The organism is Abyssisolibacter sp. ZYX002 (assembly GCF_056892235.1).
Window position 1 is genome coordinate 115,344 of the sequence record NZ_JARMXH010000002.1, and the last position, 57,671, is coordinate 173,014.

Genomic DNA, 57,671 nt, shown 5'->3' on the forward strand with positions numbered 1-57,671 from the left:
ATTGGTTGTAGGAAAAATTGAATATATAATAAGAATGCTACTAAGTCACCATAATTCATTTTATTATAATATATCAAGGTTCCTCCAAGTCCAATAACTATGATTCTAAACAAGCTCATAAAAAAGTTCATTCCAGACGTCAATTCTGCCATATATTTAAAAGCTTCTTCTCTAGATTCTTTAAACTCATAATTGCCTTTGTCAAATTTATCTAACTCATGCTCTTCGTTTGTATATGATTTTGCAACTCTTATACCTGAAATACTATTTTCAATATTTGAGTTTACTATTGCAACTCGTTTTTTAACATTTTTAAAGGCTTTTGACATTTTGCTCCTTCTACTAATAGTAAACCACAGCATTATAGGTACAAATACATATACTGCTAATGTAAGTTGCCACTGTATTGTAATTAATACGCAAAATGAACCTACTAGCAATAATGCTGATAAAAATAAGTCTTCTGGTCCGTGATGTGCTAATTCAGATACTTCTCTTAAATCATTTACTAGTCTAGACATTATATGACCTGTTCTGGTATTATCAAAATAGCTAAATGATAATGTTTGTATGTGAGAAAATAAATCTCTTCTCATATCAAATTCCATTCTAATACCAACAACATGTCCCCAATAATCAATTACGTAAGTAAATATGGCTTTGAGTACGTATAATACAAGTAGTACAGCCACTGAGATATAGACAGCTCTAAGTTTTCCACTTGGTATGTAGTCATTTAAAATATTTCTTGATATTATTGGGAAAAACAAGTCAATAACTGCTATTAACGTTGCCGCTGTCATATCTATTGCAAACAACCTTAAATGAGGTTTGTAATAAGATATAAATTTTTTAATCATAGAAACCCTCCAATCCTAACTAAGTTTACTCATAAACAAAAAACATATACATATCACTTATATTAGGCAATCAGTGAAACTTCGTATTTTATTTTATAAAGGGTTAATTGTTCTGATAGATTGATAATTGCTTTGGAATTGACTGTGATATGTTATATAATTACGTGATTTAATCATTATATAGAATGATATATATTTTGTCAATTAATTTTAACATAAATATTATAATATTTTTATCATATGCTATAATTCTTTATAAATATAATTGCATCATATATCACACAGACACCTCAAAGGAATTTGATTGAATTGTTTATATATAATCTGAAATGTTATATACAATCAATATTTCTAAAAGAAAAGAAAGAGATATCTCTAAGATATCCCTTAGACTGTAGACAAAAGCCCAATTTCTGCGTTGTTGTTAAAATTTCTGTTGCTCACTTACCTCTAAGTAAGCTCTGCTACTCAATTTTAACACGCCTTGAAATTGAACTCTTATTACAGTCTGCTATTTAGATGACTTTGTCGTCAACCTAAGGGATATCTGTAAGATATTCCTTAAATTTTCTTAAATAATACTTCTAGTATTGATGTCATTAGAATACGACTACTTAGTTAACTGTTAATTTCTTAAGTCTATAAATAGCTAATGAAAAACTACCCAAACTAAGAATTGCAAATAACCCTATTACAATTAATATATTATAGTAATCTATCTGATTGTCTAAAATCAGACCTCTTAGAGCATTTATTACGTATGTAAACGGATTCATCATTACTATAATTTTGAATTTACCTGATATGTTGTTCATAGGAAATAGAGATGAACTAGTGAAAAAAACTGAAAGCACTATAATATTCATAATAGTCTCGTATATAGCTTCGTTAGGCAAATAAAGACTTATAGCATACGATATCCCCGACATAAAAAGTGCCGCAAGTAAAACAATAGGTACAATAAATAACATCCCCATAAATCCTGATGAAATTTTTACTGACATCAACATTGCTAATAATAACATGATGGTTATTTCAATAAATGAGAGTAGTACTGACTCAAGCATTTGTCCTAAAACTATAGATCTTCGATTCACAGGCGCAATTAATATCCTATAAAAGCTTCCTTTTGACTTCATAATAAAGTTCAAATATCCACCACTACTACAACAAGCTAATATTACCAACACCATTATACCTGGAAGAATAAAAGAAGTATAGTTAACTCCTAAATTAGTCTGCATCGATTGCTTCGCTACCATGCTATATAATACTAACCATATAAGAGGCTGCACGACCGTAATGAAAATGGAAATAGGATTTTGAAAACGCCATTTGGTGTTTCTCCATAGTATACTTATCGTTGTTTCCATCTGTTACCTCCTTTCCCCATCTGTAAATTTTAAGAATACATCATTCAAATCAGGTCTTTTTATCTCTATCGATTCAAAGCAAATATTATTTTGTAATAACCATTGGTTTATACTTTTAAATAAACTTCTATCCTTTGTAATATCCACTAGCACTGAGTTTTCGCTAATACTAGGTGCTAAAGATATTTGCATGTTTGAAAGCTTACTCTTACAACATTTTGCCTGTTTTACATTAGAAAAGCCTATTTTTAATACATCTTGTTTAGTGAATTGTCGTAAATCTAAAGGTGCCGCCCTTACTATTTCTTTACCTTCCTTTATAATACAAATAGTGTCACTTAGCTGATCAGCTTCTTCTAAATAATGTGTAGTCATAAAAACAGTTGTTTTAAATTCATCCCGAATCTTTTCTACAGTTTCCCACATTGCCTTCCTAGAACTAATATCCATACCCACTGTTGGCTCATCTAAGAATAATATTTGAGGATGTGAAACCATATTCATAGCTATATCTAATCGTCTTTTGACACCACCTGAATATACAGCCACTGGATATTTTAAGTACTTTGATAATCCAAAACTCTCAATTAAATTATCAATCCTCTTTTTTGCCTTAGATTTATTTATTTTATATAGACTACTTTGAAATATCATGTTTTCCATAAGTGATAAATGCTCATCAATGGATACATTTTGTGCAACACACGCTATATTAGCTCTTATCCATGCTGGTTCTTCAGATAAATTTTTACCTAGCACTATAACTGACCCTGCTGTTGGAGCATAATAAGTGGTTAATATATTAATTAAAGTTGATTTACCTGCACCATTTGCCCCTAATAATGAAAATATTTCACCACGTTTAACTTTTAAGCTTAATTCATCTAAAGCTCTCACTCCATTTTTGTATTGTTTAACTAGTTTATTTACTTCAATTGCATACATTCTACTCTACCTCTTTTATAGGAAATTGAATTTCAGTAATATACTTACTAGGATTTCCTTTCAATATCATACCTGGTCCCTTTATATAAACCTCTCTAAATGGAAATCCTATATTAAGATTGTTTTCCTTTGCATATTTCTCGATTTTTTCGTATGAAGTATACAAAGTTTCATATGATCCAACATGTGTAATGCAAACAGCTTTTATACTTGGTATATCTTTTACAAAAACACCTTCTCTTATTGGTTTTTGGTCAGTAGGAACACATAACTCCATATCCCCTATCTTGGTCTCCTTATTCATTTTATAAAAACAACAAAAAGGTGCGCCATTTGCTTTTCCTTTTATTGCTTTAAATACATTTGGAAAAACATTATTTACTTTTGTTGAGATCCCTTTATATTTCGTATATGCTACTCGAATAGACTCTATGTTTTTAATTTCTATTTGGCAATTCATATATTATTCACCTCTTTTTTTATTGCAATCCAAACTTGGACTTGCCCTCTTTTTGATTTATTTTTAATTGGATACACCTCTATATCAGGTAAACCTGCGTATTCATAGTCCGAGAAAGGTAACCACTGGGTTAAAAATCGCTTAAATATATTTTGAACTGATTCTTTAAACAATCCATCATTCTCAAAAACTACCCATGTAGCTGATGCTATTTCTAACTCCACCATTCCTTGTGGCACTAGCTTATCGCTTTGAACTGCAATGTAATAATAAATGTTATTCTGATTTTCATATACCGTAATTCCAAAGACAGCATTTGCATCATTGTTTCTCAACTCACATATTTCCTCAAACCTATTATTGTTTAAAACTTCATCCCATAGCATAGGTACAATCTTTTGGTTTTGCTTCATATCATTTTGTAGCTGGACTCTAACCCCAACAACTCTCATTGCTTTCTTTGTTTCAATCATGTATTTCATGTTTTCATCCCCTGTAATAGTAACAGAAAAACTTATTGGCAAATAAGCATTTAGTAATGTTCCTTGCAATCGAGCAACGGATGGGGAGATTCCATGAACACTTTGAAATGCCCGATTAAATGATGTAGGTGATTCATAGCCATACTTTAACCCAATATCCATGACCTTCATATCGCTACTTTGTAAATCAAAAGCTGCTGAGGTCATTCTTCTACGGCGTATATACTCTGATAAAGTAACTCCTGTTACATAGGAAAACATCCTTTGAAAATAATAAGTAGAACAACACGCGATTTTTGCTGCTTCATCATAGGAAATTTCATTTTCTAAATTATCCTCTACATAGTCAATTGCCTTACTTAATCTCTTTAGCCATTCCATTCATACACCTCCTATCTGAGTTAAGTTTATCATAATAAAAATTATATATCCTTTCTTTTATTGTCCTGTTATGTAAACATATCAAATATGTACTTATGCTTACAACAGTTCTAAGCCATTATTATAATTAAATAAAAAAAGAACAAGTAACTCCATCGTCACTTGTTCTTGTCAATGCTATGTGTCTTGTTGGTTATTTCTATCCATAAAAAATCTTCTTGGTCTTCCCTTACCACATCTAGCTCCTCTTTTTCTACCACCTGCAAAGCCTCTTAGTTCTCTTACATTATTCTCTTCAGTACTACACGCTCCAAATCCTCTTCCTGTCATTTTTCCTTCTCCATAAGGCCCTGTTCCATCTCTTCCTGGCATAGTATCACCTCTTTTTTTATTATTAGCATATGCTCATTTATATTATATCCAAGTTTCGGGCATATGTCAATAATTTTTTGTATCAAAAGTTTCCACTGTTTTTTTTACACTTTACAATACAATATTTTGTAGTATATTGTATACAATTATTTTTATTTTATCTTCTTTAACATCGATTACTGCAAATTATAATCATTATCCTATATTCTTTGTACGTCATCTTGATACTCTTGTTATAAAGTTACTCAGTATATTTAAAATGTTTACTATCCCAATAATAATTTTTAGTAATATACTTCCCTTTTTCTCTACTATATACATCAACCAAAAAATCGTTTTTATTTATTCTTGTTAAATTAATCGAGTAACGCTCTGAGTCAGACGTTGAAAAAAAAGAGTTATTTTCAACAGGTATTAAAACAATTTTATTATCTATTATTGTAAATAATCTATACTCATATGTACCACAGCTGTTGAAGTATTGCCCAAGTGTAAAATCAACATGATTATCATTATTATAGTCATTTAATTTTAAAGTGAAAAAATCATTAAAGGATAAAGTTTGCTCTGAAAAAAAGCTATTCAAACTACTTTTAAATAATATATTCTCTTTATTATCAGTTATTATTATATCAAAGTTACCAGTACAATTTCGTCCATAATATCCAATTGATGCAGTGTCTGACCAATCTTCATAATATCTTCCTGCCTTTAATTTTATGAAAACTAGTGTATCTTGATTGATATTGGTTTTGGAAATGGTAATAGGTGAATCCAATTTTATATCTGACATAACGTTTGCATTTGACTGCTTATTTGAACAACTACATATAAAAACAGAAAAAAATAAGATATAAAATATTTTATAATATTTAATCTTCATAATACTATTCCAACCTTCCTAACATTTTTCTTCTCATATTATTTTTTTTGAATTTTTTGCAATAAAACTCATAATGGTGTACCCTCCTATTTGATATTTTTTATTTATATCACTTTAGAAGCTTACACCATTTATTTTATTGCATAGTTTTTATATACAACCATCTTTATTTTAAGATACCTAAAATCCTATCACTCTTCGTTTTTGCCATGTCTATTTTGACATCTCTTTCTACAAAAACTATGCTTTTCTTTATATTTGCAATTTATTTGACTTGAACCGCACTCTGGACAATTATTACTTTCTATATCATTAAGATCTTCTACTCTTATCTCCCATGTATGGTCACACTCTTGGCATTTTATCGTGCATATGTTTTGCGTATAGTTTCCGCCCTTAATCAATATTGCTTTACCATTTATTAAACTATCTGCAACCTTTCTCTTTGCCTCTGCATAAATTCTTTGAAAAGTTTGTCTTGAGACATTCATTCTTTTGGCACATGCTTCTTGATCCAACCCTTCATAATCTTTCAGTCTTATTGACTCATACTCTTCAATCTTGAGTATATTCTCTTCCAAATCGTATATGGGTATATTAATGGGTTTAAAGTAATTGTATTTTGGCATTGATTCTATAGTTCTCCATTTAATCGGTCTGGGCATTATTAAACCTCCTCAAAATGTATTCTATTTTTTTTGATTCTTTTTTATTATATTAAGTGCTAGTTTATCCATACTCATACACATATCCATACTTTGCTTTCTCATGTATTTAAAGGCTTCATCCTCTGTCATATTAAATTTATTCATTATTATTGCCTTTGCAATGTCAATTTTTTTTCTAGCTTGAATTGTATTCTCTAATTTTTCAACCTTTTGATTTAGTCTGCTCATTTTATCTGAGTTCATTATTACAAATTCTATGATATGGCTGACCTGATAGGGATTGATCGGTTTACTTAGATACGCAAATACCTTATAATTCTCTAGTTTTTCTAAAAAAAACTTATCTCTCTTATCTGTCATGAATAGTACTGTCGATATATTGTCTCCTTCTATTATCTGAGCAACATCAAATGCATTAAGTCCACATATATTTACATCTATTATAACTAAATTAGGCATAATAGCTCTTGTAAGTCTTAACACTCCTGCTCCATCACTAGATTCGTATACTTTATATCTGTTTTTATTTAGTAGTTGCACTAAAGACAATCTATTCTTCTTATCGCTGTCTCCAACTACAATTGTGTAGTCTTTCAATATATAACCACCTTTGTAAGCTGTATATAATATAAAAACAAAGTCTATGTATATTTAAATATGTTTTGACTTTGTTATTATATTCAATATTAATAAGTATATTCTTATTATACTATTTTGAGCTTCTTATTACAATATACTCTCTTTTTTATTAAACTGAAATTATCCATAGAAAAAAATTCATGTTAAACACTATAATGTATTGTTGCATGCCCTACTACATCTGCTTTATCTGCTTTTATCATTATTTTTAACTTTGTTTTACTTGATTTATTCGTCTGCAATACACCCTTCACTTTTTGACCAACTTTAATTTTTTTGTATTCTCCACCTCCGCCACCACTTGAATAAATTGTAATATCATAGTTTGCATTTGGATCATTTACTACGAATTCATAATTAACAGAAATTCCTGCACCAAATGGCTCTGCTTCAACATCATATACCCCTTTTTTGTCTAGGTTAAATGAAATATCTTTTGTTCCTGACATCAAACTTCTTCTTCTACCTCTTCTTCTCCCAAATAACCCGTCTAAGTTTTCATTGTTAATATTACTTATTAAAAACTTGAATAATTGTTCAATATAATCTTTCATATACTTCCCCCTAATGGCTTTTTTGTTATTAATATATTTTATTTTGCCATAAGGAGGAATATAACTATTGTTTTAAAGGCCACTACAATTACAAATAACTGCGCTATTAAAATATACACGACTAATTACGTACATTAGTACGCTCAAACCGTGTATATTTCAATGCTTAGTACTTTAACTTATTCTAAAATATCTTTAGGATTAATAAAATTAACTTGCTAGAATTTCTTTAAATATCTCTCTAGTTCCCACTTAGAAACAAATTGCGAATACTCTGCCCATTCGTATTTTGCTAAATCTATGAATTTTTTATAAATATGTCTACCCAGAGCTTCTTTGATAACTTCGTCTTTCCTTAGGAATCTAACTGCTTCATATAAGTTAACTGGTAAGCTATCTATACCATTCTCTTGTCTCTCCCCTTTATCCATATGATATACATTACTGTTTACTGGAGCTGGTGGAGTAAGTTCGTTATTTATACCGTCTAATCCTGCTTTTAGTACTACTGCTAATGCTAAGTATGGATTAGCTGAAGGATCTGGATTTCTAAGTTCTATTCTTGTTGATTGACCTTTTTTAGCTGGTACTCTAACTAGTGGACTTCTATTACTAGCTGACCATGCTATATGAACTGGTGCTTCATATCCCGGTACTAATCTCTTATATGAATTTATTGTTGGGTTAGTGATTGATGCTATTGCTTTAGCATGCTTTAAAACACCTGCCAAGTAATGGTATGCGTCTTTTGATAACCCTAATTCGTTATCCTTATCATAGAACGCATTTTTACCGTCTAACTGTGCAAGTGACATATTTATATGCATCCCTGAACCTGCTATACCATGAACTGGTTTAGGCATAAATGTAGCGTGTAATCCATGTCTTTGTGCTATTATTCTAACTACCATTTTAAATGTCATTATATTATCTGCTGCTCTTAGTGCATTGTCATATTTAAAATCTATTTCGTGCTGTCCTGGTGCACATTCATGATGCGATGCCTCTATTTCAAATCCCATTTCTTTTAGTGTAAGTATCATATCTTTTCTAGCATTTCCACCTAAATCTACTGGTGCTAAATCAAAATATGCTGCATTATCATGTGTTTCTAAAGAAGGCATTCCTTTTTCATCTGTATGGAATAAGAAAAATTCACACTCTGGTCCAACATTCATTTCATAACCAAGTTCTTCTGCTTCCTTTAGTACTCTTTTAAGTGTATTTCTAGGACATCCTTCAAATGGAGTTCCATCTGTATTGTATACATCACAAATCAATCTAGCCTCTCTTGCATGCGTTGACCAAGGAAATACTACAAATGTAGTTGGATCAGGTCTAAGATACATATCTGATTCTTCTATTCGAACAAAACCATCTATTGACGATCCATCAAACATAATCTCATTGTCTAGAGCTTTTTCTAACTGTTCTATAGTTATCGATATGTTCTTCATTACCCCTGATATGTCCGTGAACTGTAAATGTATAAACTCAATATCAAACTCTTTTGCTTTTTGTAAAACCATTTCTTTGTCATAATTTCTATTCATGATTTACCTCCTAAAAAATAATAAAAAAAGTCCATAATAAATGGGTATACCAATTCCCACTATTATGGACGCCTTTGCCCTAAAATTTAATTATAGTGTTATTATAATATGTCTTCTAAAATTAATCAATAAAATTTTTAACTTTTTTTATTTTAGTCTTAAATGTGGGATATACATAACTTTAATTGCATAATATAGTATTGATTAGTTTTAATAGATTTACTCAAATTACCTGAAAGGATGAAAATTTATGTATACTATTCAACCTATATCTTTTGATTTTAAAACTGTACAAGGTTTTACTTTAAATCAATTAGATCAGCATTACAAATTGTACTTAGGCTATGTACACAAAATCAATATTATTTGGAGTATTTTATCTAAGAATAGTAACTTTTCCAATTCAAATAGCACTTATTCAGATATGCGAAGTTTAAAGCTCGGAGAAAGCTATTCGCTAAATGGTGTAAAGTTACATGAACTTTACTTTTCTAATATGACTGGTTTGAATACTGAGCCTTATGGCGATGCTTTATCATTTATTGTTAGAGACTTTAAAACACTTGATAATTTTTATACTAGGCTAACTGATGTAGCTCTCTCGGTTAGAGGCTGGGCTGTTGTCGCAGTTGATTCTATGGACAAAAGAATACATATATTTGGCTGTGATTCACATGATGTAGGATCTATTTGGAACGCTTATCCTCTATTAGTTTTAGATGTTTATGAACACGCTTATATGATCGACTTTGGTATAGACAGAAAAACATACATAAAAAATTTCATTGAAAATATAGATTGGAGAGTTGTAAACAATAGGCTGAACATGATGAGGTTAAATAGACTGGTATAGTAGTTCTAGATATCTCCATGCTTTGAGAGGTAAAAAGAATCCGTTCTCCATAGATTACATATTGGTAAAGAATATCCTAATTTCCTATGGACTTTTTATAGACTTAAAAATATTCTATTTAGCAAAAATTACTAGAAAATCAAAACATGTGTCTCAGTAGTAAATTAGAGGAGCTATTTCTTCAACACTTTTACTTAAATATTAGAAACAGCTTCTCTACTGCACTGCAAAAATTATCTTTGATTTCTTACCAATGCACAATTGTTTACAATGAAAACATTTCACACACTCCGACGCAATTATTTTGAACCATTACTTTTGTTCTGCTCTATTATTCCCATCAATTTTGTTGGATTAACTATTTTTCCAAGTTTGCCACTTTCGCTATTGTTGTCAGTTATTGTATCCCCTGTACTAAGTGCTACTTTCCAGAAAGTTTCTGGTGTAATATCAGGGTCAACTTGACACGCTAGTGCATATAGTCCTGCAACATATGGTGTTGACCAGCTTTCACCACCATTTCTATTGAACATATAATCATAATCGCCTGAATTACTAGCAAAACATCTAGAATCCATTGGAACTAATAAATCTTTATTTTCATAATAGCCATTCCAGTACTCACCTTTTGAATACGCTTTAATGTCATCTGCATTTTTTAAAGGATTACGTCCAAGTCCTCTAAATGGAGCACTGCCTACATATATAGTATAAATTCCTTCCAGCTTTGCCTTTTCAATTGATTTAAGTGCTTTTTCATAACATTTCATATTTTCATTTATTCCTAAAGAAATTGATATTACTCTTATTTTTTCTTCTTTAGATAAAGTCTTATTGATTTCTACGATACGATCTATTGATTTTGCTATCCAAGTAAGATCATATTCAATCTCCCCTTCTTCATTTCTTTCTGCTGTGTCTTCAGCAATGTAATATAAATTTGCCTCAGGTGCTACTCCAACATTCTTGCCTACTGCTATAGATGCTACTGCTGGACCATGTATACCAACTAGACCTCCACACCAATGAATCTCTTCATACAATTTTAACTGGTCCTTGTATTCTATATGGTCAACTAACAAGCTCTGATCGAGAATTGCGATACCTATCCCTTTCCCTGTGATTCCTTTTTTATGAAGTTCTCTTATCTCTAGGCCAGGGTTTTTACCTAATTCCATTATTAACTTAGGATCAAACTCTTCTGGTAATTTATCTGGCCATTGGGTTCTGCTATTAAAATCAGCATAGATTAAATTTTCAAGTTCATCCTTTAAATTTAAATTAGTAAGATTTCTACTTCTTAAATCTACTTGCCAACTTTCTTTCAAATCTGGATTATATTTTGGCAATTCAGTCATATATGCATATTTATGACCACTATAATGATGTGCTTTAGGTTTTCTCACAATATTCAATTCACCTTTTTTCGAAAGTATAGTTTCGTAATTAAGTCCTGATGACTGTTCTTGTATCTGCTTTGATGACTCTCTGTCTACCATCTTTGGTGAATTACATCCAGTTAACAACATACACGTAGTTACAAATAAACACAAAATTCTCTTCATCCCATTTTCCCCCTATTATTTTTTTGCCATTTGGATAAGTTTTAATGAGTTTTGCAGGCGATCTTTGATACCTTTAACAGTATACAATATTGCTATAAAATAACAGCAAAGAAAATATAAAGATTTTCTAAATATTTCCCTGTATTTTGTTTAGATTTGTATTTCCACATAATTTTAACTCATATAAAAAAGAACTATGCAAGCATAGTCCCTTCTAAATCTTTTCTTTATTTATTTAAAACCTCTTCAACTTTCTTATAAACTTCATCTGCGATTCTCACGCCTTCTGTTACAAGCCTAGTCGTCTCTTTTCTAACTTTATCAACATATTCTTCATCTGTTATTGAGTTTATATTTATTGTTACGTTTAATTGCCCACTTATTATTGCAGCTCTTAGACATTGCACACCTACTCCTACATCACTTATGGCTAGTCTTGATCCTTTATCTACTAGCCTTTCATGTAGTTTTATCGCTTTATATGATGTCTCTACTATTTTTATAGGTACACTGCATGCACTTTTTAATGCACTTTGCAACACAGCATTTTTATGTTCTTTTTCTTCTGGTGTATTTGCTTTTATACCATAAGCCTTTGATAGTGGTAAAAAGTTAACTGCATCTTCATCTATCATATTAAGCAGTTCTTTCTCTATATCTCTAGCTTCTTTAAGTATTGTTTTTATTTCTTCTTCATACTCAGCGTACTTCTTTTTTCCTATTGTTAGATTACATACCATACTACTAAGTGCTGTACCTATAGCACCTACTAATGCGGCAGCTCCTCCACCTCCTGGAACAGCTGATTTGCCACTGAGTTCTCTAACGAATTCTTCGCAGCTCATTTTAGCAAAATCCAATAAACACACCTCCTAATAGTTAGAATAGTCCTGTTATTACACCATTCTCATCTACATCAATCTTCTCAGCAGATGGTACTTTTGGAAGTCCCGGCATTTTCATTATTGATCCTGTTAATGCTACTATAAATCCAGCTCCTGCTGATATTGTAACATCTCTAACTGTTACGTTAAATCCTGTAGGTCTCCCTAACTTTTTAGGATCATCTGTTAATGAATATTGGTTCTTAGCAATACACACTGGTACATTAGTAAATCCTAAGTTTTCTAATTCTTTGATCTTTTTAGTCGCTGCTGCTGTAAAATCAACATCGTCTGCACCATATACTTTTTGGGCTATGCTTTTTATTTTGTCCTTAATAGGTATGTCTAGTTCATACGCATATGTGAAATCACTATCTCCCTCTTCTATTAGTCTAAGCACCTCTTTAGCTACTGCTTGACCACCTTCTGAGCCTTTAGCCCATACTTCTGATAATGCAACATTTACACCTAGCTCTTTACATTTATCTTCTACTAATTTTAATTCTGCATCTGTGTCTAATGGGAATCTATTTATAGCAACTACAGCTGGTAATTTAAATACCTTTGTTATATTCTCTACGTGCTTCAATAGGTTCGGTAGACCTTTTTCTAATGCTTCTAAATTCTCTTCATTTAAATCAGTTTTTGCTACTCCACCGTTATATTTTAATGCTCTAACTGTAGCAACTATTATTACTGCGTCTGGCTTTATATCCGCCATTCTACATTTTATATCTAAGAATTTCTCAGCACCTAAGTCAGCACCAAATCCTGCTTCTGTAACTACATAATCAGCGAAATGCATTGCCATTTTTGTAGCTATTACCGAATTACAACCATGTGCTATATTCGCAAACGGTCCACCATGAACAAACGCAGGTGTGCTTTCCAATGTCTGCACTAAATTAGGTTTTAGAGCATCTTTTAATAGTGCTGCTACTGCTCCATGTGCATTTAAATCCTTTGCTGTTATAGGTTTTCCTTCTCTTGTATATGCAACTATTATCTTAGATATCTTTTCTTTTAAATCTGCAATGTCATTTGATAAACAAAACGCTGCCATTATCTCTGATGCAACTGTTATATCAAACCCATCCTCTCTTGGCATACCATTAGCTTTTCCACCTAATCCATCTGTAATAAATCTTAATTGTCTGTCATTCATATCTACTGCTCTTCTCCAAGTAATTCTTCTTGGATCAATATTTAAGCTATTTCCTTGGTATATATGATTATCAATCATAGCAGCTAGTAAATTGTTTGCTGCTGACATTGCATGAATATCCCCTGTAAAATGTAGGTTAATGTCTTCCATTGGAACAACCTGAGCATATCCTCCACCTGCAGCTCCTCCTTTAATACCAAAAACCGGTCCTAAGGATGGCTCTCTTAATGCTACTATTGTAGATTTTCCTAAGCTTGATAAAGCATCAGCAACTCCTATCGTTGTTGTTGTCTTACCTTCTCCTGCTGGAGTTGGGTTTATAGCTGTTGTTAAAATCAATTTTGCTTTCTTTCCATTACCTTTTTTTAGTAAGTTATAATCAACCTTTGCTTTATATTTACCATATAGATCAATATTATCCTCAGTTAAACCTACTTTTTTAGCAATTTCTCTGATGTCGTGCATTTTTGCTTCTTGAGCAATTTCAATATCTGATTTAAAGCCCATCAATTACCCTCCTCAAGTTTTTTATATAATTAACCTCCACTTATTATCGGAGATTATTAACACATTTTAGTACTTTTATTACTAATTATAACTAATATATATTGATATTCCAAGGTTTATTTTGATTTTATTAAATGTAAATACTTCATAGACAATTCTATCATGTCTACTTACAATATGCACTGGGAAATATCACTCCTTGTCATTAGCAAAAAAATACTGGAGTAGCATGATTCAGCTATTTCCAGCTATTAAAGGTGTATTGATGTGTATATACTTCTTAAATATTTCGAAAATGTTAATTTTTAAAATCAAAATATTAGTGAAACTTTGATTAATATTTTTCATTATTTGACTAAAATAATGTTATATTATTGTTACTTTCTTCTTTTCTGTTACTATGTTGTTCATAGGTATATCAAATTTATCTTTCTGAACTTCTTTTATCAATTGATAGTCATGACATAGTGCTATTGTAGTTACTTTAGAATGGCTACTTAAAAACCTATCGTAATAACCTCCTCCAAATCCTATCCTGTTACCTTTTATATCAAATGCAACACCTGGAACTATAACTACATCGATATCATATGTAATATCATCTATTAGTTCCTCTTTAGGTTGTAAAAAACCTAGAGGACTTCTTTCTAAGTCATTTCTGCTAGTTATCTTACATGGCACCATTTTATTATTTTCTTCTATACAATATGGCACTACTACATTTTTACCATTCTCTAAGCACCAATCCAATAATTCAAAAGTATCTACTTCGTTGCCAAAACTAAGGTAAAGCATTATTGTCTTACTAGATTTTATTATATCCATATTTATAAGTGTGTTTTTAATCTTATCGCTGTTGCACTTTACTTGTTGATATGCCATACTTCTTCTCATTTTTAGCATGTCTTTTCTTGTTTGGTTTTTGTCCATGGTTTTCACCTCAGTTATACTGGATTCTGTATGCAAACATCTATAAAATGTTAGCTATTTATTATAAAGTATATATGTATTGACTAAATTCATAATACTTTTAATTGTTTGTTAATATTATAACATATTATTTCAATATAACAAAGCAATTTATAACAACACATGTATGCACTCTTTTTTCCAATTTATTTGCATACTGGATATTGCTCATCATAATCCATATCTTTTATTTCTGTGAATTGTATATCAAATACTTGCTCTTCTTCAAAATCATAAGTATAAACAAACTCCTGATACAATGTCAAATCAAGTTCATTGATTATGCCATCAGTTGTGCTATTGTATCCACTTTCATATATAGGAGTAGTATATTCTACTTCATTATCTTCATCTTTATTTAATACAAATGAATATGTTCCTGTATTCTCTAAATAAAAATTCTCATATATACATTCATGCAAATCTTCTAATGACTGTGTTCCCATTATTTCTACTTTTAATATTTCTTCTTCATTTTTTATTAAAAAACAATATATTTTTTCTTCTATACTATCCTTTTCTGGTTCTTGTAAATGCATCATATCGCTACTATCTTTTCTTAATTCGTTGTTTTTTCTATTAATATCTATTATTTTATCATGTATTTCATGATAATCATCTGTATTATCTAACATTAAAAACAAGTCACCTTTATGCGTTGTTCGATATTGTCTCATTACCTCTTTGCCTAGTTCACTTAGATTGTAATAATGAGGTACTTTGTATAAAATATCAGCTTTACTATTTTCTTCGTTAAGTTCTGCATAATATAATTTAATATTTTTATTAAAGTCATATTCATTAATGTATAATGGACATATTATCTGTAGATAACATCCGAATACACATGTAAAATATTTATCAAAGACTCTATCAAATAAATCTCTACTATTTATTATCTCTCTACTAATTTTATATTCTTGCACTAGTCTATGAAATATATCAGTATCATTTATATCATGTGGTTCAAATTTAAAATCATTATTACAATATTTTTCATTCAAATACTTAACTTTCAGCTCTTGAACATCTTTATTATTGTCAAGTATTGATATCATATAATCTTCCGTATACATATCAGTATCTAAAAGTTCGTTTAATTTATTTCTACTTATAATTATAGCCTGTGAAAGCACAGCTTCAAGCTGCTGTCCTTTACTCATTCTAGCAAATCCTTGTATTTTTGTTATTTTATTTGCTAATAAATTTATGTACCTGTAATAATCACTATCTTCATAGCTTATATCAGCCATTATTTTCTCTATATTATTTATATTTTTATCTTTTTCTCTCATTATATATAGTAAATCCTCTACTACTGGATGCTCATGTATACTGTAGAGCTTACAATCCTCAGTAAAACTTACTTCATTATTATAATCTATTCTAGTTTTTAGAGTCACAAAGATTTCTTTATCAAATCCTTGTTCTTTTTTTAGACTTCCTTTTATATAATTTGCAGGTGAATACCCTAATCCACCATATAGTGTCGAGTAATACCATACTCTATAACTCGAGTTAAAAGCATTGTTTAAAATATATTTATTATCGTATTTTAGTTTATGTAGCTCATATTGTAGATTATCTTTGTACAACGAAATAATATCTTCTATATTTTTCTGCTTATGAAGTCCATTGCCTATGCTCTCAGACATAATAATTCTCCTTTTTACTAGTAATTATTTTACTTAATCTACAATTTCGATATAAATAATAAAAAACCTCCATTTTGAATGAAATTTTTAAGGGGATGTCTCTAGAGACATCCCCAAGGGGTGTTTTGGAATTTAAAAACAAATTATTTATTATTAAACTTATAGTGAAATGACACTAAGATTGCTGGTTAGTTATGTGTCCACTGTGTATATCAATATTCCTTTTAATATTTTTTCGCTTTCTATACATTTTTTAACAATTTTAATCATTGTAATCAACCTCCAGTATTATTTGTATTTATTATAGCTGTAATATCATTTCTTTTACTATGTCTTTTCTTTTTACTTGCTTATATTCTGAATTATAAAAAACTCGAACATCTTCTTTTCTTGTTGTTATCTTATCTATTAACCTTTTTAGCTTTTTCATATTATCATCCCTTTTCATTGTTATAATTACCCTATAGAACTATTTGTTTTTATAATATTATCTACAATTTGGCTTCTTATCGATTGTCCTGATCTATAGTATCTATGAATATCTTCTTTTTTAACTTTTAATTTACTTATAATCTTTTTTAATTTTGTCATGTTACCATCCCTTGTCATTTTATATTTGAACTTTTAAACTATCTTCTATATTCAAGCTTTAAGTATTCCATCATACCTATATCTTCTTTAGACCTGTATGTGGAAGTTGATAATTTATCAGTATTCATTTTAACAATGTTTTCGTTGTTTTTTCTATCATTCTCTAAATACAACTCTTTACAAATTACTTCTAAATACGCTTCATACATTACTATCACCTCCCTATTTTGGTTTTTAAGTTATTGTTTTTATAACGTACCATCTCTTATTGTCTTTTACTTTTTTAATTATCTTCTATATTCAAGCTTTAGGTATTCACTCATACCTACATCTTCTTTAGCTCTATATGTAGAAGTTGACAATTTATCAGTATTCATTTTAACGATATTTTCATTGGTTTTTCCATTTCTCTTTAAATAAAGTCCTTTACAAACTATTCCTAAATATGCTTCATACATTACTATCACCTCCCTTTTTTTAATATTTTTGTTTCTAGTCATGTTAGTATCTCTTGTAGTCTTTTACTTGTAAATTATCTTCTATATTCAAGCTTTAAGTACTCTATCATACCTATATCTTCTTTAGATTTGTATGTAATAGTTGATAATTTATCAGTATTCATATTAACAATTTCTTCATTGCTTTTTCTATTTTTCTCTAAAAAAAGCGCTTGATAGATTACTCCTAAATGTGCTTCATACATTACTATCACCTTCTTTCTCTTAGTATTTTTGCATTAAAAAAAATCGCTATTGCGACTTAACTTTAATGGTTTAATGTTTTTAAGTAGTAAACTTGAAATACTTTAATGTATTATCCTACAAACATTTTATGACACAAAAAAATCACAGTCATTACTGCGATAGATCTAATCTTATGTATTGTATAATATACTGTTATAGTCGCAGGTTTGCCACGCAACTAGAACATATCAAAGTATCCTTTAAATTACCAGTTGCAGGTCGTATTATTTAATTTTATTAAGTTGTTCACTTTAACATTCGTATTAATGTTAGTCATTACGACCTACCTCCTTGTTTAATTTTTACTACATAGACGATTGTAGCACATATATTTAATATAAGCAAGCTTTTTTATAATAATTTTTTAAAAAATTCTATAGGAAGTTTAAAAGCCCCCTTTTTAACATTACTAGGAGGCAATTTATTTTACTACTTTCTGTATTCTAGTTTTAAATATTCACGAAGTCCATCGTCTTTGCAAACTCTTTTACAATCAAACAATAAATTAAAATAGCACATTTTTATAACCCCTCCTTTTTTTACTGTCTAATTATTTTTTATGCACTTCGTAACTAAAATGTTCCTAAAAATAAATATTCAGAATATTTAACTTTTTATATTTTTACTTATTATTTGCATAAAATACACTAATCGAAAAATTTATTGTATTCACAAAAGAAATAACTCGCCATATTTAATATGGCGAGCTATCCTTGGTTTTAAGATAATATTTATTAATATTATCTTAAAGTGTTCGTTGTACTTGAATTGCTCATTTTTTGTTTTGCTTCTTGTATTTCACCTTGACCTACAGAGGTTGAGCTTGTTAATGATGATCCCATTCCAGAATAAGTAGAGTTTGTCATTGCACCCATACTACTGGAATTTGTCATTCCTTTACCCGAGTACATTCTTTTTTTAGCTTCGTTTAATTTAAACTGTTGTATTTTACTTTTTCCTGAATAGTTATTCATATTTACCTCCATATAATCTTTTTGCAAAGAATACACAATAAACTAATCGTCTAATGCTTTTCTTTACATATATATTTTTGCTTTTTTATAGTTTTTTATAGCTTGTAATATTTCATATTATAAAAAGTTTATGGAGATAATTCTATAATACTAGTTCTATTTCTATAAACTAGTAACCATTTGTTTATTTTCTTGATTATTTTGCTTTTCCTTTTTAATTTGATTAATAATAAAAATAAATACAACTATTGATAACATCACTGATAAAAATAGTACATATATACTTATTTCAAATGTGCTCAAATATTTCATTGATATTATACTTAAGATATTGTTACTTGCATGTATTAATATTGGTATGTAAATGGATTCTGTATAGTAATATGTAAGTCCAAGTGTTAAACCAAGAAATATTGTAAAAATAATCTGTACAATTTCACCATGATATAGTCCAAATAAAAAAGCTTGTAATATTATAACTATTTCTATATTGAATAATTGTTTCAATTTATTAAATACTATACCTCTAAATAATATCTCTTCAAATATTGGTATAATTATCCCTATTGTGATTATTGATGCTATTAGATTATTTTCAGTTATAATATTTTGTATTGTTTTTAAATTATCTGTGTTGTACGTATTTATATCTATGATATTTAACAATATAATTGCAATAATATTAATAGATATTCCTAATACAACAGCATAAATTAATATATTTCTTTTTTTTCTATTAAATTTACAATACTTAAATAAATTTTTATTATTAAATTTATAGATCATATAGTAAATTAAAAGCGTGAAAAATATATTTATAATATTACAAATTAAAGTATTATATATCCCTTTAAATACTTTGTAAATATTGCTAATTATATTATAGTTTATATTATAGATAATACAATAGAATGAAATTTGAATAGCAGTTTTAGTATATTTATACACAATAACCTCCTTTAAACAATTAGTACGGCCATTTCTTGTTATTTCGTCTCCAAAAATGTTAATTTTATCCATTTGTATTTATTTTACCACATTCTCTCTTAATTTGCAAATTAAAAGGTGCATATTTACTCTATGCACCTTGAATATAATTATCATATTTTTTTAGATTTTATCTTTATTCACCATATTTACAACCAGTTTTTTAATATTCATCATTATAATCACAGCTACTATTAATGAACCATTTTCATCTACTACATTTATTTTACCATGGTAGTATTTTACTTTTATATTTTCTTCATTTTTCATATTCTCTCTAACCATGGATATAAAATATTTATCTTTATCATTTAAGCATATTTATATCTATCTCCTAAGTTAGTATATACATAAGCAGTTGTTGATAAAGATAATACAAGTATCGGTGCTATAATTTTGGATATTTTTTCTTCATAAATTATTATCATTTTTTTATTTTGTTTTTATGTATTTAATAATAATAAATAATTATATACACAGTATTAACTAATATTAAAATATTGGAAATGAATAAATTGGTAACAATATAGTGATGTTATCCAATCCTTAAAAGAAAAAGTTGCTTTACTAAATTAGTAAAGCAACTTTTTTCTAAGAGAGTTATCATGATGTAGTTTTTTCTCTTTATTTAACTAATTCTTTAATTTTCTCCATCAATTGTTCTTTTGTTATAGTTCCATCTTTAAATTGTTTTTTGAGCTCAAGTATTTGTATTTTGTTATCTATATTATCAGCTGAATTCTTAGTCAACTGTTCTTTTAGCTCTTCTTTTGTTATTTCTCCATTCATATACTTACTGCATATGTCTCTAATTTCTTTCATTTGTTTTGTTAGTTTTTTTCTAAACTCTCCTCGTTTCTTATCTCCTTTTTGTGGCAAAAGCTTTCTAGCTTCTTCTTTTGTTATTTCTCCATTTTGGCATTTTTTCTTTATTTCTAATACTTCCTTAAACTTTTCATTGTCTGCTATTTTACATCCTTCTTCTTTTAGCTTTGTTATGCACTCGTCGATTGTAATATCACCTTTGAAGTATTCTTCATATATAGCTTTTCTTTCTTTTATCTCTTCTACTTTTTCTTTTATTTTATCAAAATCTACTTCTTTTCCCTCAGGAATTAGTTTTTGAAACTCTTCCTTGAATTCATCAAAAGTAATCTCTCCCTCGATAAGCTTTTTCATTAATTCTCTATGCTCACCTAATTTTAAACCTTCTTTCATATTTTGTATCTTTTCTTTAATTTTATCAAAATCTACATTTTTGCCTTCAGGGATTATCTTCTTTACCTCTTCCTTAAACTCATCAAATGCGATTTCACCATTAGCTAATTTTTTCATTAACTCTCTATATTCACCTGATTTTATGCCTTCTTTCATAAAAATCTTGTTTCTGAATTTAGGCTTTAAACCATCAGCTGATTTTGCTTGTTCACCTTCAGTATTTGTTGTTGCTGCAAATGTTGGTACTACTAATGACGCTATAAGTGTTCCTGTAATTAATAACTTTTTCATTATTTCTATCCTCCTATATTTTAAGTTTGTTTCCTTGAGTTTAGTATATGAAAAAGTTATAGAATAAATATAAAATAAATATGTGAAATTATGTGATTTGTGCTTTACCCTGAATTATTCATTGAACATTGATAAATATGATGTAGTTTTCTAAATTACTGTATTTCATCGATTTTGAAAGCGTACTGGTGGTACGGTGAAAAAGTGATGGATATATTGTAATTAGAAGGATGCATTATAGTTATTATTTTTCTGTGATTAATTTAGGTTTACTTGTTAAATATTTTATTGCTAATTTCAAGACCTGTTTTTGTTGTTGCTATACCACCAAGAGATGTTTCTTTAAGCTCGAAAGGTAACATCCTTCCTACTTTATACATTGCTTCTACTACCTCATCAAATGGTATAATACTCTTAACTCCAGCTAATGCCATATCAGCACAAATTAATGCATTAACTGCACCTGATGCATTTCTCTTTGCACACGGTGCTTCTACTAAGCCTGCTACTGGATCACAAATCAATCCCATTATATTTTTTAGCGCTATTGCTGCCGCATGTAGTGACATTTGTGGTGTTCCTCCACTCAACTGTACTATAGCTCCCGCTGCCATAGCTGCTGCTGATCCACACTCTGCTTGACATCCTCCTTCTGCTCCTGAAACTGTTGCATTTTTTGATATTATGATACCTATTCCTGATGCTGTTAGTAATGCATCTATTATCTCACTATCTGTAGATTGTAGTATCTCAGCTGCTGTTAATACTGATGCTGGTATTATGCCACATGACCCTGCTGTCGGTGCGGCGCATACTTGGCCCATGCTTGCATTCACCTCCGCACATGAATAAGCTCTAGCGATAGCTATATTTACGCTTTCTCCACATAATGTTTTACCTTTTTTAGTATAATCAAACACTCTCTTAGCATCGCCACCTATTATGCCACCAACTGTTTTTATATCTTCTTTAAGCCCAATCTTAGCTGATTTTTTCATTATATTTAGAGTTTTTTGCATTCTTGCTTTAATATCACTTATAGACACTTCTGTATATTCACTCTCACATTGTAAAACTATTTCTGATATTTGGCATTTATTTTCATCGGTCAATTTTAATAATTCTTCTCCTGAATTAAACATTTTTTTGCTCCTTCCTTACAGGTTTATATATCTTACTGATGTAATATCTTCTATTTGATTTAAATGTTTTACTATTATATCATCTATTTTTTCATCTACTTCTAAAATCATTGACGCTTGATTTCCTTTTTTTGTTCTACTAACTTTCATTGTAGCTATATTTACACCATCTTTGGCTAACTCTGTTGAAACTTTACTAATCATTCCCTTTTTGTCTATATGTCTGATTATCAGAGTTGGTAGCTTTCCTGTAAGGTCTACAACATATCCATCTATCTTTTTGATATTTATATTACCTCCACCTATTGATTCTCCAACTATTTCTGTAGTACTCCCATCTTTACTATGCACTACTATTTTAACTGTATTTGGATGGTCTACTTCATCATCACGTTTTATGAAATATACTCTTATCCCTCTTTCTTTTGCTATTTTTAGAGAATCCTTTAAATTAGTATCACTCGGATTCATTCCTAGTATTCCTGCTGTTAATGCTTTATCAGTACCATGTCCTTTGTATGTTTTTGCAAATGATCCATATAGATAAAAATCAACATTATCAAAGTTGTCTCCTACTATGCATCTTGCTATCATGCCCAATCTTGCTGCTCCTGCTGTATGTGAGCTAGATGGTCCAACCATTATAGGACCTAATATATCAAAAACGCTATAATCGTTCATTTATCTCTCTCCTAACATAAACCCAAAATAAATCGGATTAAAACTTATAATTCGATATTATTATAACACAAATTACAGTTTAGCAAACAAAAGTTTATAGTTATCTATATTATTTCTTTTAGGTCTTTGTAGACTTTAAAAATTGCACTGATAAGTATTTTGGAAAATCAAAAATTCCCCATCGATAAATTTAATGTAGCGATATTCTTTAATTTTATCTCAATTATAAAACCCACTTTTTTGTTCAATAAAAAAAGAGAGACTACTTTAATTCAGTAATCTCTCTTTTTATAATTTTATATTCATTATTTAACTTCATCTGGATTTGTAAATCCATCTAGCATATATTCTTGTTGTATTTTTTTACTTGTATTTATTATATTTTTATATTCTTTGTTATTTTCTATTTCTACTACTATATAAGGATATGTTATTACCTGTAATACAAAATCATCTTTATTCATTCTCTCAATACTGTAATCAACAAATAGTGAATCGTTTTTGCTATTTATGTCATTAATTTTTATTGCATATCCTGAAGTAGGTGCTTCTCCCATAATAAATACATAAGTCTTATCACCTATCTGTTTTTTAGAAAGCATTATTGCTTTCTTTTTATTGTCTTCTACCCATGTTTTTATTTCTTTCTTATAGTTATCATATTGAAGAACTTTATATTCTATATCTTCAGTTAGCACCGCATTTGAGTCTGCTAATATTTTTTTATAATTGGCTTTTCCCTCAATTTCAACTACCTTAAATATATTATTAATTTGCTTTTTTTGATGTCCTTTATGAGTACATCTATTGTTGTAATTTACAAACAGATTACTTCCAATGCTATATAAGTCACTTATCTCTAAGTTATTTCCTATACCATTGACTTGCTTCATTATATATACATACGTTTTATCTTTTATTGTTTTTATATCTTGTAATTTACCTAGCTCTTTGTTTTCTTCAATCCAAGCTTTTATTTCTTTGCTAAATTTATCTACTTCTTTATATTTTATATCCTTATTTATTTCAAGCTCATCTATATTTATGTGTTTTATCGGTAAAACTCTATTATAATCATTATTATCTTCTACAACAAATACTATATGTGGATATGAGATAACTTGAGCTGTCATTACATCTTTTGGTATATCAGTGTTGTATTTAACTACTAATGTATCTTTAACACCTATAACATTTTGTATATTTAGTGTGTACCCAGATGTATTTGTTTTCTGCATTACATAAACATATTTCTTATTTCCTATTTGTTTAACTGCACTAGTCTCTTTTGCTTTTACATTCTCTTCTACCCATTTATTTATTTCTGCTGGTAAATTATTTGTTAAAATTTTATATTTTATTTCAAACTCACTATTCTTTATTAGCGTTTCTGACCTTCCTAAACTAAATTTTAACATACTTCTATCATTCAATATGTTCCTTAATTCGTCTATACCTTGTGCAAATGCTATTGATGTCATCGTAAAACTTAAAATTACAGTCAAAATAATAAGTCTATACATTTTCATTAATTACATCTCCTTTATTCAAGTTCTTATATATAAGACTGAAATCTGCACTTAAAAGTTCCATTAATATAATATATTATTCATATTAATAATTATGGTTTACATATATGACATGGTATCGCTCCCTTTTTTGCACAGCTTATCTTGTCTCTTTCTGGCATATCATACACTCTAAGATTTTCACATGTACCTTTATGATAGTATTTTATACCTGAGATTGCATTTGTTTGTATATAGTATATCACAGGCTTAACTACTTTAGCACCTCCAAGTGCAAAATTATTATATTTTTTTCCTCTTATACCCATAGGAAAACCTTGAATAAAAACCAACATACTTACATCATTTATTGTATTATACCAATCTTCTTCTTTTATTACTGGAAGTGTAAAATTATATGATATACCAAACTGTCTTGCTATGTCGTTATGATTATTTATTGCATAATTAAGCTCTCTTTTTATGGTTTCTATAATCGTTCGCATTCTAACCTTTTCAAACAAAGTATCATCATCAATAAAGCTAATGTTGCCTACTCCCTTTAGATTATTATATGTATTTTTATAAAGTTTTCCATTCGCCGTATTATTTATTGTTACTTCTTTACCTAAAGTAAAATTAACAACATAATCACCCGAAGCTTTACTATATGTTTTTTTAGCCTTCCATGTCTGTTTTATTAGTTTATTATCCTGAATATCTGCATATTCTTCATTCGATAATATATATATTCCGTTATAATCAATAATCGCTATCACTGGTATATAGCATTTTATTTTTTGTTGGTTTATTTCATCTCCAAGTATACCTAGGTTTATAAATAATGTATTATAAAATGATTGTACAGCCCTGTTTTTACATAATCTAATTTTTTTATCATCTCCTATTTCAACAAGTAAAGCAGTTCCATCTTCTATTGCCGTGTCTATTACACGGTTTAATATCGTTTTTTTATATAAAAGAGATTCCATATCATTGCTTTTAAACTTTAATAGTAGGATAAAGGGAAAGGCTAATATGACAAATATTATTGCTAAATCAGTTAGTTTCATTTTGGACCATTCCTCCATAATAAATACTTATGTTTTCATTTGGTAAACAAGTGTTATATACCAAATCTTTTAATCTTGTTGCTATTGTTTTATTTTTATTGACAACTTTTACAGTAAAGTAATCACCTTTTGTAAAATAGTATTTTTTATTTTCATTATTGCTATTATTAATCGCATTGGTTATGTTTTCTGTGTAATAAGCTATGTAGTTAATGTTAATATCATCACAAAACATTGAACTATCTGTAGTATCTATATATACAGGGTCAACATTTTTGTGAAAGTGCTCCATTTGTATCTCATATACGTTATCTGTTGCATATAACTTTTCACAGAATTCTCTATACATATTAGTCGATATATACCCTAAATTTCTAACTGAATCTACCAGTTTTGTAGTTTGTGCTAATACGTATATTCTACTTGTATCATCTTGTCTTTCTAAGAGTGTCATCATAGGAAAAACAAATAGTAATATACAAGTTATTATTATAGCTATTACTTTACTAAAGGAACTACCCATATTATTTACACTCCTTCTTTCTTTTGGGTATGCTTTGTGAAATAAAAACATGTAGTTTTTAGTTATTTATCACCTGTTTACGGACTAAATAATGTTCTTTAATGCTTCCAAAAAGTAATAATCCACACTACACGACATCGCCTAATTCTTCTTAATACTATATATTATTTTAGTAACGACTCCACTGCTGTTGATCTGGTAGTTTACATCATAATAATCATTTATTTGTATCATGCTATATGTCTTTATTACAGTAGTATTATTTTCAAACTTATCTGGTTTAACTTGTTTATTGATAGTTACTCCATCAACCTCTATATCTACTTCCAATCCTGCTACTATAGATCCTATTATTTTACATCCCTTAATTTTATAACTGTCTATTTTTAAATTTTTCCAATATTTTTTTTACTATTTCGTCATTAACCTTTTATTTCTGATAGATTTGTTGGATAACTGTTGAATATAATGCTGATTTTAGTATAAAAAACCCCCTATTAGAATCATATAATTCATAGGGGGTTCTGACTTCTTATTTCTTTTTTTGTGATACTAAATATTCTACATAACTTTATTATAGTAATGTATTTGTATCTTTGGTTAACTTACTAAGTTAAAATTTTACTTCACCTTCACTATTTTAGTTCTTCAACGAACTTTTCAATTTTGTTTTCTATATCATGGACAGTCATTTTTTTCTTTATTACACCTAGATTCGCACTAGATTTTTTAGTTAAGTTTTCTATATGCTTAAATGTACTATCTAAACTACTACTTTCGCTATTCAGCACTATTGCTATGTTATTAATTTTATCTTTTAGCTTTTTACAATAAGTATTGATAGCTGGTGGCACACTTCCTGCCCAGATAGGTGCTACTATTATTACCAAATCATAGTTCTCTGGTCTTTTTGAATACACTATTTGAGTCATCTTTTTACTAAAGCCGTAAAGCCCCCCTTTAAGATAACCAAGTATACCACTCCAGTTTTTATCATCTTTTATTTGCTCTGTATCAGCATTTATCTTACCTGCAATATTTTCTGCTAACATCTTTGAGTATCCCGTACGTGTAAAATATACTACTAATGTTTTCATAAATTCCTCCTAAAGTTTTATATTTTCACGATACCATTTTTTACATTATTTTGCAACCGATTTGTATAAATTTTCATCTATATTAGATATAAATGGAGTAGGTTCTTTAAAGTAATACATTTTGAGTTTATGGAGCGCTCTTGTACATATTGTATAAAACAAGTGTCTTTCTGGTTCTAAGAAATATTTGTTTGATTCTACATTGTATATTATTACGCTATCAAACTCTAACCCCTTTGATAAATAAGATGGTATAACTAGAACTCCTGATTTATAGCTATCATCTTCTTTTTTGATCAAATTTATATTACTATTGATAGTACTTAAATTTTTTATTTTATTGTATGCCTCTAAAGTTTCATTCGCATCCTTGCATATTATTGCTATAGAGTTCATTCCAGCGGATATATCATTATTTATGCCATCTGCAATATCTTTTAGTTTTTCTTGATCATTTCTTAGCTTCATTAACATAGGCTTTTCTCCGTGTCGAATTACACCATCTAGATCACAGTTTATAATTTGTTTTGTAAATCTAAATATTTCTAAACTAGAACGGTAGCTCTTATTCAATTTAGCTATGGCTGGATTTTTATGTTTAAAGACTTTTAATAATTCTTCGTAGCTATCTAATTTGCTTAAGGGATTGACTGTTTGATTGATATCCCCTAAGACTGTAAACTTAGCTTTTTTAAACAACTGTCTAATAGTATGATATTCGAATGTAGAATAATCCTGTACTTCATCAATTATAACGTACTTTATACAAGATAAATCTATTGCGTTTATATCTATTGCGTTTTGTAAATATACAAGAGGTATTGCATCCTCGTATTTTATAACTTTACTTTCTATAAACTTTAATGTCTGATGTATAATCTTATCAATATTATGAGGTAATTTATCTTCAGCGTATTTTTTAAGCATGTTTTTGTCACTAAATAATTTTTTATAAAGTTCTATTATATCTATATTCATAGGCAGTAATTTTTTTATATTGCTTTTGAAATTTTCCCATTTAACTGTTATCTCGGCTTCACTTTCTTTTGTTGGATCAATTATATAACCACTAACATCATCTATATTGTTCTCTATTTCCTCTTTTATCAACTCGTCTACATTTTTAATACGTACGTCTATGTCTAATAGCAATTGTTCAAATCTATTTTTTACTGGCCATTTCTTATATGTTTCGTAAAACAAATCTTCTAATTCATTCTTTGAAATAACAATCCATTTCTTGAATTTGATATCTTTAAAATCAAATCCTTTTGTTTCTATATCTGTAATGTACTCTTTCATTATATTTACGAAATTATTTGAGTTCTTAAATCTTATATTATCTAACCTAGTATTGTATTGATTATCTTTAATATCTGATATAACATATTCTATCTGACTATAAACATCCTCTATTTCCCTATCTCTTCCTAGTGTGTTTTTTATATATTCAAGCAACGTAGTTTGGATGACATTCTCTTCTCCTAGCTCAGGTAGTACATTTGATATATAATCATTAAATATCTCATTAGGTGAAAATATCACTATATGCTCTGGTTTTATACCTTTATTTTTATATTTGTACAAAAGATATGCTATTCTATGAAGAGCTATGGATGTTTTACCACTACCTGCTCCCCCTTGAATTATCAACATATCGTTAGATTCATCACGTATAAGCTTGTTTTGCTGTTTCTGTATAGAATACACTATTGTTTTCATTTTTTCATCTGTTACCTCACTAAGGACTTTACCAAGACATTCATCATCAATTTTTATACTACTATCAAACATGTACTGGATTTTACTATCTTTGATTTTATATTGCCTTTTTAATGTTACATTACCACTAATATTTCCATCTTTACATTTATAGCTTGCATGTCCTTTCTCGTTTTCATAATAAAGACTACATATTGGAGCTCTCCAGTCATATATTAATATGTTTATATCATCTTCTAAATCTTCTATTAAGGTATTGATTCCAATATATATTACTTCTTCTTTTTCCTGGTCATCTTCTTTAAAATCTATCCTAGCAAAGTAGGGATTGTTAATTACTTTTTTGAGTTTGTTTATCGCTTTTTCAAGTGTATTATTTCTAACTTCTTCTCTTTTTATTAGCTGAATGTTTTGAGTTAGTGAAGCTATCCTATCAAAGTCATCTTGCCTTGGAACTGATGCTTCATTTTCTCTGTAGTTTCTTATTAGGTCATTTATTTCATCGTTAGCTTTTTCTATGCTATTCTCATAATCATTTAATTGCTTATGGATAACCTCTATTGTTTTTTCTAACCTTTGTGCTTCAATGTTCCATTCTTTCTTTGAAATACTCATTTAACAACCCCCTAATATTTAAATTGTTATGCTTGGAAATAAATCTGAAATAGATATAAGATAATTTTGATTCTAATAATATGATTCTAATTTGAAGTGCTTTTTTATTATACATACAATTTATATAATTTGTAAGACTGTTTTTTTATTTTTTTATGTGATATAATAGATATAGGAAAAAGGTTGAAGATTTGCTGGTCTTCAACCTTTTTTATTATTATTGAATTTTTATATCTTCTCCAAATAAATTATCTTCATAAATCTGAAACAAATTAATTAACCTATTAATCTAAAAATAAAAGCCAAAAAGGGGGATAATTTTATGAAAAAGCTCCAAAAAACTAAAAGAACGAACACAATAGAATTAAGTAGACCTAAATGTTTATGTTTGTGCCATCCTGAAGATGATGACACTGTATACCAAAGTTATGATTTATTCAGATATGAATAATCATAGTTAATTAGACACAGCATTGTTGTTCACAATCTAGCAAACTGTAGTGGTATGTTAAAATTGAATAGCATGACTTATAGGTAAGTAAAAAACGTAATTTTAACATCAAAGAAATTGCTATTCACCTACAGTTTAAGGGCTGTCTTTTGACAGCCCCTTATTAATCTAGCTACTAAAAAAACTACTCATGTTTTTAATATATAGATAATATACTTAAGAATATATTTAAAATTTTAAAATCTAAGATTTCAATCGTCTTCTTTACATACCTATAAAATTTCACTTTGGCAAATTGATTAATTCCATTTTATGATATAATCATGGTAATACTAAAATTTAATAATATCCAATTCTCAGAAAGGAAATTTATTATGAAAAAAACAATAGGATTTTTAGGAATTTTATTAAGCTTGGTCGGCTTTTATTTTGGATTATGGTATAGCAACAATTTTAGTCAAAAAATACTATTAAGCTTTGCTTTAGGAATACCCCTAGGTTATTTCATAAAAATGATTAAATACAGTTAATATTAAAGTCAAAGCGTAAATTATGTTTCTGTCATCAAGATAGCAGACTATAGTTAGAGTTCCAAGTAGGGGCGTGTTAAAATTGAGTCACAGAGCTTACTTAGAGGTAAGTGAGCAACGAAAATTTTTGGGCAACGCAGAAATTGTATTTGTCTACAGTCTGAGAGGATGCTAAAGCATCCTCTAATTATAATCTATATAAACTTAATTTCATTAAATAATTTTCTCAATCTTTGTACCCACGTATGATCTAAGGCACAACGCTTTTGTCCATTCACTGATATTTCCTCTCTTTTCTTTGGATTATCTAGATAATATCTTATCTTTTGATATAGTTCATTATTGTTTTCGTAGCTTTCTATTTCTTTTCCATATTCAAAAAACTCTCCTATTTCTTTTATCTTTTTAGTTATTAAGAAAGTACCTGTAGCAGTAACTTCAAATAGTCTAACTTTGACGTTGTAGTACCCAGCTCCTGTTTGCGGAAAATCAATCATTACTTTACTAGCATTAACTACCTTTAGCCACTCTGGGTGATCTACTGCTCTTACATTTTTATATGGCCATCCGAATCCATATATTTTTGTATCAAATCTTTTCTTTAATTCTTTTACTAATGCTAGTCTCTCTGGTCTATAATGACCCATAACAGTTACGTCTGATACATACTTAGGCTCAATCTTTGTTGGTACAAAAAATCTACTATCTATACCAAATGGCATATAATATGTGTTTTTAAGTCCTAATTTTTTATATCTTTGATATGCAATCTTAGAATTTGTGGTGTGGTAATTAAACCTACTAGCATATTTCTTTACTGTAGGGAATACATCTGGGTCGCTTAGCGTAATACCTAATAGTTTTATGCCTTTGTTTTTTAAATATTCACTTGTCGCTTCTGAAAAACTCAGTCCTCCTGCTACTAACATAATCATATGTGGTTTAAAAGTCTCTACTTGATGTTTTATATATTTATACGAAACATTGACTGGTCCATTACCACCTTTAAAGTTATGTGGATTATATAGTATTCTAGGAATTACTGAAACATCTACTTCTCTAACATGATAATCCATTTCAACTAAAGCATAAAATATGCTTCTCAAAATATTAGTATAATTTTGCCTTGTTTTTGATATGAATAAAATTCTCTTGTTTTTGCCCATAAACTAGCTCCTCTTTCTAATTAAATCCATTGCTATATCAATATTTTGTTTTTCTCTTAGCCTTAATACATCCATTTTGTCAGTTATAATTTTACTAATTTTAGCTGAATTCTTTATTAGATTATCTACTTTATTTTTAATTTCATTTATATTTAAGTCATCTATTGGTATTGTTAAATTATTTTGACCTATTTGATTCATGAAATTTTCTATCTTCCTGTCATATGACAATGCTATTATTGGCTTTCCTATGCTTGCTGCCATTAGCAATGAATGAAGTCTCATTCCTATTACAAAATCCATGTTTTGAATTGTTATTATTGCTTCCTTCATGGTTACTTTGTTTTCTACAAATACATGGTCTTTATTTTTAATATTATTTTTTAATTCTTGTAGTAATTTCAAATCATTGTGATTTTTACAGAATGAAAAAATAACTACATTTATATTATATTTATTAATAGTATAATCAATCGCCCTAGCCATACTTTTTATTAATGCTCCTCTTTGATATTTCTTGAAAAACCATTCTCTCAAGCAAACACCAAAATACCTTCTTGATGCTTTATTTTTTGGTTGATTTTTGGAAAGATAATTTACTGCTGGGTCACTAGTTAATATAGCTTTTACATGAGGGTTTATTTCTTCAACAATTTTTTTTGATTCTTCATCTCTTACCGTTACTACATCTGCCCAGTTTAAAAGTGTCTTAACATTTAGGGTTGATTTTCTATTGAAAAAAGGACCTACTCCAACAGCATACAACATAACTGGTACTTCGTGTAGATATGCTAGCTCTATAGGAACGGCATAATAGTCTATACCTTTTCTTTTATCCCCAAAATGATTTCTTATATCGAAACCTGAATAGTCTTGAAAAATGCCTCCTCCACCACATATGAATAAATCAGCCTTTTTAATTTCTTGATTTATAGCATTAAAATCATATCTTGATACCGTTTTGTATTTATATTTACATGAAGGAATTGGTGACATGTCTCTAGATAATACAACTATATTAGCCTTAGGAATTTTACTATAAATTGAACTTATTATCGAGTGTAAAATTATATCATCGCCAAAATTACCAGCTCCATAATAACCATGGATAACAATGTTGTTTTGCATAAATTTTATACCTCCATTTAACACCTGTCACTCTTTAATAGTTGTTTTTTATCGTTTATTATTTCTCATATTTTACCCTGTATAAATCCTATATACTATATTATGTTCTAAACAATAAAACTGTTAAGTTATAGAGGTTTTGAGTATAAAAAAGAGAGTCGCTATTTAGCAACCCTCAAACTAATCAATAATTTATAATTGTTCTTTTAGCATCATATAATGCATATCATATGATGCTGGTTGTAAAGGAAAACTACACTTACAAACGCAATTCACACTATTTTTCACAACACTATTATGATATATTTTTTTTACTAATTTCATGATATCCCTCTTTTATTTTAATATTTTTTGATTATAAATTTTTAGCATTTTTAGCAATGATATTTTGGTGACACATCGTTGTTATAAGCATTGATTGGATCTATAGTACAAAAGCAAACTGGTCCTGTTCCCCAATTACAACTTAAACATATAACCTTTTTACGTAATTTTTTCACAATATCCTCCTTTTTCTAATTATTAGGTAGTTCAAAATTATCTTGAAGTCTTACATGCATTAATTCTACGAGATCATCATTGATTTGTCCTGGTGGATAACAACGACACACGCAATTACCTTTACATACCCTGATTGTTGTAGAATCTATTTTTTTACTTAGTCTTTTAATTATACTCACCTCCTGCAACATAATTAAATAAACTATTAGTTTATTTACAAATACTTAAATATTGCACATCATAATTATAACTATATATTTACGTTTATATTATTCGAACTACCCGTGTGAAACTGAAGTACAAATACAGTATTTAAACATATTTCTAATTTTTTTACTAAACATCCTAGTTAATTTTCTCATCACTACGTCCCAATATTTTATATGTAAGATTATTCTATTATACAATTTGTTCCAATTTAAGATATTATTTAATAATTTGCTAAAGAGGATGTTTGTAAAACATCCTCTTAGGTTGACGACAAAGTCATCTAAATAACAGACTGTAGTAAAAGTTCAATATCAAGGCGTGTTAAAATTGAGTAGCAGAGCTTACTTAGAGGTAAGTGAGCAACAGAAATTTTAACTACAACGCAGAAATTGGACTTTTGTCTACAGTCTGAGAGGATGTTTATAAAACATCCTCTTTATATAGTAAATTAACTAAGCAGTTATTGCAAAGTATGAATCTAAGAAATCTCCTGTAATCTTTGGTGAACTACAACGACATGAGCAAACCACTTTGCAGATATTAATAGTTCTTGTATCAGCTTTTTTTATTAACTTTTTCATAAAAACCTCCTAAATAATAGATTGACATTACTAATATATTATTTTTATTTATGAAAATTAGAACTAAGCTATATTACTTTACATAATGTATAGTCCAATCTGGACATAGATTATTAAAAATAACTTCCGGTCTACATCCTCTTATAGTAATATTGCTATAAGATTTAAATTTTGTTAGTGTCATTATTCACCCTCCTTTTTAATTTATTTAATATAGGTCCATTTTCTAACTCTATGTCTTTAAAACGCCTTATTTGCCAAGATAGATGAGCATTCGAATCCATGAACATAAACACTATTAAGTTTTTCATGTTTTAAATAAAACTACTTATCAGATTGATAATACTTATTTTTAATGTTAATTGATGACATTTGCTTCATATTCTAACTATAAAAAAGGAGTGTTTAAATCATAAGACACTCCCTTTTTTGTCATACTGATAAACTTTACCTATTTTACATACAATAATTACTGAGTTTGCAATTGCAACCAAGGTAATATTATCTAACATTATTTTATTATTTAGTTTTCTTAAACCCTCACCCCTATATAGCTTTGTAAATATATGATATTTAGAGGTGTCTATTTGTTCCCTATAATCTAAATTTTTATAAGTTTATTTTAATTCCAGCTCCTTTTGCTCCTTAGAGAATGACTGGAGTTAGATTGCTTTGTTTTCATTGTAGTAATTTGATTACCATTGTTTGATATTCATATTTCTTATATCTATATAATTACTATTATCAATCTTGCTTCTCTTTTGTTTCAAATAAATCAAACAATGCATATGCTATTGGTATTAGGAGAAAAACCAGCCATCCTGGATGCCACATGTTATAAACAAACGAAATATAAAGATATATTAGAACACAAAGTATAGATATAGCTGCTCCGAGTGCTGTTTTCCTTTTTTTTGATATTTTTTGAAATGATGATTCTATATCATCATCGTCTTTTAAATATTGTCTGTTATACATATAAAATCGTTCAAACATAAAACCGCTTTTTATTAAAATTAGTGTACATAATCCAAATATTAAGCCAAATATTAATACATTAACATCATCACTAAATGGCAAAAGACTAAAACCAAACACACTCACAATAAATATAGCCACTGCTATCATGATAAGCTTTTCAGCATTTTTCTTCATTTCAAGCATAACCAGCTTAGGTTTATCTTTTAGGTCAGATTTCTGTCCATAAATAAATTCATCTATAGTTAGTTCAAAAATATCTGCTAATGTAGTTATGTTATATATATCAGGTGTAGCTTCCCCTCTCTCCCATTTTGAAACTGCCTGCCTACTAACACCTATCTTTTCTGCTAAAGTTTCTTGTGACATGTTTAATTCTTTTCTTAATGTGACAATCCTATCGCCAAGATTATTTACCATATTATCTCCCTCTTTCTATATGACTTTAGTTTATTTCCTTTGACATTATCATTCAACACATTTTGAGTATGAACTTTTGTTAGCTTTATTATGTCATAATTATCAGTTTACTTCTACAAACTCTCTTTGATTTTTCGCAACCAATGGTTGCAACTATAGTTGCATAGTTGAAAATAAACGATTTTATATAAAAAAGATAATTGTTAAATTCCTATGTATATAATTTATTCACACTAAGCTAGTAATATTTGGTTGTTTAATAGTTTATCTTTGATACAACCTTTTATTTATTAAGTTAATATAATAGCTAAAATTCGCTTTAAACAAAAAATCAGACTGTCTCTATCTTCAGAAACAGTCTAATTTATATAAATATAATTTTATTTTGAATGCTCTATATATTTTTCTGCTGATACTGCTGCTATCGCTCCGTCAGCTGCTGCAGTAACTACCTGTCTTAAAGGCTTAACTCTACAATCTCCTGCTACAAATAATCCATCAACGCTAGTTTGCATCTTATCATCTGTTTTAACATATCCATGCTCTAGCTCTATTTTATCTTTTAGTAACTCTGTCTGTGGAACATAGCCTATGAATATGAATACTCCAAATGTGCCATCTTCCTCATCAGCCTCATGAACATACTCTTCACCTGTTTCTCTATTGTGAAGAACTACTGATTCTACGATTCCTTCGCCTTTAATTTCTTTGATTTCTGTGTTCCATTTTATTTCTACTTTATCATTTGCAAATACTTTCTCTTGTATTGACTTAGCGCATGTAAGCTCTGGATCTCTTGATAATAGATAAACTTTTCTTGCAAAGTTTGTTAAGAACATAGCTTCTTCTACTGCTGAGTCTCCACCACCAACTACGAATACTTCCATTTCTTCAAAGAAAGCTCCATCACATGTTGCACAATATGAAACTCCTTTACCTGTGAATTCTTTTTCTCCTGGTACACCTAGAAGTCTTGGTTTAGCTCCTGCTGCATATATCACTGCTTTTGCTTTGTAAGTCTCTTTTTCGCAAACTACTTCTTTTAATTCTCCATCTAGTTTTAACTCTACTACTGTATCTTTTATTACGTTTGTTCCAAACTCTTCTGATTGTTCTACCATTCTTGCTATTAATGTAGGGCCACTTGCTTCTCTAACACTACCTGGTACATTTGCAACTTCTTCTGTAGTTACTATTTGTCCTCCTACCTTAGATTTTTCTATAATAGCAGCGTTTAATGTAGCTCTTCCTGCGTATAATCCTGCTGCCAATCCTGCTGGGCCAGCTCCTATTATGATAATATCATAAGTATTTTCCATGATGTTCACTCCTTATCTTTAGTCTACGCTAATATATCCTGCTTTAGCTAGTATCTCAGTTGCCACTTCTACATTCTTTTCGTTAATCATTACTATAGGACCAGTACATCCCATACCTGACTCTGCATATACTTTGTTTTTCCAAAGCTCAGTAACAGCATCTTCTAGATCCATGATATCAACACCTGCTATTGATCCTGTTACGATTTCTTTTGGTGGCATGGCTACTTCTTCTTCATCTTTTTTATTTGCTTTTTTGTCTTTTGTTAATTCACTTAATATATCATTTAGTTTGGCTTTTTTAGCACTATCATATTCTACTTTTGATTTTCCTATGATATCTCCTTTTGCTACCTCACTAGCATATTTAATAGCTCCTGCTATTAAAGGTGCTCCTGATGCTCTAGATATGATTAATATGTTTCTTTCATAACCATCACCTACACCAGGTCCATAACCATAACCAAAGGCTTCATAGCTTCCACCAGTTGTATATGATGAGAATATCTTCATTAATAAGTTACCAGTTAATGAATCAGTTATCATTACATCTGGTGTTCCTGTTAATAAATCATTTCCTCTCATTACAGCTCCACCATCTGCTCTAAGTGACTCTGCAAAGTTTATATCATATCCGTTACTATTTAATTCTTTTAATGCTCTTTCTACTTGTCTAGCTCCGTCAACATTGAGTATACCAACTGTAGGGTTTTCTATACCTAAAGACTTTGCTGTAATAATTCCATAAAGTCCATTCTTAACCATTGCCTCTACTCTATGTGGTGAAGATGTTCCTGTAGTTGTTGCTATAAGCATTTCTTTTCCCTGAGATGGTGTTACTACTCTACCAACTGTTGACACACCAATTGGGAAGTTATAATGAAGCGTTACACATCCTTGTATTTCTCCTGAATCCAACAATTTCTCCATCACCTTGTGTTGCTCTTCTTCTGTATTAGCTTCGTATGTTTTTAAGTTAGTATCATTTTTGGGTCCTATTAATACTACCTCTATAGATGAATCTTTTTCACTTGCGAGCATAGCACCTTTTAATACATTGTCTGCTCCGTGCTCGCTTCCTAGGATAGTAACTCCTATTCTTACTTTCTTTCCAAACTGGCCTGTTTCTATACCATCTGCTATATCGTTAAAAACTCCTGCTATCATTTGTTTGACTTTATTATGCTCCATCTAAACACCTCTATTCTTCACAAAGCTTAGATGCAAATTCTCGCATAGCTTCTGCTACCATTTTCTTTAATGCTTCTTGTGGAAGTGCGCCTTGATCACTTGTTTCTCCGTTATTTGCTTCTATTATTACTGAAACTCCATCAAATAAGTTAGTCATTCTTCCAAGGAACAAGCTTCCTTTTCCAACTATCATTGCTCTTTTTACATCTCCTGCTAGGATATCATCTTTAGCAAACCCTAAATATGGTACTCCTGAAGGTATATGTCCTTGAGTAGGTGCCCATCCCGGCATTCCATGCTTTGTAACAAAATTAGCTAAATCTTTTCTATCTATTTCTTTTCTCTTTACTCCTAATGCACCTATCATCTTATAGTTAGATGTTGGTACATCTCCAGCTCCTGCTGGTTTTGTTATATCTGGGTTTTGCATTTCTACTGAATACTTATCTATATCAGTTATTTTTAAGTTACCCTTATCAAGTGGGTTTGTAATTAGTGATGTAATAACTGCTTGAGGTGATGAACCTGTTCCTACTGTGTGTTTTCCTACTAAGTCAGTTCTGATAATAGGATTAACTCCATCATTCTTGCTTATTAGTACTGCAAAACCACCTAATGTATCTTCTAATATAGGCATTTCTTTTTTTACATGGTCTTTTCCATTCATACCAAGTTTAGCTGTTGCCCCTCCAGCTACTATAACAACATTATCATATGTTCCTGCTTTTACTAATGAAGCTGCTTCTATTAATGCATGAGTTGGAGCAGCACAGAAACCTCTAGTATCTGAACCTGTTGCATTTTCGCATCCGCAAGCTTCTGCGATTGATTTAGCAAAGTTTCCTCCACCTCTTTGGTTCATATCTCCACATGCTTCTTCTGAACACTCAACTACATAGTCAATAGTCTTTGGATCTATATTATTTTTATCTAATAAGTTTAACATAGCTAAAACACCTGATGCTTTAACAACTAAGTTCTCAAACATAACATGAGCGTTTAGGTTAACGTCTACATCATGCGCTCTTTTTACACAACCAACTAATTCGCCTTCATTGTAAATAGCTTCGCCGTGATATTTTTCAATTTGCTCTTTAATACTTTCTATATCTGATGATCCTTTTATCGCTGCAACCATTTCCTCTGTAATAAGTGGATGTTTACTTAGTTTCTCTTTAACTGAATTTGTAAATTCTTCTGTTAACATTACTAAATCAAATACATCTGATATCTTCATTAAGCCTATGAATTCATCTTGTGGCATTATTTCACCGAATTTACCAAATCTATTTGCTCCATCTACTTTTTTATCAAACCATGGCATTTCATAATCATTTAACTGTTTTGGAGTGATTTCTCCTATATAAGTTTGGTTAGGTGGATAGTTAACTACATCCTCAAATTTTCTCAAATGGTTTGGTAATTGTTTTAAGTATTCTGACTCAGGATTAACTATTTTCTCAGTAGTTTGAGTTGTTCCATTATGCATAATCATATCTGGCGTATGCACTAGAACATATCCTGATCCTTTTATTACTGCAAAAGACATTTGTTACACCTCCGAATATTTTTGTAATTTGATTTTTTATTTTGTATTTTATATTTATTTTTTATAAACAAATATTCACATAAAAAATGTATTCTTTATGTGAATATTTATATATTTTAAACGTTTTCTTTTCTCAATGCTTTTACTATAGCTATCATAGTAAAGAACATTATAAACACAAATGGGAATGCTGCTGCTATTGATGCAGTTTGAAGCATTTTTAATCCACCTGATAGCAATAATGCTAATGCTAACAGTGATTGGATAACTCCCCATATTACTTTTCTCTTAAGATCTGGATTTAAATCTCCATTTTGGGACATCATACCTAACACGAATGTTGCTGAATCTGCTGATGTTACGAAGAATGTACATAATAAAAGTATTGCTACTAACGATATTACTGTTCCTAATGAATATTCAGACATAACAACAAATAGAGCTGTTGATGTCTCTGTTATAGCAGTTTTCGCTGTGTCAAGTCCTGCTTCTATTCCAAGTGTACCAAAGCATGCAAACCATATTAATGATGCAATCGTTGGTGCTAATAAAACTCCTGCAACAAACTCTCTTATAGTTCTACCCTTTGATATACGTGCTATAAATGTACCAACAAATGGTGCCCAAGCAATCCACCATGCCCAGTAGAATATAGTCCATGTACCGTACCATCCCTCTTTACCAAATGGATACGCATCTACAACTAAATCCTTAGCATAAGCTAAGACCCCTGTTCCTAAATTTTTAAATATTAGTACTGTAGGTCCAATAATTATTGCTAAAACTAATAATGAACCTGCTATACCTACGTTAAGATTTGATAAAAATTTAATTCCTTTATCAAGACCTGTAACAGCAGACATCATAAACAACACTGTAACTATTACTACTATCAATATTTGTACCAACTTACTTATCGGTACCCCAAACATATAATTTAAACCACTATTTATCTGCATTGTACCTAATCCAAGTGATGTAGCAACTCCTGCTACTGTTGCAAATATTGCTAATATATCTATTATCTTTCCTATAGGCCCTCTTACAGCATCTTCTCCTATTAAAGGGATAAATACGCTACTAATTAGACCTGGTTTTCCTTTTCTAAATTGCATATATGCAAGTGCTAAAGCTAAAATACAGTAGTTAGCCCAAGGGTGCAATCCCCAGTGTAAGAATGATTTCATTATTGCAAAATCAGCTGCAGCTGGTGAACCTGCTTCTCTCATTGTACCAGCAAAGTGATTTAAGGGCTCTGCTACTCCCCAGAAAACTAATCCTATTCCCATACCTGCTGAGAATAACATTGCAAACCATGATATAAAGCTATATTCTGGTTTTGAATCATCTGGTCCTAATTTTATTTTTCCATATTTACTTAATCCAAGCCATACTGAAAATACTATGAACAATGACATAACTGAAAGATAAAGCCATCCAAAATTACCTGTTAAAAATTTAAACGTATTATTTGCTACACCTTCAAAATGTTTTGGAAAACCTATTCCCCATACCACTATAAAAAATACAACTACTAAAGATATATAAAAAACAGCATTACTCTTCTTTTGACTCTTAACCATATCTATCTCCTCTCTTTTTCAAGGATTGCGAGAAGTATTGTATATGATATTAATACTTCTCGCATAGTATGTTATGTTGTGCTAATTTTAACATATCTATCCTATTTTAGTCATTGAATTTACAGAACTCTCCTCTGATTTCAGTCATTTCTTCTATAATTTCATCAACATCAAGAACCATTTCCATCATACCAATTTGCTCTTCATAAACATCAGCATCAACTTCGCCCTTGAATTGAGGTTCAACAACATGATAAACTCTAAGTCCTAACTGGACCCCTGCTAATGGACCTGCAAAAGTTGGGTCTCCACCAGTTACTGTCTCAGCAGCTAATCCAGCTGCTTCAGCTTCTGCTGCTCCTAATAACACAACAACATTTTCTGCGCCATGCTTCTCAGTAAGCTCTTTAACCCTTTTTTGATTTTCCAAATCCATAGCTCCTGCAGCAGTTCAGACAAAACATTCAGTTGAAGAAAATACTACTTCTGCTCCTGTTGTTTTTAGACATTCTTCTACGGCAGGACCTGGGATTCCGTCTCTATCACCGATTACGATGACTTTTTTACCATCATATAATCCCATTTTTATTCCTCCTTATCTCTTAATTATCCAGTATGAATAATTAATTTTTAGCTACTATTTATATATATTTCTTAATCATAGCTTCAATATTAGTTTCTGTTGCATCATCTTTTGTTAATTCATCTACTTTTTGGCCATCTTTATAGATTACTATTGTTGGTAATCCTAATACTTTTTGTTTTATAGCAAGTCTTCTGGCTTTAGTGATGTCTAGTTTGCAAAACTTTAATGAACCTTCATATTTACCTGCTAATTCTTCTATTGAAGGTAATAGGGCTTTACATGGTTCACAACCTTCACTCCAAAAGTCTACTAATACATAACCCTCAGCTTCTAATACTTCTGGTTCAAAAGTTTTCTTATCTAATGCTAACATTTTATCACCTCTTTAACTTATATTTTAACTCTGTATACTGTTTGCTCTTTAGCATCATCAGTAAGTGCGTCTAAAGCTACTCCTACTCTATGATGTCTTAATTTCCATTGTTCTTCCTTAGTTGTTGATGGATCTCCTAATGGATATGGTATAGAGATAGTTGGTACTATTTTGTTAGATCCAACTGTCTTAGCAACTGGAACTAAGTTTGCCATTTGAACAACTGGGATTCCAGCTCTTTCAATTTCTTTTACCATCGTTGCACCGCAACGTGTACAAGTACCTCACGTAGACGTTAATATAACTCCATCAACTCCGCCTTCTTTTAGATACTCAACTATTTCTTTACCCATTCTTGCTGCTTCTCCTTGAGTAGTACCAGTACCAACTGTTGTGTAGAAATACTCATGGCATTTTCCTATTTTACCCTCTTTTTCATATGCCTTAAGAGAATCTAATGGAACACATACATTTGGATCAGCATCTGCTGCAGCTGGGTCATAACCAGCATGGATTGTTTTGAAAACACCTGCTTCTAGTCTATCCATCTTAGATACATCATATCTTCCCCATCTTGTAGCTGAAGCTGATTGTATTCTATCTGGATTGTCAACTGGAACTATACCACCTGTTGTAACAAATGCTATGTTCGCTTTCGATAAATCTTTAATTGGTGTAGCTATTGGTATTCTATCTAACTTAGGAATAGGTAACTCTGTTACATATTCTTCACCATTTAATTTCTTTATCATCATCTCAACAGCACGCTCAGCTGCAGGTTTTTCGCTATCTAACCATACTTGATGTCTGATTCCTCTAACAAAATATCCTTCTTCTTCTGCTGTTCCTAATTTTTCTCCTGCTAATATCTTATCTCCATAAGCTGCTATTTTTTTGATGTCTTTTCTCATAGCTGCTGCACTTTTTCCACCTGGGAATATTACAACATCTTTCTTAAACATTTCAACACCAGGGTTCTCTATATGCATAGATGATATTACTGGAACACCAAATTTCTCTTTAACTGCTTTAGCTATTACACCACACGCATTACCATATCTACCTGCTTGGAATGCTGGTCCAGCAAAGAATATATCAAATTCTTTACCTTCTAAGAAACCTAATATTGTACTAACTGCTTCCTCTTCATTTGAACCCATGAAGTTATCTCCACATATAATAGTATGTGTTACTTCAGCATTTTGTAATCTTTTGTCTAATTCCATTGCAGGTCCAACATGACCCTCTATGATTTCTGGTGCAAAATCAGCTTTATCTTCTCCTCCAATTTGACCAAAGAATTGGTTTAAATATAATATTGCTTTTTTCAATCTTTACACCTCCTTAAAATTCCTTCATAGTCTTTGTAGACCATCCAACAACACGGTCTCCACAGAACATTGCGTTATTTTCCATTATTATAGATCCATCTTCTTTCACTGAAGATCCTAATATTTCATCAGTTGACCATCCACCTGATAAACCATCTCTAGCTAATGCTTCTAATTCTCCTATAACTGTCTCCATTGGTGGTAATTTTATTAACTCAGAAACATTACCGCAAGAAACTATAGCATTTGCTTTCTCGTCTAATGTAACTAATGGCTGACTCATACCATCTCTACCAGTACACTCATTAGTTATACCTACAGTCTTTACTCCTGCATCTTCTAATGCTACTACACATGCAATAAAGTCAGCATCAGGGTTACCATAACCTTCTTCTGCAACTATCGCACCGTCAGCACCTAATGACTTAGCAATTTGAGCTACAAATAATGCAGAACGCTCTTTTTGCTCAAGTGCAACATTTAAGTTTGATAATATAACTCCTAAGAAATTAAGTGATTTGCCATGCTCTTTATATAATTGTTTAATAAGAGGTAGGTTTTGGAAATCATATGTTGACCATTTTGATGAACATGGCATAAAGCTTCCTGAAATAACTGCACCATCTAATATTTCATTTGGATGCATAAATGTTGGTACTAAATGATTACAATCCCATCCATATACTAAATCATTGTATCCTGCTTCTTCCATTTGTGATTGTGGTTGAAGTACTAACACTACGTTTTGTAATTTGCTTACTTCTTCTGATCTCTTAGTAATCGGAGCAAGTTCAAATGTTTCTACTTCTTCTGGCTCCAAATCCTTAACTGCATTACCAACATATTCAGCTAGTCTCATTCCAGCCCATCTTAATGCTTTATTTTTCTTTTGCTGCTCTCTCTTTTCAAATTCTTCATCTGTATCTGCTACTAATACTATATTTCTTAGTTGTGAGAAGTAAGTATACTTAGCTCCTTCACCACCCATATCTATCAAGCCATCTTGGAATCCACCCCAGTGTTGTCCTACTACTAAAACACTACAACCTTTTAAAGCATGAGTTTTTCCAGCTCCAGCTTTAACTAAATCTCCAGTTACTCCAGGGAATAACGGATCTCCATTCAATTTAACTCTTGGTTCTATTGCTTCTTTAACTGGTACCAAACGTACCATGTCACCAGGGTTAACTATTTTGATATCAGCTTCTGTAATGTGCTCATCTTCTCTAACAACACTTAAAGCTTCTTCTTTGTTAATAGTTAATACACCATTTTTGAACTCAGTTTTTGCACCAAACTGAATTTCCTTTACATGAAAATTACCTATTTCTAGTTTCAAGTTACACACTCCCTTCTTAATTTATACCTGTAATCATTTATATTAAATTAAATAAATGAGCAAGATAATCTACAATAATATTGGAATTCATTATTATTGTTTGTAGTTTTGGAATTTTTAAGCGTTAAAAAATCTATTTTTAACGCTTATATTTGTTAAAAATATAACATTTAAATTCAAAATAAAAATGAATGAGCGTCTGCAGACAAACATTTTCATTTGAAAAATAATGTAACAAATTGTAAATAATATAATTTTCTTTTTTGATATTTGTAATTTTTTTTGCCAAATGGCATCATCTAGATTATTTAGTAATCATGATTGTTAATATTTTATTTATCTTGATTGTATCATAATCATGATTATTGTACAAGCATATTTTTATGATTTTATCAAAAAAAGCACTTTTTTGTATAATGTAAATTGCAAAACATGTAGAATAATATTTTACTATGTAATATAACGTCAATTTATTCATTTTATTCATTTGTAAAAATGGACTTTTTAAATAGATTTATTTAAAGGCATATGATATAGGTATGCATAAAATAAGAACTCAGAATTGAAATGTATTAAAATTAAGTAACAGAGCTTACTGCGGTAACTTTGATTACAACAAAGAAATTGTCATTTGTCTTTCTGAGGATTGTTCTGTAAAACAATCCCTTATATTATCTTTATTATCTCTGGTTCTTTCCTAGATGGTATATGTGGTATTTGCTCTGGATAACCTATGATTATTGGAGCTACTATCTTAAAATTTTCAGAAATCCCCAACTCTTTTAGCAAATATGGTGATTTAATTTCTGTTGCAAAGTTGATCCAGCATGTTCCAAGATTTCTTGAGGTTGCTGACATCATAAAATAACTAGCTGCAAGTGAACAGTTTATAATCATATTTTTAAGTTTTTTATCTCCAAAAATAAATACTACACTTGGAGCATTGTAAAAAATATTGTAATTTATATTACTCAGCATTTCTTTATATTTTTTTGCATAATCATTGACATTTAATTCTATCCTCTTTAGAATATTAATCTTTGCTTCGTCTGAAATTTTCTTCATCAATTTTGTATCACTAACTATTGAAAATTTCCAAGATTGTTCATTTCCCGAACTTGGAGCAAAGATACTCTCATTAATCATTTCTATGATTATTTCATTTGATACTGCTTCGTTTTTAAATTTTCTAATAGAACGTCTTTTTATTAGTAATTCTTCATATTTCATCATTCATTCCTCCAATTAATAATATTTAAATCTTAAAATACTATATAACAATTGAAGTAAAATTACTTGAATAAACCTACTGTAGCATTAACTAATTATCAAGTATCAAATATAATATTAATATTTTTACAAGCTTTTAAAAGATTAGATGGGGGTATCCCAAACATTTTCTTGTAAGTTCTACTCAGATGTGCTGAATCAGAGAAGCCGCTTTCATATGCAGCTGTTGTAAAAGATTGTCCCATTAGTATTATTCTTATTGCCTTTTTTAACCTTGACCATAAAACATATCGTCGTATTTGTGTTCCCGTTTGCTGTTTAAACAGATGAAATAATCTACTTTCAGATAAATTTACTCTTCTTGCTAAATCTCTAGAAGATATTTTACTTTCTTTAATATTGTCAAATATATTTAGTAATAAATTAATTCTAACATCAAGTTTTATCTGACCGTAATTATTATTAAATATAGAAAAAATTATTTCCTCAGTTAATTTTCTAGCTTCATTACATGAATTGCTACTACTAGAATAAAATATATTAATTTTTTTTATGATATGGCTTACTGTATTATGACTTAGCATGAAATATTTTTTATTATTAAATACATCATTCCTAACTCTATAAAAATTATACAAATTAGGGTCTATTAGAATTATCGCAATATTTCCTGTAATATGATTAACTTTATGCATTTGATTTGAATCAATAACTACTCCTCTACATTCAGTGTATTTATCTCCAAAACTGATTTGTAAATTATCATCTAATCCTATATATATCTCAACAGGATAATGACTATGTAAGTCTGATTTAAAGTTTTTCAATAATAACATTGATGCTCCATCCCAATAATATATTGTACCTTTTTTATTGTTATTTAATTTGTATAATGACAATTTGATCCACCTCTTTTAAGATTTCATCTATATATCTTTAACAACCTTATTATACCATGCAACCTCATCTATTTTTATTATATTTCCCAAAGTTTAATCATTAAGTATAGGACTATAATCATTAATATATATGATAAAGGCTATACCGCTTGATTTTTTCAACTTTTTTCTATATAATAAATCAAGACTCATAAAATTTATACGAGCAGAGCAAAATATTAAATAAAGGTGGTTATATGTCAAATAAAATTATACAAAGAAAAAGAATTATGAGATACTTCATTGATGCTGCTACTGAGATAATAGAAATGCAAGGTATTGAAAATGTAACTATTAGAAATGTAGCTAATTTAGCAGGATACAATAGCGCTACACTATACAATTATTTTGATAATTTACAACATCTTATCTCATTAGCATGTATTAAGTTTTTAAAGGATTATGTTAAAGCTCTTCCAGAGTACATCTCAAAAGCAAATAATACATATGAAAAAACACTTATGATTTGGGAATGTTTTTGTGTACATACATTTACTAAGCCTGAAATATTCGCTTCTATTTTTGTTCATGGTAAAGATAAAAATATAAGTTGTTACATTAAAGATTATTATGAGATATATCCAGAAATTCTAGACCATATGCCAGAAGATCTGCGAAAAATGTTAACTTATAATGATTTATATGATAGAACTTTAGTACTGTTAAACCAATGCTGTAAGGATGGGTATTTTAATGAGAATGATTTAAAATCTATTACTGAATTATCTTATTTTATCTATACTGGTATGCTTTTAGATATTTTATCTGATCAATACAATTATACTCTTGAAATAGCTACTAAAAAAACTATGAACTACTTAAAGAAAATATATGATTCATATAGAATAGATAAATAACAAAGACATCTCTAAAAATTTTGAGATGTCTTCCTTTATTTTAACTTTAAAATAATATTTTCTAATTCCTCAATTCTTTGTTTCATCACTTCTATATCGTCCTGAACACTACCAACTCCAGGTGTCTCAAGTTCAGATCTAGATGTTAATAAATCTTCCTGGGCGTTTATTGCAATTAATATCTGCGATATACTTTGTAAGTAGTTTCCTACGACAAACTGTTGTTCTATGGTTAATAAGTCTCCTAAAACTGTTCCAATAGCAGTAGCCATAAGTGTTGTTATTGTAGTTATTCTATTTTTTACTACTCTCTTACTATCTTCCATACAAACACCAACTTATAAAATAATAACATACTATATATTATTCAATTCTATATAAGATGTTGTGTATATTATATTATTTTATTTTGTAACATGAACTTTTATCACATGTTTATTTTTGTAAATTAATAATTTTAATAATATATGCTATTTCATCATCAGGTATATTAATCTGATATATTCTTTCTAGTACGTTGATCTCACTTTTAATATTGCTGTATAAAAATTCATTTTCTTTTATGTATTCTTTTACTCCCTCATATAATGCTATGTTGTTTCTAGTTAATCTTTCTATCATGCATGATACATGCATAACTATATTAAATATATTTTTCTCATCTCCAAGTGTTATTTTATTACTTAAACTTTCTATGACTTGCTTTATATAAGAAATAGCTATTGGAATATTTAGAAATAATAGATTTTTTTCTAATATTTTTTCTGCTTCTTTATAAATATTCTTTTTATTATGCTCTGTATGAATTACTTGCTGACTAACTAAATATTTTACAAACGCCTCCCTCATAGTTTCACTCAGAACCTCTGAAATATGAAAGAATGGTATTTCTACCCTTGGCTTTAAATTCCCAACACAACATACTATATTGTATTTTTCATTAATATTTTTATATTCCTGACTATCAACGTATGCATTAGAATAATCGAGTGTTATTACCTTTAAATCCTCAATATTCTCGTTGTCTATTATTTCTGTTAACATCGTTTTAGCTATCATACTTGCACCTTGTCCTGTAGCACAAACACTAAGTATGACGTTATTCTTTTTTATTTCATAAGGTTTTTTATTTATCAAGGAGTTATACAATTCATTTATATCTCCATCATTATATATTATCTTTCTAAGTGCCTCTAATGCTAAAGGGGTAGATACTTTATCTATTGTTTTAGTTATTATTCCTGTTTCATTTGATATTCTCTTTCCAAAATTAACAGCTGAGCCCATATCCGCTAAAATCAATACACCTTTACCTCTATCTAGTTCTTTAACCATAGTAAACGCTTTTTTGTATATTTCATCATCTCTACTATCAAGCGACATATCTAACGCCTTAACATAGTTTGAATTAAGTAGCCTATTGCACACATTTGCCATACTTGTTGCTGTATTTTCACCATGAGTAATTATTAGAATACCTATCTTGTCTTTATCCTCACCATCCTGTTCATGTAACATTAGCATTGAAAAGAAGTATATTTCACTATCTGGAATATTAACATTAAGCTTTTGATTTAATAGCGAAACCATCTCTTTTCCTGTATTCCAATACTCTGTGTCTATGTCTGCATTTCTAAGTACATCATAATTATCTATATACGTATTATTATTTATTCTATCAAGTAGAGCTTGTATGTGAAAAGACAATGCGAATAATAGCTTATTTGATAAGCTTTTATCTAATTTGTTGCTAACCTTTTGTAATAATTCTACAGTTATATTAACTACATTTTCATCAATAATTCTATATAAATCTCGTATGTTGTGATTCTGGAAGTTATAATTTTTTATCATTCTATCATAGTACTTATGAGCTTCATCATTTATTTTTATATTTATTTCATTATCGCTGTACCCTAGAAGTTTCAATTCTTCTAATTTGTTTGATAATATATCATATAAATTCTCTTCTGGTTGATCTTCAATGATTTGATGAGTTGTAGGTTTAATCGTTATTTTTGAACTAAATTTGTTCAAGTACCTATCGTTTTTTTGTGAAACAATCTTTTCTTCTAATACTGAATTTTTAATGTCCCTTGATAACATTGAAAATTTTACAAACATTCCTTGCTTATTTTGCAAATGAATTAAAAATGCTTTTGCACATGTCAGCTTGACTTCTGAATATAACCTTCCTATATTACCACCGCACTTTGAGGTAGCTAGAGCTTTTAATGCTTCTACATCTAAAGTTATAGTCATTTTTAGCCTTAATGCTTCTTTTCTAAATAATGCACTAATTATTTCTACTCTTTCCTTTATTGATTTATTTCTGAATGGTGGCAATGTGATAATTACTGGTATTCTTCTAGTAAAAGTTTCTAGTAATGTATTATTGGGGTTTTCAGTCGTAGCAGCTATTATTAGCACGTTACTTTTTCTATTTCTCAGTGTCTCCCCTAATCTGCTAAATGTGCCATAATCCATAAAATGAAATAACATTTCTTGACCATCTGGAGGTAATCTATGAACTTCATCGAGGAATAGTATCCCTCCATTTGCTCTTTCAACTAAACCTTCTTTATCAATATCCGCACCTGTAAATGCTCCTTTTTTATGCCCAAATAATTGAGAAACTAACAATTGTGGATTATTATAATAATCAGCGCAGTTAAAAGAAATAAAAGGATACTCTTTATTACTAACTGCTTTTTTCTCTACTGCATATTCATACATTTTTGTAGCAAATGTTGTCTTACCAACTCCCGTTTCTCCTAGTAATAATGTATGTAAACCATTGCTAGGATACATTATAGCTGCTTTGGCTTGCCCTATTTGTCCTTTCAGACTATCGTCATACCCTACTAAATCACAAAATGGATTGTATGTATCTATCTTATTTATAATACTTTCTAGTTCAGCCTGAGAAATAGATGATTTGATAATATCTGACTTGCTATAGTTTCTTAAAACTTCTAATAATATGAATCTAACTGGCCTGCTATTAATTTTGATGACAGATCCTTCTTTATTTAATTTATTAAGTATAGTGCTCGCATTATTTCTTAAAATACCTAGCTTTTCTTCAATCTCATTAGCATCTATACCTAATTCGTTGATACTTGTTTCTTTAATGTAATTGTGTGTTATAGTTTCACGAAGGTAATTCATTACTCTATCTAACGTTTTCATAATTACTTGCCTCCACTATATGTATCCTATCTAATCTATTTTTCTTGTACTATCCTTAAATCTAACTACTTTCATACTATTAAAATACTTTGGTAAGGGTATTTGTTTAATATATCTCTTTAGATATAGTGACAATATTAGTGCCATACTTGCCATAAAAATGTTCTTTGTCATAACTGAGAATATTAGTGTTACTATGTCAGCTATAACTAACAAGTACCAAATTACTGGTTTCACAAAACCATCTCCTTATGAGAAAATAAAAAATCCCATACATTATACGCATCTTATTTTATTAATAGTATGGGATTTTTACTAATTAGATTTATTTTTTCATGCTTTCTGGATATTTCCACGCTTTGAATTCTTCCTCTGGTATTGCTTCTAATGGCCTATCTGATTTCAAGAAGCTCTTTATAGCTAATGAATGATAGTACATCTGCGCAACCTCTTCTAAGTAAGTTGCTTTGGTTAGAGCAACATCTATATCTTTGTCAACTAGTAAAGCCCCATGCTTTTCCATAAGTACTGCATCTGATATTTTCAGAGGTTCTATTATACTCTTAGCAAGTTCACTCGTTCCCGGTCTACCGTATTTAGCAAGCGGAACTTTCCCCCCATAGGCTAGAGCCTCAAATACTACGCCTTTAATTTCTTCACTACATATAGCAAATGATGTAGCATACATTGAATGTGTATGAACTACTGCATTTATATCTTCTCTTGTCTTATACGCCTCTAAGTGCATCATTGTTTCACTTGTTGGCTTTAATCCCGTTTTATTTTCTACTATGTTACCTTCTGAATCAATTATAATTATGTCATGATATGTCATCTCTGCTCTGGGTAATTTTGTTGGTGTTATAGCTATATAGCCTGTCTCTTCGTCTTTTATACTAAAGTTACCTGACCCATCTAGACATAGTCCGCTCTCACACGCTTTTTTGGCTACGCTAACCACCTTTTTTTTAATATCTTCTAACACTAATAATTCCTCCCTCTATGCTACTTGATTAATGTTCTCATTAACCTTTTTCATATATTTATAATACCACAATGCTAACACTACGTACACTGCAAACACAATCATACCCTTTATATCTCCATTTATTATATTTGCAGCATGTGCCATTATCCATCTAAATCCCGGTGCCTCTAATGTAGACCATATTATAGTCTGACCTGCCTGAATATCTATTGTACCAACTTGTCTTGCTAATTCTGTCACCATAGGAGCAAAATTAGTCGCTACGCCTAAATATAAAGGTGTAAACATTGTACCTAATATAATCATTCTTATTAAATCTCCTCCAGTGATTATAAGCGCAACGGGAGCAAAGCATATATTTATAATCCCACCTAAAGGCAATACTGTATTAAGTCCCATTTTAGAAAGCACCATTGCTAAAACTAACTCAATAGGTACTAGTATAATTGCACAAACCCATACCTCTGCACTACCAGCTAAAAATGGCCAGTCTAAACCAATATAGATTTCTCTGTCTTTGAACTTATTTTTCATAAAGTTACTAGTTGCATCTGCTATAGGTGATAACGCTTGCATGAATAGTTTAGCAACCATTGGAAACAACGTAAGTGCAGTGGCTACTTGAATAGCTGTGGTAAGTATTCCTTTGACATCGTATCCCGCGGCTGCAGCTATTGACCCCCCTACTATGAATCCCATAACACTATTTTCTCCAAAAATACCTATTTTCTCTTTCAAAGATGCTGCATCAACTCTCTTCCCTTTCAATCCAGGTATAAAATCTAGCAACCTATTAACAGGTGCTAACAATATGCCCTGTAACATCATTGGATGAGTGCAAGTTATTCCTGGTATTTTAGATATCCTTTCAATAGGCTTTTGTAATAAATCTCCACTCTTTAACTCTACTATTATTTGTATGGTTGCTATTATGAATGCTGCTGGTAGACTACCTGTTATAGATACAACTATTACAGAAGTAAGTATCTTACTCCATACATTCCACAAATCCACATTTAGCACATTTGTAAATCCAAATGCTAACATTAGTATGTTGACTACTATCTGCAATGGAAATAATGCCAAAGCATACGGCCATGCCCAAGCAATTGCTGACAATGGTGACCAACCAACATCTATAGTACTTAGCTTAAACCCTGTATTCTCAACAAATTTTCCTGCTGCTGGAGATATGACTCCAAACATAAAACCTAATATTACTCCCATTCCTATAAAAGCTATACCTAATGTTAAGCCAGATGTAAATGCTCTTTTAAACTTCATTCCTATACATAATCCTAAAAGTATCATTATAGCAGGTAGAAAAATTCCTGCACCTAAATCTAAAATATAATGAATAATACCATTCATGAATATGCCTCCTTTAGTTTATTATTTGACTATAAATATGATTTTAGCTTTTCAAATTCTTGCTCAATCCCCATTCCTGTTAAGAACGGAATACCATTAATTACTGGCTTGCCATAGTCTTTTGCTACTGATGTGATTGACACATATACATGACAATGATTGATAATTAACTCTAACGACCTAATATCAACTGCTTCTACATTTACATTAAGCCCTTCATCCTCACACATCCTCGCAATTTTTGAAGCCACTGTTTGCGATGTTGCAACTCCTGAACCACATGCTACTATTATTCTTTTCATAATAAATCCTCCTATATATTAAGTTAATATTGCAAATTACCTACTCTTAAAACTATTACTTTTGTTAATCTTATTGTTAATCTCTAAGCAAGCTTTTTATTTCTGATATGTGTGTAGCCTTTTTTATACTATTCAATTTATCCCCATTCGAGAAAATTCCCATTAACTTGCCTAATGTTTTGGGTTGATTCTTAGGGTTTTTAATTGCAAGCATGAACACAAGCTCTGCATTTACTTGTCCGTCATTACTACCCATTTCTTTAAAAACTACTGGCTCTCTTAGATTCGCAACTACTATCCCTGGTTTGTTTACATGTACTGCATCTGTATGAGGAATAGCTACCTGAACACCCATTGTATTTAACCCTGTAGGATAAACTTTTTCTCTATTAACTACAGCATCTATGTAGGATTCTTTTACATATCCCTTTTTATATAATAAACTAGCTAATTTATATAATAAATCTTCCTTATCTTTAGCTTGTACATCAAACAATATTAGTTCATCTTTTACTAGTTCGTTGTCTTGTAAATTCATTTTAATCACCTCAACTATTTTTGTATCATTTTACACAAATTAATATTGCAACTAATATGCCAAGTAGTGCATTAAGCTTTCTATCACATTACTTAATCTCTGTAAGTGCTTGATTTATAACAATTTAAAATAATTATCAAAATAAAAAATAAAGCACAATTTTTGATATGATTATGCACTAATTACGTATGTGTAATTTGAACATTTTTGCGTCTATTATATACTTTATTAAACCCACTTTTATTCTTTAAAACTCTTAAATGACTTTCTATGACCAAAACGCACTACTCTATACCATAGGTATATATATATTATTTAAACTGTGCTATACTGTCAGGGAATTCAAAAATAGGAGGGTAATCATTATGAAAAAATTATTTAAACAAAGTACAATTATTGCAGTGTTAATACTAACAGTTATGGTAACAAATATTACAGCTTTTGCATCAGGTAATTTTGTAAATGGTGACTTCTCAAGCAACTTAACTATACCTACATACAGTAGCGCTTATGTCGATGGTTCTATTAATAGAACTATATTCGCAGGTGCAGAAAAATCAAAAGCAAAACCTTGGGTTTTTGCAGATGTAAAATTAACATCAGTTAGAACTCAAAACGATAAAGTAAACTATGGTGTGTTAGCTCTAAAACGAGCTATAGCATATTTTCAAGACCAAAATCAGCATTTAAAAAACAACGATTATTTTATAATTCTAAACAATGGTTTTATAATAAATAAAAACAACTACAACAATCAAGAAGTTTTTGATCAAGCTAAAAGAACATTGTTAGATAATGAAAGTTATCTAGGAGACACTATTTTTACTGTTGCGTTTTTGTCAGGTGAAAATAAAGTTGTAAAGCAAAGTATGTGGAAACTAATTGACATGATTAATTTAGCCCCTGGAAGTAGCTTTACTTCTAATACTAACTTTAATGTTGGAATAAGTACGCAAGATCAACTAACACTTTCTGAAACTTTGGGCTTGAAAACAGCAGACAAGATGGGCGCTAACTTAGGGATAACAAAATCTGCCACATTAGGTGCACTTGCAGAGATTAATACAGAAATAAATGAAAACTTGGCTAGAACATTTAATTTCTCAAACCAAGTTAATGCACAAAAAACTGAAAACGTAACAGTTAAACACTCAGCGACAAAAAATAGTATGCTAGTGTTAAGATATCAATTAGTAGACAACATTAATGTTGACTTAGAGACTTTTTATAAAATAACTAAAGATTTACAAAATACTATGAACATGGGTGGAAGAGATATTGTAGAGACAAAACCTGCATCTGGTGCATCAGGTATTGATATACCTTCTAATATGATATTTGATGTGATAATCAATCAATAAAAAAGTATTTTGATTTATAGCTATATCGTGGATTCTACCCGATATAGCTTTTTTAATTGCAGAAAATGGGAACAAATCCTAATAAATTAATATCTTATCTATGTAAAACTATTAGTAAAATAATTAACAGTTGTTTGCAAGTATATTTTAAAAGTGAGGTGAATACGATGAAAAAAATCACAAAAAAATACAGACGTAACACAGTAGTTGCTTTTAAACCTTATTGCAATCATTGTGTATGTAATTGTGGTTATGAATGGCGCAATGATAGTTCTCAGCTAACTAACCATACTATACTACAAAAAGAACTTGATCCTTATTTACCATAATTATCATCAAAATAAAACTAAAAGAACTTTTCTCTAAAACCGAGAAAAGTTCTTTTTTGTCCACTTTAAAATGAAATATTAATTAAAAACTCTACTTTTTTCTCTATAGCATATTAACAAAATATACTATTTGACATACCAAAAAATGTATGGTATTATTTACTTGACGACCGTTAAGTAAGGAGGAAATTATGAAAAGAATATTAGGCTTTGATATAGCTAGAGCATTAGCAATTTTAGGTATGATGTTAGTTAATTATCATATTGTATTTTCCTACGGAGTTGTAAAATATAATGGTATTAATAATTTTTTATGTTTATTTGAAGGTAGAGCAGCAGCTGTCTTTCTCATACTAGCAGGTATAGGAATAAGCCTTATGACTAAAAAGAGTTACGAAATACAAGATAATATAAATAAATATAAAGATAGATTAATTTTAATAAAGAGAGCAGCTTTTTTATTTGTACTAGGGTTTATATTACTAGTAGTATTTGAGTGGACTGCAGATATACTACATTTTTATGGAATTTATATAATTATTATAGCTTTGTTTTTCTTGTTTTGTACGCCAAAAAAACTAGTAATCAGTATAAGCATCGTTTTAGCTATAACTTTTATATTGCAACTTACTTTAGACTATACGGCAAATTGGACTGGTGATTTTACATACTATAATAATTTGTATACTTTAAAAGGCCTTTGTCTTAATACATTTTTCAACGGCTATCATCCAGTTTTTCCATGGATTGTATTTATTTTATTAGGGCTAATATTAGGAAAGCTAGATTTTAAAGACCCAATAATACTCAATAGAATGATTGTTGATGCTTTTGCATTAGCTATTATTGTTGAAGTAGTTAGTATTATTTTTATTGAAGCTTCTGGACATTGTGAAATTACAGTTTACATATTTAACACTAAGCCAATGAATCCTACTATATTCTATGTTTTTGCTTCTAGTGGATGGGCTACCGCTTTTATAGGTATATGCGTTAAATTGTGCATGGAATCTAAAAATAGTAAAATAATTAAATATCTTGCTACAACAGGACAAATGGCTCTAACTCACTATGTTATCCATTGCGTTATAGTGCTAACTATTTTTACACTAATAGATAATTTATCTTATAAAGATGAACTATTTGTTGTTATATTATCGACTTTAGTATTTCTGTTTATGATAGTTTTTTCTAATATTTGGATAAAATATTTTAAGAGAGGTCCTTTAGAATTAATTATGAGGAGGATAACAAAATGACTATAAATAATACAAAAATGAAAATTTTAGATGTTTCTTATGAAATGTTTGCAAGATTAGGATATGAGCAAACTTCTTTATCCAATATAGCTAAAAAATTAGGTGTTAGTAAACAAGCTTTGTGTTACCATTTTAAA

63 protein-coding genes (2 of these 63 cut by a window edge) are annotated in these 57,671 nt (G+C 29.6%); 7 read left to right on the top strand and 56 right to left on the bottom strand.

Features of this window, described 5'->3' with window-relative positions; genetic code table 11:
• The 11 genes from P3X86_RS06525 to glnA all read right to left on the bottom strand — a co-directional run.
• Positions 1-860: the start of an ABC transporter ATP-binding protein gene (locus P3X86_RS06525; protein WP_483291853.1), read on the bottom strand. The gene continues 877 nt to the left of window position 1, outside the view; 860 of the gene's 1,737 nt are visible here — the first part of the coding sequence; it begins with the start codon at positions 858-860; its stop codon lies off the left edge, out of view.
• Positions 861-1,474: 614 nt separating this feature from the next.
• On the bottom strand, positions 1,475-2,233 hold the full coding sequence (locus P3X86_RS06530) for an ABC transporter permease (protein ID WP_483291854.1): 759 nt from the start codon (positions 2,231-2,233) through the stop codon (positions 1,475-1,477).
• Between the two features lie 3 nt (positions 2,234-2,236).
• A complete protein-coding gene (locus P3X86_RS06535) occupies positions 2,237-3,178 on the bottom strand; it encodes an ABC transporter ATP-binding protein (RefSeq protein WP_483291855.1) in 942 nt (313 codons plus the stop codon).
• A gap of 1 nt (position 3,179) precedes the next feature.
• The gene (locus P3X86_RS06540) at positions 3,180-3,638 is read right to left on the bottom strand and encodes a GyrI-like domain-containing protein (RefSeq protein WP_483291856.1); all 459 of its coding nucleotides are present in this window, start codon (positions 3,636-3,638) and stop codon (positions 3,180-3,182) included.
• Positions 3,635-4,501, bottom strand: a complete 867-nt coding sequence (locus tag P3X86_RS06545; RefSeq protein ID WP_483291857.1) for an AraC family transcriptional regulator — start codon at positions 4,499-4,501, stop codon at positions 3,635-3,637. The genes P3X86_RS06540 and P3X86_RS06545 overlap by 4 nt, the downstream gene beginning before the upstream one ends.
• Positions 4,502-4,678: 177 nt before the next feature.
• A complete protein-coding gene (locus P3X86_RS06550) occupies positions 4,679-4,873 on the bottom strand; it encodes a DUF5320 domain-containing protein (RefSeq protein ID WP_483291858.1) in 195 nt (64 codons plus the stop codon).
• 241 nt (positions 4,874-5,114) lie between these two features.
• Positions 5,115-5,756: a hypothetical protein gene (locus tag P3X86_RS06555; RefSeq protein ID WP_483291859.1), complete on the bottom strand. Its 642-nt coding sequence runs from the start codon at positions 5,754-5,756 to the stop codon at positions 5,115-5,117.
• A gap of 191 nt (positions 5,757-5,947) precedes the next feature.
• Positions 5,948-6,421 (bottom strand): DUF134 domain-containing protein, encoded by a 474-nt coding sequence (locus P3X86_RS06560; RefSeq protein WP_483291860.1) that lies wholly within the window; start codon positions 6,419-6,421, stop codon positions 5,948-5,950.
• A gap of 24 nt (positions 6,422-6,445) precedes the next feature.
• Positions 6,446-7,021, bottom strand: a complete 576-nt coding sequence (locus P3X86_RS06565) for an ANTAR domain-containing response regulator (protein WP_483291861.1) — start codon at positions 7,019-7,021, stop codon at positions 6,446-6,448.
• A 185-nt stretch (positions 7,022-7,206) separates the two neighbouring features.
• Positions 7,207-7,617: a hypothetical protein gene (locus tag P3X86_RS06570; protein WP_483291862.1), complete on the bottom strand. Its 411-nt coding sequence runs from the start codon at positions 7,615-7,617 to the stop codon at positions 7,207-7,209.
• Between the two features lie 218 nt (positions 7,618-7,835).
• Positions 7,836-9,170, bottom strand: coding sequence for a type I glutamate--ammonia ligase (gene glnA / locus P3X86_RS06575; protein ID WP_483291863.1), 1,335 nt, complete (start codon positions 9,168-9,170; stop codon positions 7,836-7,838).
• Between the two features lie 250 nt (positions 9,171-9,420).
• Between glnA and P3X86_RS06580 the strand changes: the two genes are divergently transcribed.
• Positions 9,421-10,023 (top strand): superoxide dismutase, encoded by a 603-nt coding sequence (locus tag P3X86_RS06580; protein ID WP_483291864.1) that lies wholly within the window; start codon positions 9,421-9,423, stop codon positions 10,021-10,023.
• Between the two features lie 299 nt (positions 10,024-10,322).
• Here P3X86_RS06580 and P3X86_RS06585 read toward each other — a convergent pair whose 3' ends face one another.
• The 22 genes from P3X86_RS06585 to P3X86_RS06690 all read right to left on the bottom strand — a co-directional run bounded on the left by P3X86_RS06585 (position 10,323) and on the right by P3X86_RS06690 (position 29,933).
• Positions 10,323-11,588 carry a S8 family serine peptidase gene (locus P3X86_RS06585; protein WP_483291865.1) on the bottom strand — a complete coding sequence of 422 codons (1,266 nt, stop codon included), beginning with the start codon at positions 11,586-11,588 and terminating at the stop codon, positions 10,323-10,325.
• Positions 11,589-11,815: 227 nt separating this feature from the next.
• Complete coding sequence (locus P3X86_RS06590; RefSeq protein WP_483291866.1) at positions 11,816-12,448, bottom strand: cyclodeaminase/cyclohydrolase family protein; 633 nt, start codon at positions 12,446-12,448, stop codon at positions 11,816-11,818.
• 19 nt (positions 12,449-12,467) lie between these two features.
• Entirely contained in the window at positions 12,468-14,144 is a 1,677-nt protein-coding gene (locus P3X86_RS06595) for a formate--tetrahydrofolate ligase (RefSeq protein ID WP_483291867.1), read from the bottom strand.
• Between the two features lie 366 nt (positions 14,145-14,510).
• Positions 14,511-15,074: a 5-formyltetrahydrofolate cyclo-ligase gene (locus tag P3X86_RS06600; RefSeq protein WP_483291868.1), complete on the bottom strand. Its 564-nt coding sequence runs from the start codon at positions 15,072-15,074 to the stop codon at positions 14,511-14,513.
• 185 nt (positions 15,075-15,259) lie between these two features.
• Positions 15,260-16,768 carry an IS1096 element passenger TnpR family protein gene (locus P3X86_RS06605; protein WP_483291869.1) on the bottom strand — a complete coding sequence of 503 codons (1,509 nt, stop codon included), beginning with the start codon at positions 16,766-16,768 and terminating at the stop codon, positions 15,260-15,262.
• 301 nt (positions 16,769-17,069) lie between these two features.
• Positions 17,070-17,198 (bottom strand): hypothetical protein, encoded by a 129-nt coding sequence (locus P3X86_RS06610; protein ID WP_483291870.1) that lies wholly within the window; start codon positions 17,196-17,198, stop codon positions 17,070-17,072.
• 26 nt (positions 17,199-17,224) lie between these two features.
• Positions 17,225-17,359 (bottom strand): hypothetical protein, encoded by a 135-nt coding sequence (locus P3X86_RS06615; protein WP_483291871.1) that lies wholly within the window; start codon positions 17,357-17,359, stop codon positions 17,225-17,227.
• Positions 17,360-17,397: 38 nt separating this feature from the next.
• Positions 17,398-17,568, bottom strand: a complete 171-nt coding sequence (locus P3X86_RS06620) for a hypothetical protein (RefSeq protein ID WP_483291872.1) — start codon at positions 17,566-17,568, stop codon at positions 17,398-17,400.
• Between the two features lie 78 nt (positions 17,569-17,646).
• Complete coding sequence (locus P3X86_RS06625; protein ID WP_483291873.1) at positions 17,647-17,817, bottom strand: hypothetical protein; 171 nt, start codon at positions 17,815-17,817, stop codon at positions 17,647-17,649.
• 74 nt (positions 17,818-17,891) lie between these two features.
• On the bottom strand, positions 17,892-18,071 hold the full coding sequence (locus P3X86_RS06630; protein WP_483291874.1) for a hypothetical protein: 180 nt from the start codon (positions 18,069-18,071) through the stop codon (positions 17,892-17,894).
• Between the two features lie 771 nt (positions 18,072-18,842).
• Positions 18,843-19,076: a hypothetical protein gene (locus P3X86_RS06635; RefSeq protein ID WP_483291875.1), complete on the bottom strand. Its 234-nt coding sequence runs from the start codon at positions 19,074-19,076 to the stop codon at positions 18,843-18,845.
• A 162-nt stretch (positions 19,077-19,238) separates the two neighbouring features.
• Positions 19,239-20,024, bottom strand: a complete 786-nt coding sequence (locus tag P3X86_RS06640; RefSeq protein ID WP_483291876.1) for a CPBP family intramembrane glutamic endopeptidase — start codon at positions 20,022-20,024, stop codon at positions 19,239-19,241.
• A 162-nt stretch (positions 20,025-20,186) separates the two neighbouring features.
• A complete protein-coding gene (locus P3X86_RS06645; RefSeq protein ID WP_483291877.1) occupies positions 20,187-20,333 on the bottom strand; it encodes a hypothetical protein in 147 nt (48 codons plus the stop codon).
• A 354-nt stretch (positions 20,334-20,687) separates the two neighbouring features.
• Positions 20,688-21,572, bottom strand: coding sequence for a hypothetical protein (locus P3X86_RS06650; RefSeq protein WP_483291878.1), 885 nt, complete (start codon positions 21,570-21,572; stop codon positions 20,688-20,690).
• A 269-nt stretch (positions 21,573-21,841) separates the two neighbouring features.
• Entirely contained in the window at positions 21,842-22,714 is an 873-nt protein-coding gene (sdaAA, locus tag P3X86_RS06655) for an L-serine ammonia-lyase, iron-sulfur-dependent, subunit alpha (RefSeq protein WP_483291879.1), read from the bottom strand.
• A 15-nt stretch (positions 22,715-22,729) separates the two neighbouring features.
• Positions 22,730-23,395, bottom strand: coding sequence for an L-serine ammonia-lyase, iron-sulfur-dependent subunit beta (gene sdaAB / locus P3X86_RS06660; RefSeq protein ID WP_483291880.1), 666 nt, complete (start codon positions 23,393-23,395; stop codon positions 22,730-22,732).
• Between the two features lie 305 nt (positions 23,396-23,700).
• On the bottom strand, positions 23,701-24,924 hold the full coding sequence (locus tag P3X86_RS06665) for a protease complex subunit PrcB family protein (RefSeq protein WP_483291881.1): 1,224 nt from the start codon (positions 24,922-24,924) through the stop codon (positions 23,701-23,703).
• A 92-nt stretch (positions 24,925-25,016) separates the two neighbouring features.
• The gene (locus P3X86_RS06670; RefSeq protein ID WP_483291882.1) at positions 25,017-25,976 is read right to left on the bottom strand and encodes a hypothetical protein; all 960 of its coding nucleotides are present in this window, start codon (positions 25,974-25,976) and stop codon (positions 25,017-25,019) included.
• Complete coding sequence (locus P3X86_RS06675; RefSeq protein WP_483291883.1) at positions 25,963-26,499, bottom strand: hypothetical protein; 537 nt, start codon at positions 26,497-26,499, stop codon at positions 25,963-25,965. Before P3X86_RS06675 ends, P3X86_RS06670 begins: the two co-directional genes overlap by 14 nt.
• Before the next feature lie 141 nt (positions 26,500-26,640).
• The gene (locus P3X86_RS06680; RefSeq protein WP_483291884.1) at positions 26,641-26,829 is read right to left on the bottom strand and encodes a hypothetical protein; all 189 of its coding nucleotides are present in this window, start codon (positions 26,827-26,829) and stop codon (positions 26,641-26,643) included.
• A 305-nt stretch (positions 26,830-27,134) separates the two neighbouring features.
• Complete coding sequence (locus P3X86_RS06685; protein WP_483291885.1) at positions 27,135-27,596, bottom strand: flavodoxin family protein; 462 nt, start codon at positions 27,594-27,596, stop codon at positions 27,135-27,137.
• Between the two features lie 45 nt (positions 27,597-27,641).
• Positions 27,642-29,933: a UvrD-helicase domain-containing protein gene (locus tag P3X86_RS06690; protein WP_483291886.1), complete on the bottom strand. Its 2,292-nt coding sequence runs from the start codon at positions 29,931-29,933 to the stop codon at positions 27,642-27,644.
• Positions 29,934-30,255: 322 nt separating this feature from the next.
• Between P3X86_RS06690 and P3X86_RS06695 the strand changes: the two genes are divergently transcribed.
• Positions 30,256-30,384 (top strand): hypothetical protein, encoded by a 129-nt coding sequence (locus P3X86_RS06695; protein ID WP_483291887.1) that lies wholly within the window; start codon positions 30,256-30,258, stop codon positions 30,382-30,384.
• A gap of 724 nt (positions 30,385-31,108) precedes the next feature.
• On the opposite strand, the gene P3X86_RS06700 is transcribed toward P3X86_RS06695, so the two are convergent.
• The 16 genes from P3X86_RS06700 to P3X86_RS06775 all read right to left on the bottom strand — a co-directional run bounded on the left by P3X86_RS06700 (position 31,109) and on the right by P3X86_RS06775 (position 47,298).
• Positions 31,109-32,080: a CgeB family protein gene (locus P3X86_RS06700; protein ID WP_483291888.1), complete on the bottom strand. Its 972-nt coding sequence runs from the start codon at positions 32,078-32,080 to the stop codon at positions 31,109-31,111.
• 3 nt (positions 32,081-32,083) lie between these two features.
• Complete coding sequence (csaB, locus tag P3X86_RS06705; protein ID WP_483291889.1) at positions 32,084-33,208, bottom strand: polysaccharide pyruvyl transferase CsaB; 1,125 nt, start codon at positions 33,206-33,208, stop codon at positions 32,084-32,086.
• 192 nt (positions 33,209-33,400) lie between these two features.
• Entirely contained in the window at positions 33,401-33,532 is a 132-nt protein-coding gene (locus tag P3X86_RS06710) for a hypothetical protein (protein ID WP_483291890.1), read from the bottom strand.
• Between the two features lie 50 nt (positions 33,533-33,582).
• On the bottom strand, positions 33,583-33,708 hold the full coding sequence (locus P3X86_RS06715) for a hypothetical protein (RefSeq protein WP_483291891.1): 126 nt from the start codon (positions 33,706-33,708) through the stop codon (positions 33,583-33,585).
• Between the two features lie 663 nt (positions 33,709-34,371).
• Entirely contained in the window at positions 34,372-34,500 is a 129-nt protein-coding gene (locus P3X86_RS06720; RefSeq protein ID WP_483291892.1) for a hypothetical protein, read from the bottom strand.
• Between the two features lie 744 nt (positions 34,501-35,244).
• Positions 35,245-35,898: a helix-turn-helix domain-containing protein gene (locus P3X86_RS06725; RefSeq protein ID WP_483291893.1), complete on the bottom strand. Its 654-nt coding sequence runs from the start codon at positions 35,896-35,898 to the stop codon at positions 35,245-35,247.
• Between the two features lie 380 nt (positions 35,899-36,278).
• Positions 36,279-37,217 (bottom strand): thioredoxin-disulfide reductase, encoded by a 939-nt coding sequence (gene trxB, locus P3X86_RS06730; RefSeq protein WP_483291894.1) that lies wholly within the window; start codon positions 37,215-37,217, stop codon positions 36,279-36,281.
• 18 nt (positions 37,218-37,235) lie between these two features.
• Entirely contained in the window at positions 37,236-38,408 is a 1,173-nt protein-coding gene (grdD, locus tag P3X86_RS06735) for a glycine/sarcosine/betaine reductase complex component C subunit alpha (RefSeq protein ID WP_483291895.1), read from the bottom strand.
• Between the two features lie 10 nt (positions 38,409-38,418).
• On the bottom strand, positions 38,419-39,957 hold the full coding sequence (gene grdC, locus P3X86_RS06740) for a glycine/sarcosine/betaine reductase complex component C subunit beta (protein ID WP_483291896.1): 1,539 nt from the start codon (positions 39,955-39,957) through the stop codon (positions 38,419-38,421).
• A gap of 116 nt (positions 39,958-40,073) precedes the next feature.
• A complete protein-coding gene (locus P3X86_RS06745; protein WP_483291897.1) occupies positions 40,074-41,540 on the bottom strand; it encodes a BCCT family transporter in 1,467 nt (488 codons plus the stop codon).
• Positions 41,541-41,646: 106 nt separating this feature from the next.
• On the bottom strand, positions 41,647-42,123 hold the full coding sequence (gene grdA, locus P3X86_RS06750) for a glycine/sarcosine/betaine reductase complex selenoprotein A (protein WP_483291898.1): 477 nt from the start codon (positions 42,121-42,123) through the stop codon (positions 41,647-41,649).
• A gap of 58 nt (positions 42,124-42,181) precedes the next feature.
• A complete protein-coding gene (trxA, locus tag P3X86_RS06755) occupies positions 42,182-42,499 on the bottom strand; it encodes a thioredoxin TrxA (protein WP_483291899.1) in 318 nt (105 codons plus the stop codon).
• A 17-nt stretch (positions 42,500-42,516) separates the two neighbouring features.
• The gene (grdH, locus tag P3X86_RS06760; protein WP_483291900.1) at positions 42,517-43,830 is read right to left on the bottom strand and encodes a betaine reductase selenoprotein B; all 1,314 of its coding nucleotides are present in this window, start codon (positions 43,828-43,830) and stop codon (positions 42,517-42,519) included.
• 13 nt (positions 43,831-43,843) lie between these two features.
• On the bottom strand, positions 43,844-45,169 hold the full coding sequence (locus P3X86_RS06765; protein WP_483291901.1) for a glycine/sarcosine/betaine reductase component B subunit: 1,326 nt from the start codon (positions 45,167-45,169) through the stop codon (positions 43,844-43,846).
• 666 nt (positions 45,170-45,835) lie between these two features.
• Entirely contained in the window at positions 45,836-46,402 is a 567-nt protein-coding gene (locus P3X86_RS06770) for a nitroreductase family protein (protein ID WP_483291902.1), read from the bottom strand.
• Positions 46,403-46,497: 95 nt separating this feature from the next.
• Positions 46,498-47,298, bottom strand: coding sequence for a helix-turn-helix domain-containing protein (locus tag P3X86_RS06775; RefSeq protein ID WP_483291903.1), 801 nt, complete (start codon positions 47,296-47,298; stop codon positions 46,498-46,500).
• 236 nt (positions 47,299-47,534) lie between these two features.
• Between P3X86_RS06775 and P3X86_RS06780 the strand changes: the two genes are divergently transcribed.
• Entirely contained in the window at positions 47,535-48,194 is a 660-nt protein-coding gene (locus P3X86_RS06780) for a TetR/AcrR family transcriptional regulator (RefSeq protein WP_483291904.1), read from the top strand.
• A 35-nt stretch (positions 48,195-48,229) separates the two neighbouring features.
• Here the strand turns inward: P3X86_RS06780 and P3X86_RS06785 are convergent, their stop codons facing one another.
• The 7 genes from P3X86_RS06785 to P3X86_RS06815 all read right to left on the bottom strand — a co-directional run bounded on the left by P3X86_RS06785 (position 48,230) and on the right by P3X86_RS06815 (position 54,585).
• Positions 48,230-48,520, bottom strand: a complete 291-nt coding sequence (locus P3X86_RS06785; RefSeq protein WP_483291905.1) for a hypothetical protein — start codon at positions 48,518-48,520, stop codon at positions 48,230-48,232.
• Between the two features lie 109 nt (positions 48,521-48,629).
• The gene (locus P3X86_RS06790) at positions 48,630-51,386 is read right to left on the bottom strand and encodes a sigma-54-dependent transcriptional regulator (protein ID WP_483291906.1); all 2,757 of its coding nucleotides are present in this window, start codon (positions 51,384-51,386) and stop codon (positions 48,630-48,632) included.
• 30 nt (positions 51,387-51,416) lie between these two features.
• On the bottom strand, positions 51,417-51,623 hold the full coding sequence (locus P3X86_RS06795; RefSeq protein WP_483291907.1) for a hypothetical protein: 207 nt from the start codon (positions 51,621-51,623) through the stop codon (positions 51,417-51,419).
• Positions 51,624-51,711: 88 nt separating this feature from the next.
• Positions 51,712-52,371, bottom strand: a complete 660-nt coding sequence (locus P3X86_RS06800; protein ID WP_483291908.1) for a class II aldolase/adducin family protein — start codon at positions 52,369-52,371, stop codon at positions 51,712-51,714.
• Positions 52,372-52,386: 15 nt separating this feature from the next.
• On the bottom strand, positions 52,387-53,745 hold the full coding sequence (locus tag P3X86_RS06805; RefSeq protein WP_483291909.1) for a PTS galactitol transporter subunit IIC: 1,359 nt from the start codon (positions 53,743-53,745) through the stop codon (positions 52,387-52,389).
• A 29-nt stretch (positions 53,746-53,774) separates the two neighbouring features.
• On the bottom strand, positions 53,775-54,047 hold the full coding sequence (locus P3X86_RS06810) for a PTS sugar transporter subunit IIB (RefSeq protein WP_483291910.1): 273 nt from the start codon (positions 54,045-54,047) through the stop codon (positions 53,775-53,777).
• Positions 54,048-54,123: 76 nt separating this feature from the next.
• Positions 54,124-54,585, bottom strand: a complete 462-nt coding sequence (locus P3X86_RS06815) for a PTS sugar transporter subunit IIA (protein WP_483291911.1) — start codon at positions 54,583-54,585, stop codon at positions 54,124-54,126.
• 365 nt (positions 54,586-54,950) lie between these two features.
• On the opposite strand from P3X86_RS06815, the gene P3X86_RS06820 reads away from it, so the two are divergent.
• The 4 genes from P3X86_RS06820 to P3X86_RS06835 form a co-directional block, all read left to right on the top strand.
• The gene (locus P3X86_RS06820; RefSeq protein WP_483291912.1) at positions 54,951-55,946 is read left to right on the top strand and encodes a hypothetical protein; all 996 of its coding nucleotides are present in this window, start codon (positions 54,951-54,953) and stop codon (positions 55,944-55,946) included.
• A gap of 167 nt (positions 55,947-56,113) precedes the next feature.
• On the top strand, positions 56,114-56,275 hold the full coding sequence (locus tag P3X86_RS06825) for a hypothetical protein (RefSeq protein WP_483291913.1): 162 nt from the start codon (positions 56,114-56,116) through the stop codon (positions 56,273-56,275).
• A gap of 191 nt (positions 56,276-56,466) precedes the next feature.
• Complete coding sequence (locus tag P3X86_RS06830) at positions 56,467-57,534, top strand: DUF418 domain-containing protein (RefSeq protein WP_483291914.1); 1,068 nt, start codon at positions 56,467-56,469, stop codon at positions 57,532-57,534.
• Positions 57,531-57,671, top strand: partial view of a TetR/AcrR family transcriptional regulator gene (locus P3X86_RS06835; protein WP_483291915.1) — the start only. The gene runs 438 nt beyond the window's last position; 141 of the gene's 579 nt are visible here — the first part of the coding sequence; the start codon lies at positions 57,531-57,533; its stop codon lies off the right edge, out of view. The genes P3X86_RS06830 and P3X86_RS06835 overlap by 4 nt, the downstream gene beginning before the upstream one ends.

Coding starts and splice junctions, on each gene's coding strand:
- P3X86_RS06555 (WP_483291859.1), bottom strand. CDS start 5,756: ATGAAGATTAAATATTATAAAATATTTTATATCTTATTTTTTTCTGTT.
- P3X86_RS06685 (WP_483291885.1), bottom strand. CDS start 27,596: ATGAAAACATTAGTAGTATATTTTACACGTACGGGATACTCAAAGATG.
- P3X86_RS06550 (WP_483291858.1), bottom strand. CDS start 4,873: ATGCCAGGAAGAGATGGAACAGGGCCTTATGGAGAAGGAAAAATGACA.
- glnA (WP_483291863.1), bottom strand. CDS start 9,170: ATGAATAGAAATTATGACAAAGAAATGGTTTTACAAAAAGCAAAAGAG.
- P3X86_RS06665 (WP_483291881.1), bottom strand. CDS start 24,924: ATGAAAATGTATAGACTTATTATTTTGACTGTAATTTTAAGTTTTACG.
- P3X86_RS06585 (WP_483291865.1), bottom strand. CDS start 11,588: ATGAAGAGAATTTTGTGTTTATTTGTAACTACGTGTATGTTGTTAACT.
- P3X86_RS06690 (WP_483291886.1), bottom strand. CDS start 29,933: ATGAGTATTTCAAAGAAAGAATGGAACATTGAAGCACAAAGGTTAGAA.
- csaB (WP_483291889.1), bottom strand. CDS start 33,208: ATGCAAAACAACATTGTTATCCATGGTTATTATGGAGCTGGTAATTTT.
- P3X86_RS06700 (WP_483291888.1), bottom strand. CDS start 32,080: ATGGGCAAAAACAAGAGAATTTTATTCATATCAAAAACAAGGCAAAAT.
- P3X86_RS06615 (WP_483291871.1), bottom strand. CDS start 17,359: ATGACAAAATTAAAAAAGATTATAAGTAAATTAAAAGTTAAAAAAGAA.
- P3X86_RS06785 (WP_483291905.1), bottom strand. CDS start 48,520: ATGGAAGATAGTAAGAGAGTAGTAAAAAATAGAATAACTACAATAACA.
- P3X86_RS06725 (WP_483291893.1), bottom strand. CDS start 35,898: ATGGTAAATAATCTTGGCGATAGGATTGTCACATTAAGAAAAGAATTA.
- P3X86_RS06770 (WP_483291902.1), bottom strand. CDS start 46,402: ATGATGAAATATGAAGAATTACTAATAAAAAGACGTTCTATTAGAAAA.
- P3X86_RS06650 (WP_483291878.1), bottom strand. CDS start 21,572: ATGAAAAAGTTATTAATTACAGGAACACTTATAGCGTCATTAGTAGTA.
- sdaAA (WP_483291879.1), bottom strand. CDS start 22,714: ATGTTTAATTCAGGAGAAGAATTATTAAAATTGACCGATGAAAATAAA.
- P3X86_RS06530 (WP_483291854.1), bottom strand. CDS start 2,233: ATGGAAACAACGATAAGTATACTATGGAGAAACACCAAATGGCGTTTT.
- P3X86_RS06635 (WP_483291875.1), bottom strand. CDS start 19,076: ATGAATAACTATTCAGGAAAAAGTAAAATACAACAGTTTAAATTAAAC.
- P3X86_RS06810 (WP_483291910.1), bottom strand. CDS start 54,047: ATGAAAAGAATAATAGTAGCATGTGGTTCAGGAGTTGCAACATCGCAA.
- P3X86_RS06620 (WP_483291872.1), bottom strand. CDS start 17,568: ATGTATGAAGCGTATTTAGAAGTAATTTGTAAAGAGTTGTATTTAGAG.
- sdaAB (WP_483291880.1), bottom strand. CDS start 23,395: ATGAACGATTATAGCGTTTTTGATATATTAGGTCCTATAATGGTTGGA.
- P3X86_RS06670 (WP_483291882.1), bottom strand. CDS start 25,976: ATGAAACTAACTGATTTAGCAATAATATTTGTCATATTAGCCTTTCCC.
- P3X86_RS06710 (WP_483291890.1), bottom strand. CDS start 33,532: ATGAAATTAGTAAAAAAAATATATCATAATAGTGTTGTGAAAAATAGT.
- P3X86_RS06805 (WP_483291909.1), bottom strand. CDS start 53,745: ATGAATGGTATTATTCATTATATTTTAGATTTAGGTGCAGGAATTTTT.
- P3X86_RS06815 (WP_483291911.1), bottom strand. CDS start 54,585: ATGAATTTACAAGACAACGAACTAGTAAAAGATGAACTAATATTGTTT.
- P3X86_RS06825 (WP_483291913.1), top strand. CDS start 56,114: ATGAAAAAAATCACAAAAAAATACAGACGTAACACAGTAGTTGCTTTT.
- P3X86_RS06625 (WP_483291873.1), bottom strand. CDS start 17,817: ATGTATGAAGCATATTTAGGAATAGTTTGTAAAGGACTTTATTTAAAG.
- P3X86_RS06745 (WP_483291897.1), bottom strand. CDS start 41,540: ATGGTTAAGAGTCAAAAGAAGAGTAATGCTGTTTTTTATATATCTTTA.
- P3X86_RS06720 (WP_483291892.1), bottom strand. CDS start 34,500: ATGAAAAAGTTAATAAAAAAAGCTGATACAAGAACTATTAATATCTGC.
- P3X86_RS06560 (WP_483291860.1), bottom strand. CDS start 6,421: ATGCCCAGACCGATTAAATGGAGAACTATAGAATCAATGCCAAAATAC.
- P3X86_RS06535 (WP_483291855.1), bottom strand. CDS start 3,178: ATGTATGCAATTGAAGTAAATAAACTAGTTAAACAATACAAAAATGGA.
- P3X86_RS06675 (WP_483291883.1), bottom strand. CDS start 26,499: ATGGGTAGTTCCTTTAGTAAAGTAATAGCTATAATAATAACTTGTATA.
- grdD (WP_483291895.1), bottom strand. CDS start 38,408: ATGGAGCATAATAAAGTCAAACAAATGATAGCAGGAGTTTTTAACGAT.
- P3X86_RS06790 (WP_483291906.1), bottom strand. CDS start 51,386: ATGAAAACGTTAGATAGAGTAATGAATTACCTTCGTGAAACTATAACA.
- P3X86_RS06605 (WP_483291869.1), bottom strand. CDS start 16,768: ATGTCTGAGAGCATAGGCAATGGACTTCATAAGCAGAAAAATATAGAA.
- P3X86_RS06580 (WP_483291864.1), top strand. CDS start 9,421: ATGTATACTATTCAACCTATATCTTTTGATTTTAAAACTGTACAAGGT.
- P3X86_RS06570 (WP_483291862.1), bottom strand. CDS start 7,617: ATGAAAGATTATATTGAACAATTATTCAAGTTTTTAATAAGTAATATT.
- trxA (WP_483291899.1), bottom strand. CDS start 42,499: ATGTTAGCATTAGATAAGAAAACTTTTGAACCAGAAGTATTAGAAGCT.
- P3X86_RS06695 (WP_483291887.1), top strand. CDS start 30,256: ATGAAAAAGCTCCAAAAAACTAAAAGAACGAACACAATAGAATTAAGT.
- P3X86_RS06610 (WP_483291870.1), bottom strand. CDS start 17,198: ATGAAAAAGCTAAAAAGGTTAATAGATAAGATAACAACAAGAAAAGAA.
- P3X86_RS06540 (WP_483291856.1), bottom strand. CDS start 3,638: ATGAATTGCCAAATAGAAATTAAAAACATAGAGTCTATTCGAGTAGCA.
- grdC (WP_483291896.1), bottom strand. CDS start 39,957: ATGTCTTTTGCAGTAATAAAAGGATCAGGATATGTTCTAGTGCATACG.
- P3X86_RS06645 (WP_483291877.1), bottom strand. CDS start 20,333: ATGAAAAATGAAGAAAATATAAAAGTAAAATACTACCATGGTAAAATA.
- P3X86_RS06595 (WP_483291867.1), bottom strand. CDS start 14,144: ATGGGCTTTAAATCAGATATTGAAATTGCTCAAGAAGCAAAAATGCAC.
- trxB (WP_483291894.1), bottom strand. CDS start 37,217: ATGGAAAATACTTATGATATTATCATAATAGGAGCTGGCCCAGCAGGA.
- P3X86_RS06780 (WP_483291904.1), top strand. CDS start 47,535: ATGTCAAATAAAATTATACAAAGAAAAAGAATTATGAGATACTTCATT.
- P3X86_RS06545 (WP_483291857.1), bottom strand. CDS start 4,501: ATGGAATGGCTAAAGAGATTAAGTAAGGCAATTGACTATGTAGAGGAT.
- P3X86_RS06830 (WP_483291914.1), top strand. CDS start 56,467: ATGAAAAGAATATTAGGCTTTGATATAGCTAGAGCATTAGCAATTTTA.
- P3X86_RS06600 (WP_483291868.1), bottom strand. CDS start 15,074: ATGGACAAAAACCAAACAAGAAAAGACATGCTAAAAATGAGAAGAAGT.
- P3X86_RS06820 (WP_483291912.1), top strand. CDS start 54,951: ATGAAAAAATTATTTAAACAAAGTACAATTATTGCAGTGTTAATACTA.